Source organism: Thalassobacterium sedimentorum (assembly GCF_031127905.1).
Classification (GTDB): Bacteria; Verrucomicrobiota; Verrucomicrobiia; order Opitutales; family Coraliomargaritaceae; genus Thalassobacterium; species Thalassobacterium sedimentorum.
Genome location: NZ_JARXIC010000027.1, coordinates 1 through 57,671, shown reverse-complemented (window position 1 = coordinate 57,671; position 57,671 = coordinate 1). Strand labels below are relative to the sequence as shown.

The following is a 57,671-nucleotide window of genomic DNA, read 5'->3' as shown; positions in this document are numbered from 1 at the left end:
GAGCATAGGTTCTCATCCAACATTGGCCGTTCCCTGAATTTGATGTGCTATCCTCGGTTTTGAACCGGGGCGCGTGAGCCGGCTGAGACTGTGCGACCGACTTAGACTTTAGTTTTCGTCGTCGCTAATGCCGAGTTTCTGCCGAATTTCTGGAAATTCATTTAATTCGGCCAAAAATTCGTCGACGTCGAAGTCGGCCACCATGAAGTCTTCGTACTCGAAGGTGGGCGTCTTTGTCTGCCCGCTCAAGACAACCATCGCATCCATGTCCTTGGCGTTCGCATTGACATCACGTACGTCTAGCTCGACACCTTGAGAGTTGAAGAAAGACAGGGCTTCACGGCACCAAGGGCAACCGGATTTGATGTAGAGGATAGGGAGGGTATTTTTGCTCATAATTTAGATAGAATAGTAGGCTATGTGGTACTTCTGACAACGCAAATTCGTCTATTGGAAACTTTATACGTAGTGGGCTTGCAGCGAGCCTTGAACTACTCTATAAGCGGCACTTCCGATTAATTCATGAGTTCTCAAGATGTACCCGCCAAGCCGATTTCTGCGGCTGATTCGATATCCGTCAAGGGTGCCCGCGAGCACAACCTGAAAGAGGTCAACGTCGATATCCCGCGTAACCAATTCGTAGTCATCACAGGTGTGAGCGGCTCCGGGAAGTCCTCGCTTGCGTTTGATACGATTTATGCCGAAGGCTATCGTAAATATATCGATAGTCTCTCGACCAAAGCAAGAATGGTGCTGGAGCAGATTCCGCGGCCCGATGTGGATTATATTCAGGGGCTCTCTCCGGTAATAGCGCTGGAGCAACGCACTGGCGGCGGTGGCAATCCACGCAGCACGGTGGCCACTGTGACTGAGATTGCTGATTTCGCCCGAGTGCTATGGGCGGTTTGCGGCACTCCATATTGTCCCAAGGACGGTGGCATTATTGAGCGGCGCTCGATGGATGATTGCCTCACACGTATCTATGCCGAAGCGGAGGGGAGTCGCCTGATGATTCTGGCTCCGTGGATGACGGCTAAACCCGCGATTTTACGTGAGGAACTGCCGCGTTTACAGCAGCGTGGCTTTCAGCGTGTGCGGCTCAACGGTGTCATTCGCCGCTTGGATGAAAATGATTTGATTGAATCCAGAGCCTCTTCAATTACGGTTGAAATTGTGGTGGATCGGATTGTGCTCAAGGCCGATCAACGCAGCCGTATCGCAGATTCACTGGACTTGGCCTTTAGCGAGGGGGAAGATCGTGCAATCGTCATGGTGCAGGAAGACCCAGGTTGGCGCGAAATTCCTCTGAGCAATCGTTTAGCCTGTGTAAATTGTGGAGATGTTTATGAGGGTATTTCTCCACGACACTTTTCTTGGAACCACGCTGAAGGGGCTTGCCCCGAGTGTGGAGGGCTTGGTGAGACCTTGCAGTTTCAGCCAGAACTAATTGTGCCGGATTCTAAGATTAGCGTTAAAAAAGGTGCGATCAAACCTTGGCGTCTGGGCTCCAAGCAAATGATCATTCGGCACAATGCGTTGCTGAAGCAACTGGCCGAGCAATTGCCCTTTGATCCCAATCTGCCGTGGGAGGAACTGGAGCCTGATATACGTCGGCAAATTATTCATGGAGCTGGCCAGCGACTGTTTAGTTTTAAGCTGAAGGGGGGGCATTCCAAGCCAGAGTCGATGCCCTTTGAGGGCGTCCTTGCCGATCTGGAGAATATACGGCTCAATACTAGCAGTGAGGGGCTGCGCGCTCGTTTGATGGCTTATCAAACCAGTAGTCAGTGCGCCGCCTGTGGCGGTCGTCGCCTGCGTCAATCCAGTTTAAATGTGCTGATTGAAGGTCGCTCGATTACCGATCTGCTGGCGATGTCACTACAAGAGGCGCAGCGCTTTGTGGAGGCCATACACACTCAAGCGAATTATGCGGCGGTGAGTGATGCGGTGCGTGGCCTGAGTTCCCGGCTTTCATTTTTGAATGAGGTGGGACTCAGCTATCTAACGCTTAATCGTCCATACGCTACGCTCAGCGGGGGCGAGGCGCAGCGCGTGCGTTTAGCCACCCAATTGGGCATGTCATTGGTGGGTGTGGTGTATCTCTTAGATGAACCGAGTATTGGTCTGCATCCATTGGATAATCGACGTTTGATACAAACACTCACCGCTTTACGGGAGCGGGGGAATTCAGTGGTGGTGGTCGAGCACGATGGGGAAACCATGCTTGCGGCTGACCATTTAATCGAATTGGGCCCGGGAGCCGGCATCGAAGGAGGGGAGCTGATTTATCAGGGCAGCCCCACCGACTCCTTTCAAGATACGCGTAGTCGCTCCGGCATGTTTTTGAGCGGAGCGCTGCGCGTTGAAAAAAATGCGCCGACGTTACGGCCTCGGTCGGATTGGCTCAAAATTGAGGGGGCTTGTGAAAACAATCTAAAGCAGGTCGACGTTAAATTTCCGGTGGGGCTCCTATCAGTCGTCTGCGGAATGTCTGGATCGGGCAAGAGTACATTGGTGAATGACATTCTCGCCAAGGCAGCTGCCTTTCAGTTGAATCGTGCGAAGACCATTCCTGGTAAGCATACGCAGATCACGGGCTTGGACCACTTTTTGTCTGTGATCCAAGTGGATCAATCACCGATCGGCCGCAGCCCGCGCTCCAACCCCGCGACTTTTACCAAGCTTTTCGATCAGTTACGTGATTTATTTGCCAAGTGCTCGCTGGCAAAAATACGTGGTTATAAGCGCAATCGCTTTTCCTTCAACGTGAGTGGCGGGCGCTGCGAGCGTTGTAAGGGCGATGGCATGATCAAACTTGATATGCAGTTTATGGCGGACGTTTACAGCGAGTGTCCCAGTTGCAATGGCCGTCGCTATAATCGAGAAACGCTTGATGTCCGGTTTAAGGGCTACAGCATCGCTGATGTCTTAGAGATGAGCGTGAGTGAAGCGCTTCAAATATTTGGAAAGCAGCCACGTATTGCTGAAAAGTTGCAAACTTTAGCGGATGTTGGTTTAGGTTATGTTCAATTGGGGCAGCCGGCAACAACACTCTCTGGCGGAGAGGCGCAGCGTATTAAGTTGTCCTTGGAGTTAAGCAAACGTCAGCAGGGCCAAACGCTTTACATTTTAGATGAGCCGACGACTGGATTGCATTGGATCGATGTGCAGCGTTTGATGGATTTGCTTTTCAAGCTGCGCGATGCAGGTAATACCATTCTCATTATCGAGCACGACCTCGACGTTATTCGTATGGCTGATTGGATCGTCGAGTTGGGCCCGGAAGGCGGCGAAGCTGGCGGCGAAATACTCTTTCAAGCCGAAGGCGATGCATTTTTTAAAGGTGATCGCACGCCGACGCAAAGCGTCATGAACCTGTCATAAAAATTAAGTGGAGCTGTTTTTGGTCGCTTTGCTTCACAGAACCGGGGAGATGGCTATCGCCCCCGAAACTGAGTTCGAGGCACCTTTCGGACTGTCTACGAGATCCTGTATTCTTAGAATTGGTCCGTGGCTTGAGCACATTGCCGTTATTGACGCCCGAATAATACCGCCTGCATGTGTTGTGCGATTCTTGGATTCTCGTAGAGCGCTTGCACCATACTGGTGTAGGTTTTGGCGAAAGTTTTATCACGCGCAAGGTCGCCAAAGACTGCTTTGACCTTAAGAAATGAGAGTGGTGTGCCGGGTGTGCCGGTGGCCGCTTTGTGTAACTCTGTCTTCATTTCGTCAATGATCTCAAGTGGTTCACCCTTTTGGTTGGTTCCTTTGTCACTGTAGTAGCACCAGGCTGCGATGACCAAGGTGGCATATTCAATGCTGCCACCACTTGCCAGATTTTCTTTGATGGTGGCGATTAGAAATTTGGGTAATTTGGAAGAACTTTCCAAGCAGATGCGTGCGAGGTTGTCTTTGATATTCGGATTGCCGAAACGCTCGATCAGACAGTCTTTGTAATTATCGAGGTCGATGCCTGCGACCGGGTCCAATACGGGGGTGGCTTCGAAATCCATGAAGCGTCTTAAATAGGTGGCAAAGAGTGTATCGGCGATACATCCGTCAATCGTGTGATGGCCGTGCAGCGAGCCAAGAAGTCCTAGTACTGAGTGGCCCGCATTTAACAGGCGAAGTTTCATGGTTTCATAAGGGCTGACATCGGGCACAAATTGTGCTCCGACACTTTCCCAATTCGGACGGCCGTTGCTGAAGTTGTCTTCGATCACCCATTGAATGAAAGGCTCGCAGGTGACGGGCCATTCATCTTTCAGACCCAGTTCAGTGTCGAGGTATTGGATATCTGCCGGGGTGGTGACTGGGGTGATGCGATCGACCATGGCATTGGGGAAGCGCACCTCGCTGGCAATCCATTCTGCTAGCTCGGCATCCTGTTGTCGAGCAAAGGCCAGTAGTACCTTACGTGCCATGTCGCCATTGTGTTGAATGTTGTCACAGGATTGAATGGTGAATGCGGGCAGCCCTGCCGCACGCCGTTGTTTTAACGCAGCGGTTAGAAAACCGAATGCGGTTTGTGGGTGATTGGGGTTGGCTAGATCATGCTTGACGCCAGGATTCTTAAAGTCGAATTCCCCTGTGGCGGGATTAAAATTGTAGCCGCCTTCAGTAATGGTGAGGGAAACGATTTTTGTACTGGCCTGAGCCATTCGATCGATCACCGGGAGTGGGTCGTCGCAGCCGAGCATGAAATCAATTATGGAGCCGATGATGCGATTTTCTATGCTGCCATCCGGATGTTTGACGATTAGGGTGTACAGATAATCTTGCTTGGCGAGGATATCGCCAATCTTGCGGTCGGCATCCCGCAGGCCAACGCCACAGATGCCCCATTCATTGGCATCTGTTTCATTCATTAAGCAGTCCGTATAGTAGGCCTGGTGCGAGCGATGAAATCCGCCGACGCCAATGTGAATGATGCCGGCTTTGACCTGGCTACGGTCGTAGGTGGGACAGGCTAGTTTATCAGCTAGTTGTGGTAAGTTTTTTTGCTTGAGTGCAATGGAGTCTTTCATGGATGGATGGGGTTGAGGATTTATTTTAGCAGTGCTTTCTTGCGGCGAAGGGCCCAATAGGCGGCTCCGAAGTAAATGATGGTGCAGATGAATGCGTAGCGATAAAAGAGTGCTCGATTGACATCGTAGGTGTCGATGTCGGGGCTGCGAAACATGGTGATCGCTGCGAGTGCCAGAGTGATGACTAGGCTGATGCGGGATGCGAAGTGTAGAATTTTTGTGAACTTGGACTGGTCCTGAATCGGGCTGGGTTCATTCGCTGCCTGAGAGCTCTGATAGGTTTTGATCGCTTTGTTTTGGGCTTGGTCGGCAGCGATTTCCTGCGGATATTTTTCGGCGGCTCCATACTTTTTGGCGAGGCAGGTGTAGAGGATAATGGTGAAGAGCCAGGTGGGGATAAATAGGTAGTAGAAGGACATGATATCCAGTGCATTGAGACCGAAACCAAAGATGAGGCCCGCGATCCAGGAGCTGACCGCTGGTGTACTGTGTGTCAGTTGACGATAGGTTAACCAGTAGCGTGTGAAGCCGATGCGTGGAAAGATGACGTGTTCGGTAAATACGACTGCGCCAACAGGGACCACGAGTAGCCCTGCATAGGTGAGTAGTGGTAGCATCTTAGTGAAAACGAATGGGAAACATGCCACGATGACTGTGACGATTCCCACAGCCAGAGTGGTTTTTTTACGGGAGTGTTTATGAAAGATTGCCTGTGCGGCCAGACCCGCACGATATAAATTGGCATTGGCGGTGGTCCAGCCGGCGACAATGACGATTACGAAGCCGGACATGCCGAGTGCATGATAGGCGACATCACCAGGATCCAGGGCTGCAATCGAGGATTTGACCATCACTGCCGTCCCCGCTCCCATGATGCCTGCGGATATCCACGCGATATAGTGTCCAAAGAGCATGCCGGAACTGGTGCAGAGTCCGTAAACTCTTTTCTTGGCGTAGCGTAGCAGTGCCATATCAATTAGACCAAAGTGGGTGATGGTATTGGCGGCCCAGGCGAATCCGATCACTTCCCATAGGCCGATGCCCGGTTCTCCGAATACGTTGACACCAGTCCAGATGGACTGGTCACCAATGGTGATGAAGTCGTTCCAGCCCTTTAGGGTGGTATAGCCGAGCACGGATTCAGTGAGGCTCGGCATCATGACTAGCGCGCCACTGGCAAACATCACGAATAGCCAAGGGCCGCATAGACCGGAGAATTCGGAAACTGCATTGAATCCGTACATCGCCACAAAGACCACGATGATGCCGACCGCCAAGACTATGGCGACGAAGGCAGCGCTATTGGGATACCAGTTTAGTTGAGCGGGTATATTGAATAAAAAACGTACCGCAGTGGAGGACACTGTGATCATCGCTGCCGAAATCACGGTGAATATGATGACATTGGCCCAGTTATACAGCTTAGTCATCGAATCGCCCGCGATTTTATGTAGATAGGTGTAGAGACTCAGACGCGTTTCGACCGCAATCGGTGTGGTGATTAGTGTCCAGCTCAGTATGGCTAGGATATTACCAATCAACAGGCCGATTAGAATATCCATCGTTTTTGCGCCCAGGGCCACAAAAGTGGCTCCAATAACAAACTCAGTGGCGGCAACGTGTTCACCGGCGTACAGGCCTAGAAAGTGTTTCCAGCCGTGGAGTTTATGCTCGGGAATGGGGAGTTGTTCTGCACTGACACGACTCAGTGCATCGACTTGGGGTTGCTGGCTCATTGGGGCTTATTTACTTAGGGTGAATTGTTGGGGAAGTATGGGGGTTGCGCCAGTTTGAGAGCAGACGAAGGAGGCGACTTGATTTGCAAAAATATTGATGCGATTTAATGGCCATTGATGTAGTAGACCCATGCAGATGGCGGCCGTAAATGAGTCACCTGCGCCCACAGAATCGATCATGTCGACCGGGTGGCATGGGGTTTCATGCATCGTTTCGGCTGTGAGCAGTTGACTGCCCTTGGAGCCGCGGGTGTAAACCAATAGGCGCAAGTCAAAACGTGCTTGTAATTGTTGGAGTTGTTCGATCTCAGGGCCGTTTAAATTAAAATAGCCAGCCAATATGTCGAGCTCCTCGTCGCTTAACTTCAGGATGTTGGCTATCTGCAGTGAGCGTTCGATGAGCTGCTTGGAGTGAAAGGATTGACGTAGGTTGACGTCGAAGATTTTGAGTGATTGCTCAGGCATTCCCTCAATAAAGGCTTGAATGGTTTCACGGCTGGCGGTGGAGCGTTGCGCTAAAGAGCCAAAGCTTACAGCATCCAAATTTTGCGCCAGCTGTTTGAGCTCGGCGGTCAGTGTTAAGTGGTCCCATGCGGCATCCATTACTATTTCATAGTTGGGTTTGCCTTCGGTGTCGAAGGTTACTTTTGCCTGTCCGGTCGGATATTTTTCATTGGTGATGAGGTAGTCTGTGGCCACGCCACTCTGGGCGAGTTCTGTGCGCATGCGCTGGCCCATTGCATCGTGGCCGATACAGCTGATTGGATAGGCTTGTGCGCCGATCTGACCGCAGTGCCATGCGAAGTTTGCCGGAGCTCCGCCAATACGAGCCCGATGGGGGAACACATCCCAGAGTAACTCTCCGATGCCAGCGACGATAAATTTTTTATTCATAGGGGAAATTTTTGAGGTGAGACGATGCGGTGGCAGCACCGCGTAGATGACTAGCCTGTTGGATTGCTTGTTGTTGTAAATAAAGTAAATTACATTTGACGCTATTTGTTATTACATTTTAATTACATTTTTATTATGAATGTTTCCAAGCCAAAGTATTTACAAGTGTATGATGCGATTAAGTATCAGATTAGGAATCAGACGTATCAGGTTGGGGAGTTATTGCCGGCGGAGGCTGAGCTTTGTGCCGTGTACAAGACGTCCCGACCGACGATTGCGAAGGCCTTGAACTTATTGAGCAACGAGAAGATTGTGCATCGCAAGGCCGGTTTTGGGACTCAGGTCTTGCCCCCGCAGATTTCGGCTTTAAAGGTCGGGCTGTTGATACCGCAGTTGACGCAAACCGAGATTTTTGAACCTATTTGTTCAAGTATTACAGAGTGTGCACATGAGTCTGGAATGCACATCGTGCGTCCGCCTGAATTGGGGCGGGCTGTGGATTTTCAAAAAATGGCTGAATCTTTGATGAATCAGTTCATCAGTATGAAAGTCGACGGCGTCTTTTTTACGCCGGTTGAGTATATTCAGAATCACGAAGATTTTAATTTGCGGATTATCGATCGTCTGGGGCGGGCGGGAATATCAGTGGTTTTATTGGATCGCGATGTATATCCATGGCCACGGCAGACTCCTTATGATCTGGTTGGGATTGATAACATTGAGGCGGGATTTATGGTTGCGGGGCATTTGATTGGCAACGGCTGTCGTCGCATCGGATTTGTTTCAGAGGCCAATCCTGCCATGACTGTGCAGTTACGGCAGATTGGTGTACGGGAAGCCTTGATACAAAATGGTTTTCGCGCACGGGATTTGGTGAATGTCAGCTTTGATGCCGCAGACCCGAAGGAGACGGTGGACGCCTTGCAGCAGGGAGATGTGGATGGAGTTGTTTGTGCGAACGATGCCACGGCGGCGCGTCTGCTGCGGGTATTGGTGGACCATGGCATTCGCATTCCCAGTCAGATGCAGGTATGTGGTTTTGACGATGTGAAATACGCCTCACTCTTAACGGTGCCGCTGACCAGTTATCAGCAGCCCTGCGGCGATATCGGGAAAGTGGCGGTGAACACCATGATTACGCGCATCCAGCACCCCGACCGGCCTGCACATCGGATCACTCTTAAGGGGCGTTTGATTCCTCGCAACTCGTCGCTTCATCCTGATCGGGTGGGGGCTGCTGTAGTGCTTTAGTATGCTTGAAGTCTGGAGTTTGGCGCTTGTTTGGCGCTTGTATGTGGGTGCATGTGCTAATTTGCGGTTAATGTAGTTGCCTTGAGTCTTGTTTATCTTGGCTTTCGCTTTCATTTTAGCCCTAGTGACAGACATGACTACCAATCTAAAAGGCCGTACCATTCTCCTTGGGATTACTGGTTCGATCGCAGCATTTAAAGCTGCAGATATCACCAGTCGCCTCACTGAGGCAGGCGCGGACGTATTTCCGATCATGACGGCGGGCGCGTGCAATTTTATTCAGCCGATGACATTGCAAACCCTCTCCCGTAATCCAGTTGCGGTGGATCTATGGGACGAAGGAGCTGGCTGGCAGCCCGGGCATATTGAGCTGGCGGATCGAGCTGATTTATTATTGGTCGCCCCGGCCACTGCCCATTGTATTGCGCAGTTTGCCCAGGGGTTGGCGCCTGATTTGTTGACTTCGATACACCTCGCCACACCAGCGCCTCTGATGATCGCGCCTGCGATGAATGGTAAAATGTTGGCGCATCCGGCGACCCAGGCCAATATCAATACCCTGCGTGAACGTGGCTGTCACTTTATCGAGCCTCAAAGCGGAATGTTGGCCTGTGGCTATGAGGGGCAGGGCAAGCTTGCATCTGTTGAAGTGATTATTAGATCTGTTACCAGCTTCTTTCAGCAGGGCTAGTTGTTCTACCAGATGGCGCACGAAGAGACCCCACCGGAAAGTGTTATTGCTGCTCAGAAACGTGAGCAGTTAAGAAATCGCGTACTGAAGACGGGAGAAAGTTTCGGGAATTATCGTGTGGTGAAATGTATGTGTGCCGGCTTATTGGCGCATTACTATCACATGCAGCATATTCGTGATCTGCACGATGTGACGGTCGGTATTTTTCATCATCGCACCGAAGGGAATGAGAAATTTTTCAAGCGCTTAGAGGTCTTGCAGCAGCGGATCGCGACCTTTGATCATGAGGTGATCCCCAAGGTGCGGGATTGTACTAAGATCGATGACCGTTACTGTGTTTTTTTAGATCCGGTGCAGGGGCAGACGCTGAGTCAATATTTTGAGGCGAATGGAACGCCGGGGCGCCAAGGCATCGGAGCGAAGGCCGTGATTCGGATCATCGCTCAAATGCTTGGAGCCTTGGGCTATGCACACTCTCAGGGAGTGGATCACCGCGATCTGGATTCTGATTTAATTTATATTCAGGAAGATGGCAGTGTGCGGTTTTTAGGGCTGGGGGTCAAAGAGGCGCTCGGGGTGGAGCTGTTTGAATCGATTGTGTCTGCATCGGTGTCGCCCTTGGTATCCAGTAAAACACTTGGTCGCTTAAACTCCTTCGATGTCATGAGTCCAGAGTATCGTTCGGGAGTTTCGGAAGATGCGCGTGTCGATGTCTATGCTGTGGGCTATATTGGGTATTGGCTTTTGACGGGCCGTAAACCTCAGATGGCGAAGTACGAACCACCCACTAAGATAGTTGATGATATTTCGCCCAACTGGAATGAGTTCTTTGAGAAGTGCTTTGAGCGTAATCAAAATCAGCGCTATCAATCCTGTAAGGTCGCTTTATTAGGACTGAAGGGGACTGATGATGAGCCACAGTCGGAGGGTGGGGGCTTTATTCAGCGTCAAATTGACCGTATCCCGGTGCCTCGAAAAATAGTTGAGCGTGGTGAGATGGCGACACGCATTTACCGGCTGTTTCTTATCGGTTTGGTCGGTGTGACCATGACGGCGATCTGTGCCTCATTCTTAAGCGTAAGCTATACCGGAGAGATTGATTATCATCGTGAAGTGGCGCAATTGGCAGCTGCAGGCGATCGTGTCGATTTGGAGCTGCAAGTGCAGCCGTCCGTTGCGAAAGTCGAGTTGATTGGCTATTCTCAACGATTTGTGATCACACAGGGGGCGGTGAATCTGAAGGTGCAGCCCGGTGATTATAAGTTACGTGTTTCGGCACCGCATCATGTTGATGAAATTGTGCGGGTTCGCATTGCCAAAGGCGATGGGCCGGCACAGCAGCTTGAAATCGAGCTCAAGCCTGCGTGGACTGATATTGCGATTCACACCGAGCCCGGCGCATCGATCTCAGTTGTGGACGAGCGGGATATGCAGGTTGAGTTAGGAATCGCCAATGAGAGTGGTACCTTTTCACTCAATAAGGGTATTTTTGCCGGCACGTATCAGGTGCTGGTGGAGAAACCGGGCTACCAGCGGAAGGTTTTGGAGAATCAGTCGATCGAGTTTGGTACCGTTTCGGAGATTGATGCCCCGCTGATCCCCTTGCCGGGCACAGTGCTGGTTGAGACTGAGCCCGCAGGAGCCACGATTACGATCAACGATATTGAGCTGGGCCAAACACCCCTGTCGCTAAGAGACGTGATTCCAGGTGATCAATATCTAGTGGTGGCTCGATTGGCTGGCTACCGTCCGTTGGGACGTCGGATCGAGGTGAAGCCCGGTGCCGAGCTACGACTTGATCTGGGGAAATTGGTCCCCTTGTCGGGAGCGCTTCACGTTTCGGTCCAGCTTGTTGGTGCGGGGGCACCGCCGCTGTCTGACTTGTATGCTGATTTGGAGGTCTTGGTCGATGAGCGCAGCTATGCCTGGGGTGATCCTGCGCTGGAGTCGGTGCCCGCCGGTGAGCGACGGGTTCAATTGCAGCATCCGCTCTACATTTCGCAAGAGTATACCGTGGGTATTGAAGATCGCGGCAGTTCTCAGGTAGAGGTGATCATGCATCCCCGGCCCGCGCGGGTGGCATTAGATATTCCTGGGCAACTGGAAGCAGAGGTGCGCATCGATGGTAATGTAGTGCCGCTGATCGCTGGTGGAATTCAGATTCCGGCCAACCAGGAAGTGGAGTTTGAGTTACGAATTCGGAATTACCTGACCATGCTGCGGGTCTTTGACTTGGGGCCCAATGAAAGTTTGGTCTGGGCTGTTGAACCGATGCCGATTCCTGGTCCGACGCCCGAGCACAGCTGGACGGTCCCCTATTTGGGTATTTCATTTGCTTGGGTGCCCGCGGGGCAATTTCAGATGGGGAGCCCGCTATTTGAGCATGCGCGTTTACCCAACGAAGGCCCACAAACCCCTGTCCGATTTACCGAAGGTTACTGGGCGGGTGTCTATGAAGTGACACAGGCGCAGTTTGCAGAGATCATGGGGCGCAATCCGTCGAAATTCCTCGGCGGGAGTCGCCCTGTGGAAAACGTGTCTTGGCAGGAGGCGCGGGATTTTTGTGATTTACTCACAGATTTTGAGCGCGATGCCGGGCGCTTGCCGGAGGGCTATGTGTATCGGTTGCCCAGTGAAGCGGAATGGGAGTATGCCGCTCGGGCAGGGAGCATCACACCATTTAGTTTTGGCGATGAGGCGGATGCATCGCTGGGGCATTTTCGAGGCGTCTATCCACGTGATCGTCAAGATGGGCTACGTGCTCCTACCGGATATGGCACATCCACTGTGGGGCGCTACCAAGCTAATGCTTTCGGCCTTTATGATGTACATGGCAATGTTCGAGAGTGGACGCTGGACCGTTACAATGGGCGTCTGGATGGTGATTCGCTGGTGAATCCCGAGCCTCGTCGAGAGGGCAAGCGCATTACCGTTCGTGGTGGCGGTTGGGAGGATTCAGCTGCGCGCGTACGGTCGTCGGTCCGCGACGAAGTGAGTCCGAATGTGACAAGTAATGCGCTGGGATTTCGCGTGGTGTTAGCGCCTGTTGTATCATTTTAAAGCTAAATATATCACTGCGTCGCGTCCGAAGTCTCAAATTAAATGTAGGGAACGTTCAATGTTGAATACTACTAATACCACTTCTAAGAATATATGATCTATAAGCTTGGCCTTTGCGTAGCCTCGAAACTAAGTTTCGGGGACGATCGGCATCGCCCCGGTTCAGAGAATCTATCTCTAAAAAAATGCGTGAGAGTCAGTAATCATTCTGCTCCCCAATCATTCTGCGGAATTGCGTGTTTTGCCAATTGAGGATGAACCAAAAAAAGCCCCGGCGAACCGGGGCTTTAAAAAGTTTGTTATAGAAAGTTTATAGCTGATTGCGAAGGCTTTAGGCCTTGGTTACCAAGCCTGCCTTGATCGCCTTGACGGAGACCCACATGCGCTTCACTTCGCCGCTAGGCAATTTGACGCGAATGCGCTGAACATTTGGACGGAATTTCCGACGTGTGTTCTTGACGAGCGATGTACCGATACCACCGCTTTTCTTGGTGAGACCTTTACGGATGATACGGCCTCCTTTTACGGGGCGTTTTCCTGTGATTGCGCAAATACGTGACATGAGAGTTCCTTCGTTGAAAAATTGAAAGGCTGGAAGGTAGGGGGGATTGGCAAGCTAGCAAGTGTTTTTTCGAGAAATTTTTGAGAGTGGATTTTAGGACTCAATTCCTTCTCAGCCCCCATAATACCTGGAAGCGCTGTCCCATGTTGGCGGGGTGAATCAATTCCATTAAGGTTTGGCGGTCGTGACTGAAGTGCCCGGCACTGTTTGAGACGATGCTCTCGGCGGCTCTTTGGGCTCGCTTGACCAGGAAGGATTCTTGACTTTCCAGCACCACGGATTGTAGCCCTGCGGACTGCATTTGTGCCTGTAGTGGGGTCCAATTTATGTCGCAGGTGATATCGCAGTGGCCCGGCGCTTCGAGTAGATTGTTGCCTTGGCTGTGCTGTCGATAGGTGCGTGCCGTCCCGGAAGGGTGGTCCTGGAGCAGTGAGGTCCAGGTGCGTCCGTAGTCGAATAAAAGCAATAGCCCCTGCCAGTCTTGGGCCAGTAGCTCGGCGAGTGCGGCCTCCGCATCCAGTGGCAAGTCGAGTTCGTAGCCATCTTCAATCTGGGCGGGAAGGGACTCGGCCACTGCTGCCACGGCTGGCGTCCATTGATCGAGTAAAACTTCGACTAATTGGCCGTCGCAGTTGAGCCCGACTCCACGTTCGCGCCAGCTGCCATCGCGGAAGATGAGGCGGTGGAAGGGGAGCGCGTCGAGCCATTCGTTGGCAAAAATGACGACCTGGCCGCTGGGCTGAATTGCTTCGCCTTGGCGGATGACTTGTTCTGTGGCAAAGGGGTGATTTTCTAGATGGCTGAGAAGTGAGGTGCCTGGTTCCGCTGCAATTTCGACGAAGTTGGTTGCTGCGGCCTGCTGGGGCGACAGCAGGTCGGCTGCCGCTGTGGTGACCAGTGTGGCGAACACGCGCCCCAGGCTTTCCGCGGTGTAAAAGTCACGCTTGGCACTGCGACCGACCCGTTCTTTCGCCTGTTGGTAGTAGCCACCGTGCGTACTATAGAGTGCGATCTCTATAAAGTCGCGATAACTGATGGGGGCAGTTTGGCAGCGCGTGCGTAGTTGTGCTTCAACGGTAGTGTGAGTCTCTTTCATGGGCAGCTGGCCTATGTAGGCTATTCTGGCCGATGAGGAAACCTCTAAACGCTGAATTTCTCACGCTGTGCTTAAATGCTTGAGGCGGCGCAGCAGGAGCATACTTAAAGTGCATGATTCTGGCGATAGAAAGTTCTTGTGATGAGTCGGCACTGGCTCGCTTTGATCCCACGCGTGGTATGGCGGGGGAGTGGGTGCATAGTCAGATTGACTTGCATAAGGAATACGGCGGCGTCGTTCCGGACCTCGCCAGCCGGGAGCACTTAAAGAATTTTTTTCCATTGCTGGAGGCAGCTGGCTTGAGTGCGGAGCCCGGTGAGCTGCGTCAGATCGCGGTCACGCATGGTCCGGGGCTGGCGGGGTGCCTGGCTCTGGGCATTGCGTTTGCACGTAGTCTCGGGCTGGCCTGGAACCTGCCCGTGGTGGGAGTCAATCATTTGCGCGGGCACGCTTATTCGCCCTTTATCGACTTACACCAACGTGCTCCAGAGGCTTATCCGCAGGCTTTTGCCGAGTTGTTGCCCCATCTTGGGCTGATTGTCTCTGGAGGCAATACCATCCTCTTTCAGATCGATACGTCTCAGGAACTGACTGTGTTGGCGGAAACGGTCGACGATGCGGCTGGCGAGGCCTTGGATAAGGGGGCTAAGTTGCTTGGTTTACCGTATCCCGGGGGACCGCAGGTCGAACGCATTGCCCAGAACGGCAATGCTAAGGTCTACGCCTTTCCCAAGGCAATTGCGCCGCGCAATGAACGGCGGTTTAGCTTTTCCGGACTCAAAACCAGTTTGCGCTATCGCTTGGAAAAAATGAGCGATGCCGAGCTCGAGGGAGCCTTGCCGGATATCTGCGCAGGCTATCAGGGGGCCGTTATCGATCAGTTGGTGGGGAAGACCAAACACCTGATTCAGGCTGGGGGATATCGCAGCCTCGGACTTTCTGGAGGAGTTTCCAATAATCAGGCACTGCGAGCGGCGATGCAAGGTCTAGCGCAGCGTCACCGCATGCCCTGTCTGATTGCGCAGCCTCAACATACCGGGGATAATGCCGCCATGATCGCTTTCGCCGCTTTTGCAGATCCTTCCGGTCTCGCTTCCGAGCCCTTTAGTATTCAGCCTGCCTTGCGTTTGGCAGTTTCATAGTTTTTCTGTTAATAACTATTTTGCTAATTTTAGCAACGTGCTGTTGCTAATTCCTGATTTCGCTACACAACTCTGTTGAATGTCCAAACCCTATGCTATATTTGGAGCCGGTCTGAGTGGTCAGGCGGCCCGTCGACTTGCGCACTCGCAAGGTATTGAGACTGTATTGATCGATGAGGCAGGTCAAGGAGATCGCAGTCATTTTGAGGCTGCCGATTTGGCAGACTTCGGGGCATTGATTTTTAGCCCTGGTTTTGCGCAGGATCATCCCTGGCGTGTGCTGGCTGCGGAGTCTGATGTCGCTTGTTGGAGTGAAATGGCCTTTGCGGCACGTTATTGGCAGGGGGCGATGATCGCCGTTACTGGCACCAATGGTAAGAGCACCCTGACAGCCTTGTTGGATACCGCTCTGCGGCTTGGGGGCTATGACAGTGTGGCTGCGGGAAATATTGGTTATCCGTTATCGGATGCGGCACTTTCGGCATCCAATCGTCCGGGGAGTTATGCGGTGTTGGAAATTAGCTCCTTTCAAGCCGAGTTAGTCGAGGGCATGCAGTTGGATGCCTTGGTTTGGACTAATTTTGCGGAAGATCATTTGGATCGTTACGCCAACATATCAGACTATTTTGATGCTAAGGCTAATCTCTTTGATTGTTTGAAGCCTGGCGCGGCCTGTGTCGTCGGTGCTCAGGTGGCGGATTGGATGGAGCGAATGCAGCGCCCATTCGAGGCTTCCACTATTGCGATTGAGGATGCCACGCTGGTCTTGCAGCTCGCTTCGGATTCAGTCTTTCACTGCTTTCCCAGTTCCGAGAATTTTTCTTTGGCAGCCGAACTTTGGTGGTGGTTGGAGATGCCCACCAGTCAGCTGATTGCTGCGGCCAACACCTTTAAGTTGGCCCCGCATCGTCTGAGCGTGGTGTGCGAGCGGGAGGGCGTGCGCTTTTGGGACGACTCCAAGGCGACTAACTTTCATGCCACACTCGCAGCCTTGGAGGCGGTGCCGAGTCCCATCGTCTGGATTGGGGGCGGACGTGCGAAGGGGGGCGATGTCGACGCTTTTTGCCAGGATGTGGCCCTCTCGGTGGAGGCGGCGGTGGTGTATGGAGAGGTGGCCGAGCGCCTGGCCGCGGGCCTGCAAGCTTCACTGGGCTCAGTGCATGTGCATTCCCGCTTTGAAGATGCGGTGGTCGCCGCGGCGGAGTTGGCTAGTCGCATTCCCCGTGCAAATGTAGTGTTGAGCCCCGGCTTCTCTAGTTTTGATCAATATACCTCCTACGCTGAGCGTGGAAAAAGCTTCATCGATACGGTTTTAAGTTTGAAGAGAGCCCGTAAGCCTAGCTAGTGTGCTCGATTACAGGCATTATCTCCAATTTATCATGAAAGTAACAAAAGTTTTCGGTTGTGTTCTAGGTCTTCATTTCGGTGTGATCGCAGTCTTGTTGGTTCAGCCCGGTTGCCGCACCAAGCAACCGCCCACGCAAACTTACACTCAGGGGGCGACACAGGTCGGCCGCTCTGAGACTCTGGTGGGCGCTCCCGAGCGGACGCTGGCCTATAGCCAGGGCCCCACTATTAAGACCTCTGTCGCTGGTGCTTCGCGCCTGTCTGAAGGTCTGATTGAGGCCAAGCGCATTGAATCCGGTGAGAGCGCCAGCTTGGATGCTGCGTTTAACGCTGGTTTCGATGGCGACGGTTATGCACCTGCAAATTCCGGAAATGAGTTTGGCGAGTTTGATGATATTGCGCCCATCGCGCCGCTCTCCACCGGTGGTCAAACAGTGCAGGTCGCTGGCGATTCCTTCGAGAGCTATACAGTCAAGAAGGGCGACAATCTTTGGACCATCGCTAAACGCTACAATGTTTCCTTGAATGAACTCTATGCTGCCAACGGTCTGAATAAGAATTCTGTTCTAAAAATTGGTCAGCAATTACAAATTCCTGTGGAAGGCGGCACTGCAACCGTCAATACCGTGAGTGCCGACAGCTACCAGCCTAGTTCGTTTAATCAGGGCAGCACAAATTACACTGTCAAACGTGGCGATTCGCTCTCTAAGATCGCCAGTCAGCACGGCACAACGGTGCGTGCAATTAAAGCGGCTAATGGCATGACATCGGATCTTATCCGTGTGGGGGACACCCTGGTGCTCCCGGTCGCTGGCAGTGGCTCTTCCAGCAGCGGTTCTTCCAGCAGCGGCTCTGCTGCGCGCACACCTGCGCCGACCAGCCCAGTCACTTCTGCCAACACTGTCAGCAGCTCCGGTACGCGCACGCACACGGTGAAGTCTGGCGAGTTCCCTGCCACCATCGCTCGTAAATATGGCATGACTGCCGGGGAGCTACTCGCACTGAATGGCATCACCGATCCTCGCAAATTACAAGTCGGCCAAGTGTTGCAGGTCAGTGGTTCTGGTTCTGCCGCCAATGTGGATTCGCGCACGGAGACGGTTGTCAGTCCTACAGCTGCGCCTGTCACACGCCAGCCAGCTACGCCAACGATCACTCCCAGCGCTTCCGCCAGTCCCGGCAACACCACGACTGGTCCAGTTGAAATCACTGTGATCGAAGCAGATCCGCTGGTTGAGGGCGAGGTTTCTGAAATCGAAGCGGATGAGATGTTCGACGGTGCGGTGGAGATTCCTGTCATTCGCCTCGAGGAGTAGTTCGCTTCTCGATATACTTTAAAGCTCAGAGACACGACTTTATTCATAATGAGCGCCCGTACGGCTTCGCCTAATTCTTCGTGGCGTATTCCGCCGACAGGGCTTTTCATCATTTTCATTGTCATTGGCCTGACTTTCTTGGGGCTCGTCATTCTCTTTAGTGCGTCGCAATCGATGCACGACGACCCGACGGTGCTTTTGCGAAAGCAGTTAATTTGGCTCGGCGTGGCGACGGTGGCCGGGACTCTTGCGATGTTGGTGAATCTTGAAGCCCTGCGAGCTTACGCCTATGTGTTGGCAGGAATCGCGATACTCTTTCTGGGGCTGGTGCTGATTCCCGGCATCGGGGTGGAGGTGAATGGGGCTCGACGCTGGATGGATTTTGGTTTCATGCGTTTACAAGTTTCCGAAATCGGCAAGCTGGGCCTGCTTTTTGCGATGGCGCACTACCTCACCAGTCACCGGCGGGATTTAGGGCATTTGTTAAAGGGCTACCTCTATCCCTGTGCATTACTGGGGGTGTTTTGCGGCCTCATCATATTGGAACCAGACTTTGGTACCGCTTTTTTGTGTGGGGCAGTTGGTGGTTGTATGCTCTTTTTGGCAGGTGTGCGCCTGCGCTATTTGATCCCCACTGCATTGGTGGCACTGACCGGGTTTTCGGTGGCGGTGTATCTCGATCCAGTGCGCTTGCAGCGCATCACTTCTTTTCTGGATGTGGAGGGGAATCGCAGCGACAGTGCCTATCAACTTTGGCAAGGGATTCTCGCTTTTGGGGCGGGGGGGGTGCACGGCGTGGGCTTGGGCGCCGGGCGACAGCAGATGTCCTTCCTGCCGGAAGCACACACTGATTTTATTTTTGCAATTGTAGGTGAAGAGCTGGGATTGGTCTTCACCGCGGGAGTGGTGGTGCTCTTTATGACGCTCTTTTTTATCGGTATACTGCAGCTAAAGCGGGCACCTAATCTTTATCAGTACTTACTCGTGATGGGGGCCTTGCTTTTCGTCACTTTTCAAGCACTGATTAATATCGGAGTTGTCACCGGCTGTCTGCCCACCAAGGGTATGTCGCTGCCATTTATTTCTTACGGCGGTTCCAATCTTGTTTTCATGTTTGTACTCACTGGTATTATTCTTAACGGCTTCCGTTCCTGGGAGCTACCCGCGTTGCGGAGGCAGCGTGAGCTATGAGTAAAATTATTATCGCATGTGGCGGCACGGGCGGGCATCTGGCACCTGGTATCGCCGTGGCGGAAGTGCTGCAAGAGCGCGGGCATCAGTGTACCTTGCTGATCAGTCATAAACAGGTGGATTCTGCCCTGGTCGAGAAATATAGTCATCTTGATTTTGTGAAGAGTCCCGGTCGCGCCTTTGCGGGAGGGCTCTTACAGCGTATCGCTTTTCTCGTTAGTCTGGGGCAAAGTTTCTTTGCATCACGGCGTATGCTGCGTGATCAACAGCCGGATCTAGTCTTACTCTTTGGTGGTTTTCTATCCTTGGGGCTGGGCTTAGCGGCGCAGATCAAGGGCATCCCGGTCGCTTTACACGAGGCGAATTGTGAGCCGGGCAAGGCGGTACGTGTGATTAAGCACCTTGCCACGCGCGTCTATTTACCGGATGGGGTGCGTCTGCGCGGTGTGCCGCCGGAGTGCATCCGCTATTTTGGTTATCCAGTGCGCAAGGAGATTAAGCACGCCCTCAAGGCCGATGCCTGGAAGCGCCTGGGGATTCAAGTGCCGAATAAATTATTGGTCATCGTAGGCGGTAGCCAAGGGGCTAATTCTTTGAATAATTGGGTGACCCAGAATTTCGCAGTCTTAGCCAAGGCAGGTATTTCGGTGTACTGTGTCACTGGACTGGGGAACAGCTCCGCGGGCACATTGCATGAAATCGGTAAGGGGGGCGTCGATATCACGGCTACATTGGTACCGTTTTCCGGCCAGATGGGCGATGTGATTTCAGCCGCGGACCTGGTGGTCTCGCGCGCTGGTGCTGGCTCGATCGCAGAGATCATTCGTTGTCGCGCTCCATCGATCCTGGTGCCATATCCCTTTGCTGCAGATGATCATCAGCAGGCGAATGCCCTGGCGCATGAGCAACATGGAGCAGGGGTTTTATTGCCGCAGAGTCGCTTGGATGAGCTCACCGCGGAGGTGATCGAACTGATGTTTAACGATTGGTTACTGGCAAAATTTAAGTCCAACCTGGAGCGACTGGATCGTTTTGAATCCAGTGAACGCATCGTCGACGACTTACTTGCGCTCTGCGATGCACAGCGTATTGCCAATGCCGAAAAGCTGGAGCCGGTGACGTGATCGACGCGACGCAGAACTATTTATTCATTGGTGCGGGCGGTATGGGCATGGCCCCGCTGGCTTGCTGGATGTCGCAGGCGGGGCACCGGGTATGCGGCTATGATGCACACTTGCAGGAACGAGTGCGGCATTGGCTGGTGTCCGCAGGAGTTCATTTGGAAGACTTTATCTTTCCCGAGCAGATTCAGCATTACAGCACTGTCGTCTATTCCAGTGCAGTCAGTCAGGCGCATCCCTTACTGGTCGCCGCTCGCGAGGCGGGGCTGCGCTGTGTGCGCCGCGGTGAGTTGCTGGCCGAGATCGCTGCTCACAAACGCTTTATCGCAGTGGTGGGAAGCCATGGGAAAACCACCACTTCGGGCATGATTGCACATGGTCTGCGCCGTTGTGGTATCGCGGCCGATTATATTTTGGGTGGTCTCTCTGCGGACCCCACGATGGCGCCCGCCCGTGCCTCCGACTGTGAATGGCTGGTGGCCGAAGTGGATGAGAGTGACGGCACTATCGATGGCTTTGCCCCTGCCGTGACGCTGGTGCTGAATGTGGACTGGGATCATGCTGACCGCTATGGAGATGCCGCCAAGCTGGATGCAGCTTTTGTCGGACTGCTCAACCGCACTCGAGATACGGTATGGCTGCCGCAGTCCCTGCACCTGCAATCGAGTGGAGGGGCCGCAGTACATTATTTTGACGGTGCGGCCGAGTGGATGCAATTGGACTCGCCCCCACGTGGCCGCTTTAATCAGAAAAATGGAGATGCCGCTGCAGCGGTGCTTTCGCTGTTTGGGCAAGCGCTGCAAGCCGATACACTGGCATCCTTTCCGGGCATGGCACGCCGTCAATCGCTGCTTTATCGTGATCAGCAGCTCAGTATTGTGGAAGACTACGCCCACCATCCCACAGAAGTGGACGCCTTGATCGAATGTCTCCGTGGCAACGAGCCGGAGCGGCGTCTGGTGGTGGTTTTTCAGCCACATCGATACTCGCGTACCCGGCAGTTTAAGCATGCCTTTGCCCAGTCACTGCAGGCGGCGGATGAGGTGTATCTACTGCCGGTCTACGCAGCCCATGAGTCCGTCTTGCCAGGCGGCGCCACCTCGGATCTGGCCGCAGCCTTTAGCCACGTTGCTCCAGTGCAGTTGGAGATGTCGCTGGCCGGTGTGCAAGATTTGGCTGCTGCTATCGGGACGGCCCCCACACAATTAGCCTTTGTCGGGGCTGGCGATATTGAGGAGTTTGCCGGGGCCTTTAGCAGTTGGATTGGCGCGCAGCGGACGCCGGCTTTGACGGCGAGCCCGACCGGGCAGTCTGTGAGCGGGGATGTGCCGTCCAGTCCGCCGTCCGCGGCTGGGTCGATCGCAGAGCGGGCGGTTGCTCGCGCACAGCCAAGGCGCTTGCTCGATCGAGCGGCAATGGATTATTTGCGGGCGCGCCTTTCACCTGATTGCCGACTCAAGTGCAATGAACCACTCGCCAACAAGACCACCATTCGTATTGGTGGAGCGGCCCGCTTGTATGCTGAGCCCGCCAACTTCAGCGATGTGCGCGTACTCTTACGCGCGGCAGAACTATTTCAGCTCGCAACCTTCTGCATCGGGCGTGGCTCCAATTTACTGGTCTCAGACCAGGGCTTCGACGGGCTAGTGATTCGTTTTTCGGCACCCGCTTGGCGACGTGTGGAGCCCTTGGGGCCAGATCGCATTTGGGCCGCGGCTGGCGGACGCTTAAAAGAGATTTGTGGCTTTGCCGCTAGACATGGCTTGGGTGGCTTTGAGTTCCTGGAAGGAATTCCCGGCGCAGTGGGGGGAGCCTTGCGTATGAATGCGGGCGCCATGGGGAGTTGGATGTTTGATGTGGTCGAGCGTGTGCAATTTATCGATGCGCAGGGACATTATCAGGATTGGCCACAGCAGGACTTTCACTTTGGCTATCGCAAGGTGGAGGAAATCAGTCGTGGGATCGCGCTCGGTGCGGTGCTGCGCAGTGTCGACTCCGATACTGAAACTGCCATCCGTGAGCGCATCGATAACTATTCTAGCTCGCGTAAGGAAAGTCAGCCGCGCGGTGCCAGTGCCGGCTGTATCTTTAAAAATCCAGAGGGGAATTACGCTGGTAAATTGATCGATGAGCTTGGTATCAAGGGGATGCGTGTGGGCGCCGCGGAGGTCTCCGATGTGCATGGCAATTTTATCGTCAACCACGGTGGGGCCACGGCCGCCGATGTCATTGAGCTGGTGCGTCGGGTGCGTCTTCAGGTGCAGACGGCGTCCGGTTATATTTTAGAACCCGAGGTCTTGCTAGTTGGGCAGTCTTGGGATGAAGTTCTGAGCGAATGATCCAATCTCCCAAAGTCATTGTCCTCTATGGAGGCGTCGGTTCTGAGCGCGAAGTTTCGTTGAAAAGTGGCGAAGCGGTTGCGCGTGCGCTGAGTGCTGGCTTTGCAGTGGAGGCCTGGGTGCTGGATGAGGCCTCCCTGCCGACTGCGCTGCGGGCCGAGCAACATATTGTATTTCCGGCCCTGCACGGCAGCTTTGGCGAAGACGGGCAGTTGCAAGCTTTACTCGAAGCCGCTGGCATTCATTATTGCGGCAGCGATGCCCGCAGCAGTCGGCTTTGCATGGATAAGGCGGCTACGAAGGCCATTGCCCGCGACTTACAAATCGCGGTGCCCGCTGCGATGACATTTGACGGCAGCGCGGCACCTTTGGCGGATACGGTGATTGAACGGCTGGGCGCTTCACTGGTGATTAAGCCCTCTGATCAAGGCAGCAGTGTCGGCCTGCATTTCACCGAGCACCGTTCTGCTTTAGGCGTGACGCTCGCAGGCATTCGCTCGGGCAACTGGTTAATCGAGCAGCGCATTCAAGGCCGCGAGCTCACGGTCGGCGTGTTGCAGGGGGCGGCCATGGGGATTGTCGAAATCGTCAGTCAGTCCGGCGTATACGATTATCAGGCCAAATACACGCCCGGGACGACGAGCTATCATTACCCCGCAGAGCTCCCACCCGCTGTGGAGGCACAGATTAAGGCGCAGGCGGAGCAACTCTTTGAGGCCTGCGATTGTCGTGACTTCGCGCGCATTGATTTTCTGCTGGCAGACACGTGCCCCTATTTTTTAGAAATCAACACCTTGCCCGGCTTGACCGCTACCAGTTTGTTGCCAAAGAGCGCCTCCTGTATCGGTTACGACTTTGAGCAATTGGCCGCAGCTTTGGTCGCCCCCGCATTTGAACGTTTTCGAGCAGGAGGTGAGCGATGATTGGAGGTAGCAAGCACAAGGGCAGTACCTCCGCGGGCGACGAGCAGAGCTGGCGCAGTCTGCCCGGTGGACAACGGCGCACCCGAATCAAGTCGCCGCAGGCGCGTAAGCGGCGTCAAACACAGTTGCTGAAATTATTTGTCGTCTTCTTCGTGTTTTTTTTCAGTATTGGACTCCTCATTTGGGGGATCGTCGCCCTGAAAAATCGCGAAGAGCCGATCCAGATCGCCACGCCCTCCAAGCCAGTGGAAAAGGTCTTGTTCGATACCAATGGTGTCTTGCCACCTTCTTGGTTGGGCACAGTGATCGAGTTGCGGCGTGATACCACCATGATGGAGATTGATATCCATCACATGAAGCAGCAACTCGAAGCGCACGGTCAGGTTAAATCCGCCTCCGTGCAGCGTTTGTTTCCCAATGCTTTAAAGATCGAGGTGCAGGAGCACGAGCCCGTCTTGCGTATGCGTGTGATGGGCCCCAAGGAGCGGCCCGAGCTTCGCATCGTCTCACGCGCCGGCACCATTTATAAAGGCGTGGGCTATCCCCGTGCCACGCTGAGTCAGCTGCCCTATGTTGTACCTTATCGTCATCCCGAAGGTGGCTTTAAACCCCTGCGGGGCATCGATCAGGTTGCGGACTTACTCGAAGTCACACGTCGCACCCAACCCAATTTTTACCGAACCTGGCAGCTTGTATCGCTCGAGCATTATTCCGGCGATCCGGATTTGCCGGGGCAAGTCATCGAGGTGCGCACCTCAATGGTGCCACGAATCATTTTTGGCTTCAACACCAGCTTCGAGCAGCAACTCGATCGCTTAGCTGTGATCTTAAATTACGTGCAAACCCGCGGCAACCCTGCTGTCAAACGCATCGATCTTTCCTTGCACGGCTCCGCCGCCGTCCAATTCGAGAGCGGCCGCATCAGCACTTTCTAGCAGTGCCGAAACACCATTGAACCGAACTTGATTGCATGCAGGGGCAGCGTGAGCGCTTCAGTGCTTCCAAGCTCCCCGGTTTTGAGAACCGGCCACTCAAAGTGAGAAATTATCGGAAGGTCCAATTTTGAATGAGAACCGAGGACTGCTAGTCGAGCAAAAGATCCATACTTAATTCTCCTATGGGGCTGCCCTTTCTGTAGTGCTGAGTGCTTATTTTGCGTTGCTCTCGGCTTTTGGGGCCGGGGGCTGTTTCGCTGTTACGTAGGCGCTGATTGAGTCTGAGCGGAATCGTGACCGGACCGCTCACCAGTTGCTCGCTGTCGAGGTCGATGCCGCCGCTTGCAATGAATTGCGGCTCATCCTCGGCGATCCGATCCGCGAGCTGATCCGTTCCGCTTTCCATCAGATCTTCGAGCACGGCATGCGATAACCATGCCGATCGCAACAGCTCGGAAGTGGATTCGATGCCAGTTGACAATAATTGACGCGCAAATTGGGTCCATTCGGAATGCTTTAATGGTCGCGTGACACTCACCTTCAGGCCTACTAAGCCGTCGACTTTTTCTTTGAAGATTCCTTTCTCATAAAAGGGGGCACGTGCCAAACTGCGGTGCCCCCGGTTGATTCGAAGCTCTTTCAGTGCCACCTTGCGGGCGATCCCATTACGCGGTAAAATGAGTTCAGTGAGTAGAATGCACTCTCCAGTTTGTTGTAAGGGGCTGTCGAAATGTAGAGTATTTAGACTAATTATCATAAGGTTTGATACCTATTGATAAATAATTATGCAAACGTGTTTTTATTCTGGGTTGTTCGACTGCTTTACCGGTTTAATCATTCAATACTATACAGATCGCATTGGGCACATTAATAATGCGTTTGCCTGAGTAGCTGAGCATTCCAGTTGCCGTATCGATTTCTAGGACAGTGACGGTATTTGAGTGGGCTCCGGCAGCGAGTAACCAACGTCCACTGGAGTCTAAATTGATACTGCGCGGCCAGGCTCCACGAATGGGTTCGATATCAATTACCGACAGCTGTCCGTCGTCTGGGGATACGCGAAAGCTGGTCACACTATCGTGCCCGCGATTCGCGGCATAGACATAGAGTCCATTGGGATGCACCAGGATCTCAGAGCCCGCATTGATCGCCTCTTGCGCCTGCAACTCAGGACTGAGGCTGGGGGTTGTCGACAGGCGTTCGCTTTGGCCAGTCCTGGCTTGATAATCGAAGGTTGAGACTGAAAGACTGAGCTCGTTTAATAAAAAAATAAATTGGCCGTCGACGGAGAATTTCATATGCCGTGGGCCAGCTCCAGCAGGTGCTTGCGCGTATCCGATCTTGTGGATTGAAACTGGTTGGAGTTGTACTTGATAAATGATGATTTGATCCAGCCCCAAGTCCGGCACGAAGGCGAAGCGTCCATCTGGGGCAAAGCCTGTCCAGTGGGGATGTGCTGATTGCTGTCGTTTGCCGGCAACTCCTGAACCGCCTTGGTGCTGAATTACTTGCTTGCAGGGCTCGAGAGTGCCGTCGGCATTGATCGGGAAGAGCGCCACCGTTCCGGCCCCGTACTGTGCGGTCAGTAACAGTCGACCGGACGGATGCACACTGATGTGCGCAGCAGCTCCGTCCGGAATCGCTTGTGATTGAAGTTCGGTTAAGGCGCCGTCAGGCGCGAGCGCGTAAGCGATTACCGACGCTTTTCCTTGTAATTGAGCCACTGCATAGAGGTGGCGACGATTCGGGTGGAAGGCTAGAAACTCGGGCGACTGCACCTGTGCAACTAAGCTTGCTGCGGTGAGGGTGCCGGTTTCCGTATTTAATTTCGAGTGGTAGATTCCCGCGGCTTCGCCGCCTCCAGTGCCAAAATACACATCCACGGTGTTCGCCGATAGAAACGTAGCGGTAAAGGTCAGTAGAAGCGTGAGACTGTATTTCATAGTTAGAGATAGGCTTGAGCTGAGAGCTTTATAAAGACACCAAATTAGAATAGGTAAAATCATTTAAATTTGAAGGTTCAATTTTGCAGAATGATGAGGGCGCAGAATGATTACTGACTCGGATGTATTTTTAGGGTAGCCTCGGTTCTTCGAACCGGGGAGCATATTACCACTTCTAAGAATATATGCTCTATAAGCTTGGCCTTAGCGTAGCCTCGAAACTTTGTTTCGGGGAGGGATTAACGTCGCCCCGGTTCCGAGAACCGAGGTTACATCGCCCCGGTTCCGAGAACCGAGGTTACATCGCCCCGGTTCCGAGAACCGAGGTTACATCGCCCCGGTTCCGAGAACCGAGGTTACAAAAGATATATCTATTAGGACCAAACTTTTTTCGAATTGGTATTACTGTTAATATTGAGGAGAGGTGACGGCTTGTCTTCGCGTTTTGACAATGTCGCGTGGTTGTAACTGTGTCCCCGTAAATTTACACGTGAACGTTTGTTTTTTGTGCGCAAGCGACTTTGGATCAATGTGGTAGGGACCTCCTGCCCTCAGTCAGGCAGCTCATAAATCATACTATAACCATACTACTGAACGGCTACGCATGCGCTACAAATCATTCATCTCTAATTCGAGCTTCGCTGCTTTTCCTACTGGGAAAGTGCGAATGGCTCGTATCTCGGGCGATAGGAAATTATCGCTCTCCAGCATTGGTCTGGCTACGCTTTCTCTGTCTCTTGGTACGCTCACTGCCTCGGCTGCTTCCTGGAGCTATGGCGTGTTAACTGATACTCAGGGGGCTGCCGCTTATCCGGATGTCTCCACGCGCTTGATGGCGCCGGTGGTGGATCAATTCGTGAATGTCCACGGTGTCGATATGATTATCAGTGTCGGCGATTTGACGGACACGGGCACAGTTGAAGAAAATGCGCTGTGGCTGAGTGTGGCACAGCCGATCTACGACGCGGGCATCCCGATGTATATCCAGCGTGGTAATCACGACATTAAAGCGGAATCCACCAGCGCGGTGACCGACCCATTGTTCGGGCCAGTGGATGTTAACGATAGCACCATCTGGGATGCGCAATTTCCTTTGCCGACGAATCCTTTGTTAGTCGAAGGCCCGGGCACCTGTTATTATTTCATGTTCAACAACATGTTTGTGGTGTCGATGGATCTATACGGTGTGGCTCCCAGCGAGTTGATCGGTTGGTTGCAGTCGGTCGCTTTGCCGGCAGCGGCCGCATCCGGGGCAGACCACCGTGTGCTGGTGCAGCACGCGCCTTATTTTGGAAAGGGGCGCGATGGCATCTTTCAAGGCGCCAGTGGCGATCCTGAATTCGAATTGCAGTTGCTCAAAGGAATGGCGCAAGCGGGCATCGATACGATCTTAGTGGGCCACGATCATCAATACAGTCGTAGTGTTGCACTGGATACAGATGGCGAAGTGCTGCTAAACCATATTTTGGTCGGCTCCAATAGTGAGAAATATTACAACTTCGAAATGCCGGAGGGCGATAATGAGGGGCAGGTCGTACAAATGAACGGTCGTGTCAGTTATTGCGTGGTTGAAGTCGATGGTCCACAAATTGTGTTTAACCATTACAGCAGCGAGGCCCCGGATCCTTACACCACCGATGCATGGGTTCCCAACTGGGTGCTGTCGGATCGGTTGGTGTATTCCACGGAAGGGGATCGTTTCTTTGTTGCACCAAATGCGGACTATGCCGGCCTGACCAGCACTTCGCCCAATGGAACTCAGGTCGAAATCGTATCCGGCACTAATGACGTTTTTGAAAGTCAAATGACTGTGCCAGACGCGGGCGTCACACCTGAGCTGGTGGAGTTCGGTGCGCTGGTTGATTTCAGTTGGTTGGATGGTGCATCGGATCCACAGGTGATTGGAGACATCCTCGTTTTAGATGGTCTGGCGAATACACCTGATGGTGAAGAAAGTGAACTCTACCGCTTGGAAATGACGTACTCGGAAACGCCAGGTATCGATGAGTCGACTTTGACATTGGCTGTTTACGATCCCGTATCCGGCACATGGATGGATGCGCGCCTGGCTAATATATATGATAGTCCCACCGCAGCGGCCGCACTTGCAAGTGCAGGCGTGGATACCACTCAAAACAAAGTCTGGGCCGAGTTGAATCACAATGCCGATGGCGCGCGCTTCGCGGTCGTCAGCAATGCCGCTTCGCTCAATAGCCCCGTTCGCATGACTCGTTTGGGCGCTTACGAATCGGGCATCTTCGATGGCTCGGCCACTGAGATCCCCGCCTATGATGCGGCGACTCAGCGTGTGTTCGTCACGAATGCCCACGATCATTCAGTCGATATCATCGATCTGTCCAATCCAGCCACTCCGGTTAAGCTCGGAAGCTTGAGTTTCGCCGATATCGATGGCCAGGCTTACAGTCCTAACAGCGTTGCAGTTAAGAACGGTATTGTGGCTGTGGCCCTGCAAGCGGACACCGTCTACGAAACTGGGATCGTTGCATTCTACGATGCAGCCGCGAGTTTGAGTGAAGGTGCGGTGGCTCCGGTCGCAACGGCTGCAGCCGGCTACCTGCCTGATATGCTGACTTTTACTCCTGATGGACTCAAGGTGCTGGTCGCTAACGAGGGGGAGGCATCCAGCGCGCTCGCTGGTGGCACTCCGGACTTCAACCCGGAAGGTTCCGTGACTATCATTCCACTTAGTGGTGCGGGTGCTTCGGTGACACCGGGCACGCCCGTTCAACTTGACTTCAGCGTATTCGAGCCAGGTGCTTCGCTGGCGCTGGGCGCAAGTCTGGCGGAGATCAAGGCTCCTGTGGATTTGAGCACGACTGCTAAGGTGCGCATTCACCCGAATGCCGCATCGGTCGCGCAAGACCTTGAGCCTGAATATATCGCAGTCGCACCTGATGGTGGCACCGCATACGTTGGCCTGCAGGAAAACAATGCGATCCTGTCCATCGACCTCGCGACAGATACCATTACGGGAATTTTCCCGCTGGGTGCGAAGAATCACTCACTGCTAGCCAATGCGCTGGATGCTGAGAAAAACGACGAGGAAGTGAACATCGTTCCTCAACCTTTCTTTGGTCTCTATATGCCCGACGCGATGTCGGCTTACACGGTGAATGGACAGACTTACATCGTGACCGCCAATGAAGGCGATGGTCGCGATCCAGAGTTGTTCGGTGATTACCCGGGCAGTGGCCTGGGCGATGAGGCGGATCTGCAAGATGCGATTCTCGATGAAACCGTCTTCCCGAATCGCGACATCCTCACGGATGGTTCGGGCCTGGGTGATGTCGGCACCTTCTCCTTTGGTGGCGACTTGGACAATGACGGCGACGTGGATCAGATCCAGCTTGCGGGTGCGCGTTCCTTCTCGATCTGGAATGCATCGACCGGGGAACTGGTCTTTGATTCCGGCGGTGACTTTGAGCGCATCACGGCTCAGTTCCTGCCTGATCATTTCAATGCCAGCAATGACGGCAACGATATCGATGATCGTTCGGACAATAAGGGCCCCGAGCCAGAAGCCGTTCAATTAGCTGAAATCGGCGGACGTCAGATCGCCTTTGTCGGACTTGAGCGTGTGGGGGGTGTGATGATCTACGACATCACAGACCCAACTTCGCCGCTCTTTATCGATTACGTCAACGACCGCGATTTCACAGTCGATGCGGAGCAGTCCAGCGACATCGGTCCCGAAGGCTTCGCCTTTGTGCCTGCAGCAGAAAGTCCAAATGGTAAAGCACTGCTACTGGTCGCAAGCGAAGTCAGCGGATCGCTCACCGCCTATCAAATTGAGTTGGAAACCGACAGCACTTGGAATCTCACACTCTTACACCACAACGATGGTGAGTCCAAGTTACCGGAATACTCCAGTTCCTTTCCGGATTACGGCAACGTGGCTCGAATGAAGACCGCAATCGATGCCCACCGTAGCTTCTACCAATCCGTCGATCACGGCGTGGTGGTGGTTTATGCCGGTGATAGCTTCCTCGCGGGTAAACAGTTTCAAGCCAGCGTTGATAGCGAGCCACAGGTTTATTACGACGCACTGGCTCTGAGTCATATCGGTTACGATGCGATTGCAATTGGTAATCACGAGTTCGACTTCGGTCCCGAAGTGCTGGCTGCCTTCATCGAAGATGCGCAAACCACCAACGCGGTGCCTTACTTGAGCGCTAATCTCGATTTCACGGGCGAGCCTGCCCTGCAAGCCTTGGTCAACGCTGGGGATATTGTGAAAAGTAAAACCATCACCGTCAGCACCGCTCAGGGTGATAAGGTCATCGGGCTCATCGGTGCCACCACCGTAAACCTTCCCTTCGTTAGTTCGCCCGGGGCAGTCGTCGCCTCCGAAGTGGCTGCCGCGGTCAATGCCGAGGCAGCCTCGCTCGCGAGTTCGACCGACGCCATCATCCTGATCTCGCACCTGCAGGGTGTGGCCGAAGACGAGGCACTCGCCTCGCTGCTCTCTGCCGATGTCAATGCGATCATCGCCGGCGGCGGTGACGAGATTCTGGGCTCGACCGCGCTCTTGTCACCACGAGCAGTTTACGGAGCCTCCGCTCCGGGCAATGCGGCCGACAGTGGTCTGGTGCCCAGTGACAGTTATAACGAAGTGGGCCTGAGCTATCCGACTTACGCCAATGGTATCCCGATTGCAACGACTGGTGGTAACTACGGCTACCTAGGGCGCCTCACGCTACGCTTCGATGCAGACAATAACTTCCTCGGCGTCGATCTAAGCTCTGGCCCCGCAGTGATTGTGGCCGACAGCGTCGATGCGGAAAATGGTTATGCACTCGATCCCACTATCGAAAGCGAAGTCATCGATAAAGTCGTCGCCTTCACCTATGCGATCGATAGTGAAATCATTGGCTCCACCGACAGTCTGATTGTTGGTGGCACAGATACAGACCTCATTCGCTCACAAGAGCAAAATGGGGGCAACCTGGTCGCCGACGCACTGCTGGCTGCAGCCCAAGAACGTGCTGCCAGTTTCGATGTCAACCTGCCACAGATTGCGATCGCCAATGGCGGTGGCATTCGCTCCGACATCGCCGTGGGCGCTATCAGCGTGGGCGATACCTTCGATGTTTCCCCCTTCGGAAATTTCGTCTCGGTGGTGGAAAATGTCACGACGGCGGACCTCAAGCTAGTGCTTGAAAATGCCCTCTCACGCACCATCGACAACGATCCCGGCACCGGGGTGGATCCGCTACGTGTCGGTGATGGCACCGGCCGTTTCCCACAACTTGCAGGTATGACGGTGACCTACGACATTACCCGTCAGCCATTGGTATTGGACGGCGAGAATGAAGTCATCACTCAGCAAGGGCAACGCGTCATCGAAGCTCGCCTCAACGATGGCACAGCACTCATCATCGCAGGCATTCCCGTTCCCGGCACCACAGTGGATCTAGTCCTACCGTCTTTTAATGCAGACGGAGGCGATCAGTATTTCCGCTACGGCTTCGGCGCAGCTTCCTACACCAGTCAGGATTACATCAAAACCACGCTCGGCATCACCGACCAGCAGGCCTTGCAAAACTATATTGCAAGCTTCGCAATGGCCAAAGTCGATAGTGACGCCCGCTATGATTCGATTCCCGACGGTCGTGTGCTGGCGGTTTCCGACCGTGACAACGACGGCCTATCGGACGCCGAAGAAGCGCTCATCGGAACCAATCCCGACATCGCGGATCAAAGCGGCCCCGTCGCGGAGACCTACACCCAAGCGGGCAAGGATGCAGTGACCAGCAATCCCAGCCAGTATGATCTGTTCACACAGAGCGAGTTCAACGCGAATTATACCTCCGGCGAACAAAGCGTGCTCAGCGATCCCAGTGCATATGGTTTATCCGATGTGCCCGTCGCAGGTTTACGGATTGACGGTCAAGTCATGCAGCTCAACTCCGGGAGCCAGAGTGCGACCTTCGAAGTGCAGGTGCAAAGCACCACCGATCTGAATCAGCCCTTCACCAACGCAGGTGATACGGCAACCGTCACGCTCGACTTCTCCGAAGGCAGTCAGTTCATCCGCGTACAAGCGGTCGAACAAGCGCCTTAGTTCAGTTCCAATTAGGCAGATTCAGCGCCATTCAAGCCCCCGCCACCGCGGGGGCTTTTTTTGGGTACCTCTGAATCAGTTCAGTGCTCCCTGATCATTCTGCAAAAGTGCGTCAGCGTCCGCTATCACGTATCCGGGCGGTTTATTCACATTAATTAACGGTTCACAAATGTGGCATTATAGACTGTGCTGTCGGGCATGCGTTACCCCAATATTCAAACAGGTGATTTATTGCTGTGTTCGGGCAGTGGTTGGTTCTCGAAAATGATCCAGGCGGCCACCCGGAGTCGCTGGAGTCATGTGGCGCTGGTGCTGCGCTTGGATGCCTTTGACCGGATCATGTTACTAGAAAGCGTGGAGCCGATCGGTGTGCGCACCGTTCCACTTAATCAATATCTGACTAACTACGATCAGCAGGGGCATGCCTATCCGGGACATATGCAGATTATGCGGCACCGCGATTTTGCGCGTCAGGTCGCGCCAGATGCTCTCGCGACCTTGGGCCGTTTTGCAGTCGATCGCTTCGGTTATCCCTACGATAGCCAGCAAATTGCTGAAATCGCGGCCCGAATCACCCTAAATCGCATGGCTCCTGAGATGCTCGACAGCCTGCCCAGCTGGCCCAGTGAGCATCAGGAGGCTTATATCTGTTCAGAATATGTGGCTGCCTGCTATCGCCAGGTGGGCCTGAGCGTCGAGGGCGAGCACTTCGGATTCGTCACCCCTGCCGACTTTGCCGAGCACCCAGCCATTGAATGGGTCCAAAACCTGCCCACTCGCTGAAGAAGTAGTCATAGCTGACTTCTTCGTTTTGTTCAAAAAAACTTGAACAAAACGAACTTTGCCCGCAGCCTAGCGCGGTCCATGTATGGACTCCCCTCTATTTTAGTATATTTCGTGGCTCGCTCCCCGGCGTGACCAATGGCGGTAGCGTGCTGCGGGGCAGGGGTGTTCGTTCGGTCCGTTTTATTTTTTTAGCGATCTTAAGCATGTTGTTTTTTTATTATTCATTTGGACAGTTAACTAAGGAGGGGGTATGAGTCCTATCATTATTGCATGCATAGGTGGTTTGAGGTCTGGTTCGACAATGCAGTTTGGGTATGTTCGAAAGGTTCTTGAAGCCTCGGGAAATTCCTACCGTAACATGAGTTATGTGGCCTGTGAGGATTGGAATCAAATTGTCGAGGCTGCTACAGAGCAGCACGACTATGTCATCTTTAAGTCACACGATGTTGAGATCTTGGAAAAATTAGTGGATCTGGATCGAGTTAAGCCGATTTACATTCAGCGAGATATACGTGATGTCTATTGTTCCATGAAAGAAAAATGGAACGTTAATGTGGATCATATTGAGTCGATTGTTGAACAAGATCGACAGAATTATCAAAGGCTTCGTGGGCGTTCAGAGATTCTTTTCCAAGTCTATGAGGAGTTTTGGGAATCTAAAGAACGAGGTATTGATGAGATTCAAAATTACTTAAACCTTCGGTTGGATGCCCAGGCCCTCAAGCAGGTAATACATGAGGAACATGCTCCTGATAATTTAGGTGCGCGGGTTTTTAGAGTTGCGAAGCAAATCTCTAGGAAAACGCAAAACCTACCCATTTTTAATTCTGATCGAATACAACCCTTGAAGCGGAAAGTATATGAATTTCTGATACGAAAGTCTGTTGATCCTGAAACTCAAATACACCCTGATCATTTTTCAAAGAGAAAAGGAGCTCCAGGTGCTTGGACTGAAATGCTTGATGATTCTGAGCGTGAGGCTTTTGAAGAAAATGGTGTCAGCTGTCATATCGAACTGTAAGTATACTGATTTATATGATAATGATTATTGTAGTTAGGGAATGCTACAGACTATTATTGTTCATCGGATAAATTGCTTTTTATGAGAAATCAGTTTGTAGATGGCTTGAAGGGGGTAGGCATTTTACTTGTTGTAGTTGGGCATGTTTTACAGGCAATATATGGATCTGCTGCGGATGCGTTAAATAACACAGTTTATGTGGCTATATATTCGTTTCATATGCCATTGTTCGCGCTGCTTAGTGGGTATTTTGCGAAGAAGAGTTTTGAGACTCATGAATATATGGAATTGATCTTTTCTCGCTCTTTTCGGCTTTTAATTCCATTTTTAGTTTGGGCAGTAATACTATATTTTCTGCATAAAATGCTCATAGGCGAATATTATAAGGTTGTACTTGCTCCGTTGGCTGCTATTAAAGCAATTATCTATCCAGTGCATGCATTGTGGTATTTATGGGTATTGTTATGTCTTCATGTATGTGCAGTTCTTTGGTCTTATTCGCGATGGATTTTTTTTGCTGTAGCTGTATTTATTTGTCTCATTAGTGCCGCTGGAGATATTGATCATTATTTTGGCCTGCGATATGTTCAATGGCTTTTCCCCTTTTTTATAATTGGGTATTGGTTTTCAATTATAAATTATAGATTCAGCCTTAGAACCATTGTGATCTCTTTTTTATCTTTAGGAGGACTTTGGGCGTTCCTTTTGCCGTTTTACACAGCTGATCATTTTATATATTCAACAGGATTGTTTTATCCTGATATCAGTATTCTCAATGAATTGTTATACAGATTTGGAATTGCGATACTCGGCTGCGCTTTTTTTTGTGCATTTTATCGAATAGTTTATTTGTACTGTCCAAGGGTAGGTTTTGTTTTTGGATTCTTGGGACGTATATCTTTGCGAATATATGCATTACATTTTTTTGCACTTGTGTTTATTCCTTTCATTTATACAGGCTCGGTGACATTAGTTAGTGTAACTATAATTACGGTAATTGTATTACTATTTTCGTTGTACCTAAGTGCCTGTATTCCGCAAGCGATGAGGCGAGTCTTGTTTGGTGAATAAGATTAGGTAAATCGATTTTAGCTGCTAATTTTTTTATGCTCTCTAGGACTCGACTTCGAAAAGGTGTTTCCAGGAAGAAGGCAACTTCGATTGGAATGATTACGACTTGGATCGATCAGTTTGTATTGATTGTTACAGGCATCGTTTTAGTTCCGATGTACCTGAAAGCATTTGGTGATCATATCTATGGAATATGGTTGGCTACTGGGGGTGTGATTGCATGGGTTGCAATGTTTAATGTCGCTACGGTTTCAGGACAACGCTCCGCTGCGGCCTGTGGAGCAAAAAAATTCATTCGTGCAATTACGTATTTTTGGAGTGGTCTAGCTGTTAATTTCATTCTTTCGTTGATCCTTTTGCTGACCGGTAAGTTAGTAATCTTAGCATTACTTGACATGTGGAAATTGAGCCATGTCGAGCTTGAATCATTGAGTCGCGCTTTGAACTATTGTCTATTTGCTATGATGGTGCAGATGTGGGTTAGTGCCTGTGCTCCTTTTTTGCAAGCTATGCAACGTCCAGAATACTTGCTTTACGCTCGGCCACTCATGGCAATCGTGCAATTAGGAATCTTATACTGGGGAATTCGTATGGGGTGTGGTGTCTGGATTATTCCATTAGCTTTACTATCGCGTAATATGATTTTGGCGATTTTTTCTGTTATACCTTCGATTTTAATATCATTCTCACTTTATCCGAAGGTGATTATTTCAAAAGTAGTTTTATTAGAAGTATTTAAGGTTACGCCACAAGTGATAACTGGTAATGCAATCAGCTCATCTGCCACAAAACTGTCACTATTTATTATAGCATTTTATATGTCGCCAGCATGGGTCGCGGCTTATGATATCACGTTACGACCAATACAGTTTATAAACACTGTTATTCATCGTATATCAGTAGTTTTAATTCCCAGTATGTCGCATTTAATTGGATCTGGGGATGTGGTAAAGGCACAACGTATAATGAGATTTGCTTTAATGGTCACAGTCGCGATTACCTTAGTCGCTTCTATTGGTTATGTTTCTTTTGCTGAATCTTTTATTCGTTTATGGGTTGGTAGTGCACGATATGCTGGGGATATTGTCGTATTTACTGGTGGAATTGGATTATTGTTTCTATGTATTTCTCAACAATTAGCAACATATGTTCATTCATCTAATGGAGTTGGTTATGCTGCAATTATCGGTGCCTGTGGTGCAGTCGTATCGTTGATGTGGACTTTTATTGTAGTGTTTTTAGGACTTCCCGATTTTGTTCCTTTAAGTATGGTTTTCGCATCAGCTCTTGTGGCTTGTCTGTCCATTACGTGGTTATTACGAGTGAAGGGGTTTCGAATTGTGAAGCTTGGACAATGGGGGATTCTTTGCGGTGTTGGTGCGATAGCTTTTATTATTTCCTTGTTGTTAGATTTGAATGGGCTTGCGACTGATTGGATGAAATTTAGCTTTGAAGTTCTCATCTTTTTATTTGTATCAGCCTTAATCATATTGCCATTGATCTGGAAGTTTAGGTTAAGCGTTAAATAGATAAAAAATTGTGGCTTATTCTCGTAAAAATAAATTATTATTCATTCACATCCCTAAGAATGCGGGGAAGTCGGTTGAAGTTGCTTTAGATCTCGTGCCTAAGGAATTGGTTTTGAGTCCTCGCTTTAGAAGTATTTTGAATCGATTTTCCAAATTACTATTGAAATTGACGAGTAATGAAATGCCCCGGGAGATTTTATTTGGCCCAATTGATTATACACTTTGTGCTCAGCATTTAACTTATGCGGAGATTGAGATGTTGAATCTGATTAGTAATGATCAGCTTGATGACCTCATTGTATTTTCAATTGTTCGAAATCCATATAGTCGAGCAATTTCTACATACCGTCATTTCTGTGGAAATCTTGATTTGTCTGAGTTTAAAGATTTCTGGAGCCGAAGATTTGAACTTATCAACGACCACAATAAACTAGCTCATCTTCGGACGCAAAAGAGTTTCTTGGTCAATCCTGACGGTAGGATCGCGGTTCCAAATCTATTACATTTTGAGACTCTTGAGAGTGATTTACGTGATTTTTGTCAGAGTTATTCGTTGAGTTTTGATTCGTTGCCTAAATTGGGGCAGGCACATCGTATTGATTATCGAGAATTCTATGATGATGAAGCTAAGAATCTGATATCTGTAATTTTCGAAGATGATTTCGAAGCATTTGACTACGATTTTGATTATGAATAGAAGTAAGATACTAAAATTTTATGTTTTCCTCGTAGGTTTTGGCTGGGCATTGGAAGTGGGGCTGATTGGACGATTTTCGTTGTCTGAGGTTTTGATGTATTTAGCCCTGCCAATACTTTTTTTTACAAATTCGAATTTTGTATGGAATAGCACTGCAGTAAAAAGTGCCTTATTACTTGGTGTTTTTTGTAGTGCCGTTATTGTTTCTGATTTAGTCAATACCAATTATTTAGCATTCTTCATGCGAGGGTTTGCTCGACCTATAGCTTTGGGATTAAACTCATTGTTTTTTGCTTTAATACTCGCGCGAAGTCAGCGGCTATTAATTCCATTTTTCGTTGGTATGTTACCCGGAGCTTGTGTTGGATATTTTCAAAGTAGCGATTTTGTTGAGTATGGTCTTCGGGGAGGGTATGTGTATTTTAGTGCTAAAGTGCAGCCTATCTTATTTGCGTTAAGTATATTGCTTGGGATTTTTGCCTATAGAATTAATCGGTTGCTTTCCGTTTTTATATTTTTAGCGGCAGCGATTGTAGTCGCTGTCTATGGATCTCGAAGCGGTTCATTTGCTTACTTTATGACTTCATTTACCTTGTTATATACATGGATTGTTAAGGGACAGAAACGATCTAAGCTAGAGTTGAGTTTCTCTTTTATGCTTAAAACTGCTTCGGTTATTATTATTGCTTTTTCATGTGTGTATTGGGCATATTTATATGCTGCACCGCGTGGATATATGGGTGTGTTGCAGCAATCTAAGTTTTATGATCAATCAGAGACTCGGTTTGGGGTGACGCCATTAGGTTTGGTGGCTGCTGGTCGTACTGAAGTTGTCGCAGGCGTTTTGGCTGGTTTGGATAATCCAATCTGGGGGCTTGGATCTTGGCCTACGATCGGTGACTATGTTATAGAAGCGATGGATATCGCGGGTGAGCCTGTTTCGGATGAGATGTACATGTCTGTTTTTCAGCGTGCTGGTGGACACTCCATTATTGTTGGCACTTGGTTTAACAATGGGTTGTTCGCAGTATTATATTGGTTATTTCTAGTCTTTTTAATGTTGAGAGTGCTTTTGTTATTTATTCGTCGAGACAACATCCTGACACCAGCGGTTATTCTTATTTTCTATGAGTTAAGTTGGGCATTATTGTTCTCTCCATTAAACCTTAAAGGCCGCCTATGGGTTGGGATATTTACCGGTTTAGCAATATGCCTGACTGACAAACGAGGTCCCTTGGTTCCAGAGTCTGATTTCGCGATGCTATCACCGTTTTCCAAATTATATAAACGTCGTACGTTTTGGAGATGACGTTGTTCTGCATCGTTTTTTAGTTCGATTGACTTACATCACCTGAATAGATCGAATCTATATCGACGCCAATATTCGGGCGATCTTATGGCCGATTAGAATCGGCGTCATAAACTGTTCAGATTTAGTCTAAAAATAGTAAACTAGTGAGCGCTGCCTTTTATTGCCATTAAGGCTAACTATTATATATGAAACCAAAAGTTGTGATTTCTACCGGGGTCGGCCGCCTTCACTTTGTGGAGACAGTGGAAAGTTTGCCGGCGGGGCAAGTTGATTGCTCAGTTATTTCTGGTTGGGTGCCATCTAAGAGTATGATGGTCATTTTAGGTTGGCTACCGATTTATGGGTCGAATCGGAGCTTAGCCGATCGCTTAAAGCCACGTCTTCGTTTTTTGAAAACCGGAGCGCGAGTACATAGTTTATTCTTACCAGAGTTTGAGAGATTATATAGAAAACTACTTTCTAAAATTATTGCTACGGATGATCTTGATACCGCGACGAAGGTTTGGGAATTATTTGGGAAGCAAAGCATTCCATTTCTAACAGGTGATATTTTTCATACTCGTAGTGGAGCCGGGCAGGGGGGAGCCATTGCAGCGGCTAAAGCTAAGGGAATGAAGGTTATTGTGGATCAAAGTTTGGCGCATCCAGTTGAAATGGAGCGTAATCTAAAGGACCTGTATCATGCGCACGGCATACATTTTGAGTTGGGACCAGATAAAACTTTTTGGCAACTTGTTTTAAAAGACTGTGAAGAGGCTGACATTCTGTTGGTTAATTCAGATTATGTTAAGCAAAACTTCGTCGATTTAGGATATGATCCAGAGAAGATCAGAGTGTCGTATCTTGGAGTGCGTCAGGATTTTAAGGGGTTGAAGCAGGATTATGCTTTAGCCGAAGATGGCGTGCTGAGGCTTCTCTTTACGGGGGGATTTGGTTTGCGCAAGGGAGCCAACGTTATCATTGATGCTGTGCAAGAATTGGAGCAACGCGGCATTCAGTGTCGTGTTGAAGTTGCAGGCAACGGTATTCAAGGGCAGGCTTTGCTTGAGGCCTATCCAGATAGTATTAAGCAACGTTTCACTTTTCATGGTTTTATACCACAAGATGACTTAAAAGCGCTGCTTCAGCGCGCTGATATGTATGTTTTTCCGAGTTATGCGGAGGGATGTGCTAAGAGTGCCGCTGAAGCGATGGCTGCGGGATTACCTGTGATTTGTACTAAAGAGACTGGAATTCCTAGTTCTGAGGTTGAAACACATTGTGTAGTAGAACGCGGTAGTGTGAGTGCACTGGTGGATTCAATTGTGGATCTAGCTAAGAATGAGTCGCGACGTCGGGAAATTGGATTAGCCGGGGCTGTCTTGGTTGCAGAGCGCATGACTTGGTCTAATTATGGACAAGAGTTGGTTGAATTATATCAGGAACTCACAGATTAACTCAGTGGTAGCCTAAACAGGGCAGGGACTTTTTAGTGAAGATTTGTTTTATTACATTCGGAAATATAACTGATTGCGCGACATTGAAGCGTGCCACAGGGATGGCCGAACCTTTGATTGCGCGTGGGCATCGTGTATATATTGTGATTGAAGACACCGCTGATAATCGTGCACGACTGTTGCTTGAGTGTCCGAATGCAATCCCTTTATTTTGCGAGCGACTTGATCGTCGGGCGGATCGCATACAGCGTCGTGATTTAGCATCCTCGGTAGATCCTGATGTTGTCTGGATTTGCGGTTTGGGCATTCGGAATTGGGTTAAGTTCCGCCATGGAAGGCATCGGCCCATCTGCATGATGGATCATGTGGAGCTTTTTTCAGGAATTAAACGGCAAGGGGGCTTACGAGCTCTGTGGGATGCTGCAGTGGAGTGGGGGGCCTTATTATCTTTTGATGCGCACATTTGTGCCAGTCGCTATCTGGATAAACTGTTTGCTCGGCGACTTGATCTTTTACTGCAAAAGAAGCCGACTTTCTATTTCCCCTATGCTTATGGTGAACAGATGGGAACGGTTGATTCTGGCTTATTGAGTCAGCTTTCACAACGTTATTCAGGTAAGAAGGTTTTGCTCTATATGGGGAGCTTCTATGAGAATTATGGATGTTTTGATATGTTGGATGCGGTGCGTCAGCTTGCCTTGATTCGAGATGACTTCATTTTTCTGATGATGGGGGGAGGGCCTCTGAAAACGGAGTGCCAAGGACTCGTCGAACAAATCGATTTGAAGGGGCGCGCTGAAGTATTAGGTTATATTCCCGAAGAAGAACTATCGACTTGGTTCTCCTTGGCTAATGGCTTTATTTGTCCTTTGCGTGATACGGTACAGGATTGGGCTCGATGCCCGAGCAAACTCTATATGTATTTACCCTTTGGTAAGCCAATCGTGACATCTCCGATCGGTGAAGCTAAAGATTTATTAAAGGAAGACGGTTTCTTCTATCCGCCTGGAGATATTGATCAGTTGTCTCAAGCGATGGGAAAGGTTTTGGATTTGGAGAATTGGGAGCCTCGTTCGGATGCGAGTTTACATAATTGGAATCAACGGGCAGACGAGTGGTTGACTTGGGTGGAAACGACTTATCCACATTTGAAGCGTTCAGTATGCGTACAGACATAGCAGTTGCATGGAACGGCTTGCCCGCTTACGCCGCTCGTTTAATTCGAGCTGCACAGGATGATGTTGGTTCTTTCCCTGTCCTTGGAACGCGACCTACAGTCCCAATAGAAGGTATGGAGGCGATTTTGGGGCAATCCATTCATTGGCTGGATGCAGATAGTTCTCCTACATGGAAAAGCCTCGGATTGCCTGTGCCTAAAATTTATTTCCAGACCGGTTGGGGGCACTCTCCACTGAATGCATTGGGTGCTGAAGTTCGGAATGCGGGCGGTCAAGTTATTGGAATGGTCGACAGTTTTTGGAATGGTAGTCTCAGGCAAATCGGCGCCTTGCTACTCTTTCGTTTGAAATATAGAAAATGGTATAGTGCATTGATGGTTCCTGGTCGACGTTCGCGTCGATTTTGTCGTGCGCTCGGCATGCCTGTTTCACGTATTTATACTGGAATGTATGGAGCCGACTCAGAGCTCTTTAACTGTCAACAACCTTTATCTCAACGTACTAAGCGTTTTCTTTTTGTAGGGCAATTGATCGACCGGAAAGGAGTTTTGGAATTGGCGGAAGCTTATTCTGCTCTCGGGGGGCTTTCCTCTGGATGGACACTGACTATAGTAGGTGAGGGGCCGCTGAGGGCTAAGTTAGAACAATTTGGTGATATCGACCTTCGCTCTTTTACACAGCCAGATTCAGTTGCTGAGTTACTGTCGGATACACGATGCCTAGTGCTACCAAGTAAATTTGAAAGGTGGGGGCTGGTCGTGCACGAAGCGGCACTTGCTGGGTGTCAGTTGATATTAACGGAAGCCGTTGGATCTTGGCCTGACTTATTACGATCCGGAGAGAATGGTTATCTTTGTCACAGCGGTAGTTTGAGTGAGTTAAAAGGAGCCTTAACGTATATGATGAATCGTAAAGACTGTGCTGGTCAGCAAGCTACTGCTGTGTCGAAGCAATTGGCCTCTCAGTTTGGGCCTAGAGTTTGGTCTACTACTATGCAGGATATCCTGACTGCTGAATCATGAAGGAAATTGTATATGGAAATTTGTGAACATAAGATCGCTGTGGCTTGGAATGGTTTGCCCGCATATGGGGCGCATTTGGTAAAAGCTGCACGTATCCGTTTAGGATATGACTTTCCTGTGGTTGGAACTCGTCCGGATGTGCCAATAGAAGGTATGGAGCACATCTTGGGAGGCGGGCTTTACTGGGTGGAAGAGAATTGTCGTCATTCTTGGGCGGAACTTGGATTAGAGGTTCCGCGATTATTTGTGCATACCGGTTGGCGCTACCCACATTTTGTTTCGCTTGCTGATGAAGTGCGAGCGGCTGGAGGTAAGGTTGTTGGCATGTTTGACAACAGCTGGAAGGGGAATGTTAGGCAATGGGTGGGAGCGGTATATTTTCGTCTCTTTTTACGGCATAAGTTTTCGGCTGCCTGGGTTCCGGGCCTATCTGGTAGAAAATTGGCACGTAGGATAGGTGTTCATTCGCAGCGAATACATGAAGGTTTATATGGTGCGAATCCGAATGTTTTCCAGTGTAAGGTTCCGATTTGTGAACGACCTAAAAAGATACTGTTCGTTGGTCGATTGATTGATCGTAAAGGGATTGTGGAGCTGCTGTCTGCTTTTGAAGTACTTCGTACAGAACATCCAGATTGGCAGCTTGAAGTAATCGGGAATGGTCCTCATGCGGAGCTGTTGCAAGGACGCGAAGGAGTTAACGTTAAGCCGTTTTGTCAGCCCGATAGAATTGCCATTGCGATGAATGAGGCTCGGGTACTCGCCCTTCCCAGTCACGAAGAACATTGGGGATTGGTGGTGCATGAGGCGGCTCTTTGCGGCTGTGCTTTGCTGCTTACCCAGGCAGTTGGCGCTGGAGCTGATTTAGTGAGATCTCAAAATGGAATCTGTGTGGCGAAAACCTCAGTTGAACAACTTAAGCAGGGGTTAGAGCATGTGTACGCATGGGCGCCTGAGCAGTGGACGCAAGCTTCAGAGCTTAGTGTTGATTTAGCGCAGGATTTTGGACCGGTTCGATGGGCTGATGAGATGTCTGAGTTCGTCAGAAAGTTTTTAAAAGTGGAATAAAAAGGGATTTTTATAGTTATGAAGATTGCAGTTACATCTGTGATGGGGGACCCTAGGAATCCCGCTACATGGTCGAACGCTCCAGCTCATTTAATCTATGAGCTGGAAGCATTAGGTGTTACAGTTGTAGCGCTGGACAGCTCACCTTTAACGAAAGCGCAGAAAGTTTACTTTGCCTTAAGAACATATCTGCGAGGATACCCAGTTCGAGAAGCCGCTCGTTTTAGTGACCTTCGTTCCTTTCGTGGTCAAAGAGTCGCCAAGTGCGCACGGGAATCTGGGGTAGATCATATTTTATGCACGAGCACAATGGATGCTCCCAGCGAATCGAATTTACCCTATTCTCTATGGATTGATAATACTTGGGATCTTTATTGCTCCAGTGCGTCTGCACCGCGTTGGAGTGGTTCAGCTATTAAGCAAGTCGAACGCTTGGAAAGAACTGCTCTGACTAGAGCTGAGCAAGTGCTGACATTTTCTGAGCATGTTAAGCGTAATGTGATCGAGCATTATGGAGTCAGCCCAGCAAATGTACATGTTGTGGGGTGTGGTTCTGGACCTTTGCCAGCCTTTACTGGAGAAAAAGAATTTACGACAGGTCATATGCTCTTTGTTGCTAAGCATTTATTTGTTAAGAAAGGTGGTGAATTAGCACTTGAGGCTTTTAAGCTGGTGCAGGAGAAGCGTCCTGAAACACGTTTTGTAATTGTGGGGGATGATGCATTGGTGCAGCGAGTTACTGGCATCGATGGAGTTACAGCCTATGGATATTTGAGTCGGGAAAAACTAAACCAGCTTTTTTATGATGCAGCAATTTTAGTGCAACCGATGGCCTCGGATCCGTGGGGGCAAGTCTATTTGGAAGCGATGAAAGCTCGTGCTGTGGTGGTGAGCCTGAATGTGGCTGCTGTCCCAGAGATTACCGATGAGGCACGCCTTGGGGTATTGGCTGAGGAAGTGTCACCTGAAGCAATTGCTGAGGCAATACTGTCTATTTATGCTCGTCGACAGGAAGATCTGGATGCGATGACTCGATCTGCACAAGCACGTGTTCTTGATTTATATGAATGGCCGATTGTGGCACGACGCATTTATGATGCTCTTAGTTCGTCTGTTGAAGATAGATGATATACTCCTGTCGTAGTTTTTATGAATGATTGCATACAAGTAGGAAGTGACCTATTAACTAATAAGGGAGGTATATATCAGGCGTGTAAGGATTATTATTCTGCCCTCGATGGTCGTATTCTTTCAATTACAGATCCTCAGCAAAGTTTGGATGGAAAAGATGCCTCGGTTGCTTATTTTATGACTGGTAAGAATCCTATGAGTCGTTTGAGCGGTTATATGCCGCATCAGGAACGAACACGTTTTTATCAGTGCTTGGCTGAAGGGCATTCTGCTTTATTTTTGCACGGTTGTTATCGTTTATCTGCTCATTATGTAATGACTGCATCGAAGCAAAAAGGAACTCCTTATGTGTTTGTTCCTCATGGTGGTTTGGACCCATGGGTTTTTACTTATCGTCGTGCAGTCAAGCTCATGTGGATGCGTATGTATGGGCTTCGGATCTTACGTAATGCGGATACTGTCTTGGCGATGACGCGCAATGAAATGGCGAAAATTCAGCGTTTTGTCGGTGTCTTGCCTAACCAGCGAGTGATCTATCTCCCTCTGGATATTAATGGCTGTAAGTATACCAAGGACCGTGCTGTAGTTCGAGCTGAGCGGGGTATTCCACTCGATGCCTGTGTATTGTGTTATCTTGGACGTCTACATCATATGAAGCGACCTCAGGAAACTATCGAGGCTGTGTTGGCTGCATCAAATAATATACATTTGGTCGTTGCCGGTCCTGATGATTCGGTGACTGCTGAATCGTTAAAGCAGTATGTGGATAAACACGATGCTCGTGATCGAATTCATGTGACTGGGCCTATTTATGGTGATGAAAAATATAATCTTCTGTCTGCCTGTGATGCATATATTAGTTTATCGCACCGTGAGAATTTTAATTATACAGCCGCTGAGGCCATGGCGATGAGCCTTCCAGTTATTCTTTCGCCGGGGAATGATTTACAAGGGGAGATTCTCGACGCTAATTGTGGCTGGATGTTGGATTCCTTAGATGCATCGACTGTGAAAGAATCTCTGCTGGCATTTGAACAGACGAGTCCTGATGACTTACTCCGCAAAGGTAGCAACGGTAAGCAATGGGTGCTAGACCATCTTACCTTTGAGCATTTTCAATCTCAACTACAGGAACTCGTTGGCTCACTTTGATTAAGAGGACGGCACTTGCCACATGAAAGTCTGGTTGGTAAATATTTTTGACGCTATGGCGGGCCATGGCGGGCAGTGCGGGCGTATGGTGAGTATTGCCCATGCATTTGCTGACGCGGACTGTGCGGTCACTTGGTGGACATCTGATTGGGATCACGGGCGAAAGTGTCGGCGTGAGGCGTCCGAATTTTCGGGGCATCCCTGGCAGACTCAGGTGCTGCCGTCCTTGTCTTATCAAAAAAATATCAGCCTACGTCGCTTCTACAGTCATGCCCGGTTTGCTCGGGATTGGAAGCGTAAGGTGCGGGCGGAGCTGGCATCAGGATCGCTTGCAGTGCCGGACTTGGTGGTGGTGAATCTGCCACCGCCCTCGTTGGCGGCTGCTGTGGCTGAGATGAAGGCTGAGCTGGGCTTCACTTTGATTTGCGACGTGCGGGATGCCTGGCCGGAGAATTTTTCGCAAATTTTGCCCTTTTCGCCGGAGTGGAACCGGCGTGTGGGCGGCTGCTTATTTCGGCCACTGGCTGCAGCGGCGCGGCGTGCCTATGCTGCAGCGGATGGATTGAGTGCTGTATCGCAGGATTATTTGGATGTGGTGTCCAGCTACCGCGCGCATGAGGGAAGGGTGTTTTATATCGGTTGCCCGCCTGAGCGTTTGCTTGAGTTGCCGATTGCGATGGATACCAGATGCGCGGAGGGCACCTTGAAATTGGTCTATATCGGTAGTCTTTCCGCGAGTTATGATTTAGCCACATTGATTGAGGCTCTGCGAGAAGAAGTTCTGCGCTCCTTGCCGATTGAACTTCATTTCGCCGGCTATGGTGCACTGGCAGGGCAATTGCAGGCATGGGCACAGGATGCTGGGCTTACGGAGCAAGTGCATTTTCATGGGATGTTGGACTGGGGCGCTCTGCGCGCTTTGTTGAACCAGTGTCATTTGGCGATCAATGCCGTGCAGCCAGAATCACGGATTGCGATGCCCAATAAGGTCGGGGATTATTTCGCTGCGGCGCTGCCAGTATTGCACACCTCGGCGCAGGGTGAGCTCGCACAGCTTCTGTCTACACATGACATGGGGGCCAGTTATCAGGCCGGACAGAGTGCTTCGCTGGCGCATGTGATTTTAGGATATGCCAAGGATCGTCCTCGCTTGTTGCGTCAATCAGTGAACGCGCGGGCTTTCGCTGAAGCGCAGCTGGATCGACGCGAGATTTATCCTAAATTCGTGAAGTGGGCGCTGGAGCGAGGGGAAGCTAGAAGTTTGAAGGGCGCAGTCTGAAACTTCTGCAGTGCTGCCTCTCAGGTTTCAGCTTTCAAGTTTCAGCCCTCCCTTTCGCTCCGTAACTTTGCGCTTGGTGCCGGGGGGACTTTCGCTTTGTCTGCGAGGATGCTTTTTTCGGTGATCACGGTTTCCTATAATAGTGTGGCGACGATCCGCTCGGCCGTGGACTCGGTGCTGGCGCAGACGGGCGTGGAGCTCGACTATATTGTGATCGACGGCGCGTCCCAGGATGGGACTGTCGACTTGCTGCGCGGCTATGGGCCGCGTATTCAGCAATTGGTCAGCGAACCCGACGGGGGGATTTATGATGCCATGAACAAAGGAGTGGCCCGCGCGCGTGGCGAAGTGGTGGGCATTCTGAACAGCGACGATTTTTATGCCGACTCCGAGGTGTTGTCGGCAGTGGCGGCGGCTTTTGAGGATCCGAGCGTGGATTGTGTGTATGGCGATCTAGACTACGTGGATGCGGTGCAGACGGATCAGGTGGTGCGGGCTTGGCGCTCGCAAGCGTATCAGGCGGGTGCCTTTGGCCGTGGTTGGCACCCTGCGCATCCGAGCTTTTTTGTGCGGCGTGCGGTTTATGAGCGCTTGGGTGACTTCGACACCCAGTTGCCGATCGCAGCCGATTATGAATTTATGCTGCGTGTGCTGGAGCGAGCGCAATTGAAGTCCGTGCATATACCGCAGGTATTGGTCAAGATGCGCACAGGTGGGGCCAGCAATGCCTCACTCAAGAATATTGCGCAGGCGAACCTCCAGTGCTGGAAAGCCTGGCGACAGAACGGACTCGGACTTTCACCCTTACCCGTCATTCGCAAGCCGTTCTCTAAGCTGAAGCAGTTGAGGACGGAGGGATGAGGGGGGGGGGATGAATGATGAATGATGGATGATGGCGGAGGGATGAGGGCGGAGCGCTGATGGCGAATGGATGATGGCGGAGGGTTGACTCTGTCGCCCTGTCCGACGCCGTTGGCGTGGACGTCGCACGAATGAATGACTGGTTCGGGAAAACCTGGAAAAGGAAATCCTATCAGACGTATTTTTTAACCGCTTATCACCGCTTATGGACCGCTTATCCAAACATACGCAGAAAAAAACAAATGAACACGAATCATCAGCGTATAATAAGCGGTCTCCAGCTTCGCTGGAAATGTAGAGTATTAGTGCGGTTGAGCGCTCTAAGCCCATGTGTTGTTTACCAGTTTGCTTGTCTCTGCGGTAAGGGATCGACAGTCCATGCCATACGTCGACAGAGGCGATTTAGCATATCCGCTTTTATGGATCCATGCTTTGGGGAGCTCCAGAGGTTGATTAACTCGTCTGGATCTTCTTTTAAATCATATAATTCGCCGTTATCTAGGGAATGCCAGGCTACTATTTTATAGCGTTCGCTGCGAAGCATTGTGGCGTGGGCTGGGGGGGCCTTATGCCCATTCATGGCATTATAGTATTCACAATATATATCGTCACGCCAAGTTGAAGTTGCTTCTGCTTTTTGCTGGAGCAAGGGCAGCAGTGAAGAGCCTTGCATGCCTGGCTCTGGATGGAGTCCCGCGGCTTCAATTAAGGTAGGTGCTAAGTCGACGAGTTCGACCAGCGAGATACAGTTTTGTCCGTTGATAGCGCCGGCAGGCCAACTCATGATGAGTGGCACGTGTACGGATGGTTCATAGAAAAAGGGGCCCTTCAAGTAAGCGCCATGATCGCCGAGGAGTTCGCCATGGTCTGACATGTAAATAACGATGGTATTTTCCCATTGTTCAGTGCGCTTGAGTGCCTCTAGCATGCGACCAACTTGTGCATCGATAAGGTCGCACATTGCCCAATATGCGGCACGTACAAGACGGTGGTCACGTTCGGTCATTGTGCTATAGTTAAAGCCACTTTTCCCTGCGTAGGCACCTTGGTGATCAATGCTTAACCAAGGTGATTTTGAAGTTAATTCACTTTCTTGGTAGTTGGGCAAAGGGATTTCATCGAGGCGGTCTAGGTAGCGTTGTAAATATGCTTCCGGTGGATCGAATGGATGGTGGGGGTCGAATATGTTTACGGAAAACAGCCATGGTTGGCTGCTATGCTGTTGGGCTTCTATGAACTCAATGGTTTTGTCTGCACACCAAGTTGTTTGATGTAATGCGGCGGGCATGCCTTGGTTGACATGGGGGCAGTCCTTGCGTTGGGGGGTGTGATATGAGTGCCCTTTTTCGGCTAGCCATTGGCTGTACTCGTTGGCCTTCCAGTCTGGTGCCGGATGATGGGACCAGTGGAAGTTATGATAACCATCATCGATGCGTGGCTCGTGTTGGAAATGCTTCCAGTGGCAGGCTGAAATGTGAAGTTTACCTGCTAGTCCGCAATGATATCCCGCATCTGCGAGAACTTTGGTGACTAAACGTTCTTCAGCGGGAATCGATTGACCGTTCTGGCGACAACGTGTCGTACGAGGATAACGCCCTGTTAGAAAGCTTGCACGACTGGGGGTGCAAACCGGGTTTTGGCAATAGGCGTGTTCAAAGAGAACACCATCGCTGGCTAAAGCATCCAATACAGGGGTTTGTACGAAACGATTGGAGTAGCAACCCAGGGTATCGAAACGTTGTTGGTCACTGCAAATCCAGAGTATGTTAGGTTGAGGCATTGGCTGTATACTGGGCTTATAGAATGTTTCTGGAAGTTATCAGCGTTCTGATGCTTTTGAGCTTGCTTGGCTGACTGAGGGGGGCGCTGAACGATTTAATTTTATATCGCAAAATTAGATGGTGGTGGAGCGCTTGATTCACGCACGGTTATATGGCAAGGCATACGTACACCAAAACTTGGTGAAGTATCACCGGCGAAGCGTTCTTTAATGACTTTAATTGTCGAACGCCCCCAATCATCGACTGAGAGGCCTACGTCGGTGATTGAAGGCACGCTCCACTGGTTTTCAATTTTGCAACCAAATGTGCCAAGGCTACATTGAGTGGGAATGCTGATGCCATATTCGTGAAAAGCTCGTAGAGCCGTGAGGCCCCCATTTTCACTGGCTGTAAGTAAGGCGGTAAAGGGGAGCTTGGTGTGGTGTGTGGCTAGGAATTTTTTGAGGCCGATATAGGCTTTTTCTGCGCTTAGCTCTCCTTGTTTGGCGTGACAGTCAATTGTAATCGGTGGTGGTAATTTGAGCGTTTGGAGCACCTCATTCAAAATTTCTTTTCGTTGTAGGATTTCAAATAATGGGGGTTCATTGACTAGGAACCCAAACTGAGAATGTCCAAGTTGCTTGAAGTGCTTTACCAGGCTTAGAAATATCTGCCGATCATTTCCTGTTACAAAATCGGTGTCGTACTCTCCAGGTTCGCGTCCGAGAAAGACAACAGGTACGCCCTGTTGTAGGATTTGATCCAGGAAGCCCATTTCATTGACGACGACATCTTGGTTGACTACATGAGCGCAAGCGCGTGGTTCATTGATGATCGTTTCTATTCCGAAGTCATGTCTGCGCGTCGATAAATACCAACCTTCCGCTTGCACTGCTTTATGCAGAGATACTTCTTTGGCATCATTGTTTCTAGATGGACTTCGACTACGATGGTAAACGATGTAGCGCATCGAGCGTTGGTCACTGACGTATATGCCACTACCTTGACGTCGCACGACTAGGTTTTCGTCCTCGAGTTGCTTAATCGCCAGAATGACGGTTTGCATACTTAAGGAATAGCGCTTCATGAGTGCTCGCACCGAGGGGAGGCGAGTCCCGCTTGCAGCCGTATTAATTTTTGTTTTTAAGCATTCAGCGAGTTCCGTATATTTATAGCTGCCATTCTTTTTCGCTTTCATTGGAGGGCATAAAAAATGGCTCGTGGGTAGAGGATTGGGCATGTATAACACTGTTGGTTAGACATGGTGTGGTGCAATATTTTGTTACGACTCATGCGTTGATTGAAAGCAGGTATATCGGCTGTCAGGTTTGCATTTGCTTAGACTCTGAAGGATTCAAGGTGCATCGTTTTGTGTGAGGCTTTTGACTTCTTCAAGGTATTGATTCGGATCAATCTGAGGCTCGGCGACGATTTAAGCCCAGTATTAAAAGCGCGGATAAGCCGAGCAAGATTGTTGCTTGTGCTGGCTCGGGTATTAATGCGACTTGAATGTTATCGACGGAGAATCCGAGACTTGAACCGTCTGGGGTGGCGAGGGCGCCAAAGTGTAAGAACGCACCATCATTTGTACTGTTGGCGCGATAGCCTAAGGCGTCGCTGGTATAGTTATTTGTGCCATCACTGATATTGACATTCCAGGCTTTGTTTTCGGGGTCGGAATGCACCATAAAGGTATACGCAGTTCCTTGATCGGCCGATACTTCAGTATTGATGGCCTCGGTGACACCGCCTGATCCGTTACCATTGATGATCCACCATGTCGTGCTAGATGCATCATTGTACCTCGCCTGAATAGCCCAAGTATTATTTAAGTCGGTGCCCGATGCGGCGCCCCCAACTCGATTGAATATAAAATAGCGTTGAGTTGTATCGGTCAGCGCAATATCCATACGAAAATCGAATTGATACTGAATTGGCGCGGCGGTGTTGATGGAGCTGGTGCTGAATTCCCGTGATATAGTACCTTGGCCTGTGCCACCGACTCCTGTATAGTTAAGATTTACATTCAGGTAGTTGCCGCCGGAGTTGAGCGGATCCGTATCCTCTACGGTATTGGTGAAACTAGTGAGACCATTGCCAGTTAGGTCTTGCCACGGGGCCGCCCAGCCGTCACCGGCCATGCCAGTGTATGCATCGACGGCTGAAGTTGTGTTCCCGTCGTCGAAGTCTGCTTGGATGGGCGCGGCTGAGAGTCGCTGGATCTGAAAGATACACGCTGAAATGAGTATGCAGTGAATTAGGGTGCGGGGTATTGTTGTGTTCATGCCGATGAATTTACATGGGTATATATTGCTCGCCAGCATATTGCTGCATAACCAGAACAAAGTGTTGTGAAACAGTTTGTTCTGTTTTGAAGGCATTTTGCCTGACTCACCATGGGATTTTGCTATTGAAGTAGATATGTCTTGTTTCCCTTCCCCCCGGCGAGCGTTCGCTTGCGTTCTCATTTTATTAATAAGCCTACCAACGTTTGTGCAATCTGAGGAAGAAGGTGCAATGTTAGTAGGCGTATGTGCTACTTTACGACGTTGGGACGATCCCGCGATTCCCGCAATGATTGCAAAGTCCGGTATTTCTTGGATTCGTAGTGATTACTATTGGAAGGCCTTCGAGCGAGAGAAGGGGATCTATCAGTTGCCAGATATATACTCCAAGTGGATTGATCGCGCGCACGCTGTAGGGCTGAATCAGGTGGCAATATTCAATGGTTCAAACGCTTTGTATGCGCCTGACATTTACGACCCGGATGCGTATGCTCAAGCGGCGGCGGCATTTGCAAAAGCTACCGCTGGCAAAGTGCAGGTGATTGAAATCATGAATGAGCCTGCAAACTTTGGTTTCACTAAGCATTACGGTGGTAGCTGGAATGGCTATGATGAGCGATTAGAGCAGCAACAAGATTGGGTCGAACAGTATCTGATTCTGCTTAATAAGGCTGCAAAAGCAATCAAGGAAGTGAATCCAAATGTGAAGGTCATCGGACTCGGCAGTGTCTCTCCGGTGAATATTAGGCAGATTAGGATGGGGGTGGCACCTGAAGTTGATGGTATCGTTGATCATCCTTATAGCTTTCGTTTCCCTGCGGAGGTCATTCCTTTTAATGACAGCCCTGAGATCCAACGACGCGACGGTATTGTGGTCGCTGATAAGGCTGGGTCTTTCGCTTCTCTAATTGATAACTACCGTCAGGTTAGTGATGAGTTTGATGGTCCGCCTGAGCTTTGGCTGACTGAATGGGGGTGGCCAACTTATCATGAAGCGGAACCTGGAAAGTTTATGTATCCACCTGTGACAGCCAGAACGCAGGCAAAATACACCGTGCGTCGCTTATATGAGTGCCTCGGGCTTGGCGTGGACGCGACGTTTATATACGCTTTCCGTGACAATCGTGAAAACCCATATCATGCTGAAAGCAATTTCGGATTGGTGCGACCTAATCTAGAACCTAAGCCAGTGCTTAAAGTTGTCGAACGTTTTATCGTAGACACAGAGGGATATCGTCCACTGTTAGAAGACGCAGCTGTTGCGGTCACTGTGTTTCCGAAAGCAAACCGACCAGATGAATATCCCATCGTATGGGATGGGGCCAAGCTTCAGGCCTTGGGGAAAGTGCTTGTTTATAAATTCAGCGTCTCAGATGGTAGCACGGCTATCGCACTTTGGTCGGCCACTCGCGCATCGGAAGAGCTTGCTCATATGATGGCTGATGTAGAAATCGAAATGCCTACTTCCGTTGAAACGATCACTGTTCAAGACTCCATGACCGGTGAGGAGCGCGCGCTTCGATTCGAGAAACACGGGGGTCGTATAATGCTATCTAATTTGAGTCTCCCTGATTACCCCATCATTCTTAACCTTCAAAGCCAATGAGTATGTTTTTTACCCCACGTCTCTTAAGCATGGCAGTGCTGTGGTTGTCCGTTTTTTGTATTTACTTGGATGCTGAAGAAGCGCCTGAGAGTTTTAATATATTTGCGTCTGATGCTCACTGGATATTTATATCAGGCGCAGAATTTCCGCCTGGAGGTCGCGGTCATTTTACGCTGAATCTCAATGCGGAGACCGCAGCTACGGGCGTTTTAAGCTTTGATTTTCGTCAAGGTGGGAAATATGTGGGTGCTGAAACGAAGGTCGCAATTCCTGCTGGTTATCAAGAATTGCGAATGCAGGTGAAAGCGGATCAACAGCTCACTTTAGGATTACGTCTGAAAGACAGTACGGATCAGGTTCATCAATGGCGTATGGTCTATTCGAATCATGGGGAGTGGCAACCGGTGCGCGTGCGCTTTCATCAAGCTGCGCCAATTCATTTCGGTGGAGCCAAGGACGGTGTGATCCATTATCCAATTCGACGAATGCAGTTACTAGTGAATCGTCGTGGAGTTACTGAGCCAGGGGAAGTTGCATTTACTGCCTTTGAAATCTTACCTTAAATATCAATGATGAATCGATCCACTAGCAGGGCATTTACCCTGATCGAATTATTAGCGACAGTGGCGATAACCGCGATATTGCTGTCTATTTTATTGTCTGCATTTGGGACGGTTCGGTCTAAGGTTGAGATTGTAAAAAGCGTCTCTAATTTACGTCAAGTTGGGATGTCTATTCTGACTTATGCCGGTGAGCACAACAATACACTTCCGAATCTGACGGAGGCAGGTAAATCTAATGTCGTGTCCAAGGACTTGATGGATCCTTACCTTGATTACGATAATGAAGCCTGGTTCTGTCCGATTATGGAACAAGTGGAGGTGAATGCTACAGATGCGGTTCGAGGCCGTTATAAATACTCATGGCGGCTCACTAATTTTAATGATGGGTGGAGAGATCATGTTGACGCGATTAGCCTGTTAAATGTGGTTAATCCTTCTGAAGCCATGGTTGCTGCAAACCTCAGTGCTGGTATGAGGGGTGGCTATTGGGATGGGCATGCACATGTGCTGTTTGCCGATGGTAGCGTTAGGCGTGTTGAGGATTCAAGCTACCTCGGTGGAGCTTTAAGTGCGAGTGAGGGCGTCAGTCGTCAATACCTACAACTTCAGCAGGGAAAGCTGCGAGGCTACGATTTTTAATACTATGATGGAGCACCTCTCTACAACACCTACATTAATTAGCGATTGGCAGCAGAACCGCTACTTAACTTACCCTCATTGTAATGGCTTTAGCAGGGATGGAGAATCAATTCTACTAGGACAATTACGAGCGAATTGTGCTGGCATCTATCGGAGGCATTTGGTCTCTGGAGACATACAGCTTTTGGCCGAATTTGATTGCCCCGCGATTGGTTGGATTGCCTTTGATGTAGCTTTGGCTGCGGATGTTGTCGCAGTGATTGTTGACCAAAAATTATGGATTCTCGATGTATATGGCAGTCATCAACCTCGTTGTATTTATGAATTTGATATCGCGCCACTCGCTACATGGGATTTTCTGGAGAAAGGCCTTCAGCCGATTCCAAGTATCAGTAAGGATGGACAGAAAGTTATCGTAGGAGTGACACTGGAGTGGGGCACACGTGTGCTTTGTATCGATGTGACTACGGGAAGTGTCGAGCAGTATATTGAAAAACCTTTTTGGTTAACTCATGCACATTTTTGCCCTCACCAAGAAAGTTGGATTGGATTTTGCCATGAGGGCGCTGCTGAAAGTATTCATGATCGTGTTTGGGGCTGGCACGAATCACTTGCTCCAGAGGGGAGAGTCTTATTTAATCAGAAGGCAAAACAGAACGGGGAAAGTCTCTGTGTGGGGCACGAGCGTTGGTGTTTTCATGAAGCGACTGCATTAGTCGTCGCTTATGGCCGGGGAATTAGCCCATTTGGACCTTGTGGCCTATATCGTGTGGGGCCTGATGCTAAAGGCCAGGGAGAACTCATTCGTGAATCTGATCGCTACTGGCACTGTAATATATCTCGAGATGGACGTTGGGCTGTGGTGGATACTACAGGCCCATATGATGCTGATGGCACTGGTTGGGACAATTCAGAGAAAGTCTCTGATGTTTTGGCGATTGATATAGATACTGGAGCGGAGCGTTGGTTGGCCCGCAGTCGGCGCAGTCGTCAACAAACATCACACCCACATCCAACATTTAGCCCAGATGGCTCGACGGTTTTTTATAATCAGGCTTCGGACTGTGGGCGTTATTGTAGAGTGTTATCGGTTCCACTTAAGCTTTAATTATTGAAGTTCTTTTGGCGCGGACTGCGCAGGAATTTCTTTGATTTTAGAATAAGAGAGGGAATCGATGTCCGAAAACACGGAATCAAAAAAATAGCTTCCTATGTCAAGCCCTTGAGAATCGTAAAACCAGCGACCTTTGGCAAGGTCTTCAAGTGCTGACGAACGAATTTGAATTTTCATTCAAACTCAGCTCTCAATTTTACCTTTGCTTGTGAGTTGTTTAATTTGTTCGGCTGCGATCATACTTGTAATCAACGGAAGTTCATTGTCCGGACAATATTTCTTTTTGTCGAATGAGATGAAAGGGGGGATTGAAAAAGGAAATTTAGAACCGCAGATGCACGCGGATATACGCAGATAACAAAAATGAATCGGCGTTGATCTGCGGTTAGGAAATTGCACCGGTGTCTGTTATTATAGTTCGGTTTCTGCCTCTGCTGAGGCGCGGTAGATGCAGATTTCTTTGTCGCCATAGTAGGCGATTAAAATGGCGTCCTCGCTGGCGACGGACTCGAAGAGTTTGAGCATCATTTCTTGCTCTCCCGGCCAGGGATAGACGAAAAAGACGTCGATTTCGTCGAGCCCGATGTCCATTTCCTCATAACGGGCGGGCTCGGACTGATGGCCGAAGCTGTCGTCGGGCACGATATCGGTGCCGCCGATGTGTTCGTAACTGATATAACCTTCGGGGATGTAGCTGGTGTTGATGAATTCGGCACCGGTTTGGTGGGTGGCTGCTAAAGACTCGGCGATCTGGACCAGGCCTTCTTCCAGTTCGATGCCTGTGGCTTCGTAGCCGAGCTGGGCGGCGAGGCTGGTGGCCACGCCGAAGCCGCTGCCCCATTCGATAAAGCGGTCGCCGAGCGCGAGACCTTGGTCACGAACGTGTTTGAGCGCTGCGTAGACTTGAGCGGGCTCGCTGGCCACGTAGCGGGGGTAGCGCTTGTTCAGTTTTTGGGCCCAAAATACATGCCAGCGCTGATCGGCATCGTTGATCAATGTGGCAAAGGGCTCGGGCACTTCCGGGCTTTCGGGTTGGTAGTCGAGGAGTTGAGCTTGGTTTTTGATAATGTTTTTAGCGTGAGTGGGAGAAAGTGTTAGTGAGTGCTTAGAGAAGTTAATACCGACCTATTTTTAAATCACTATTTTTGACGTTTTTTAACCGCTTATTACCGCTAATAGACCGCTTATCTTGCAACGCTGCTGGATGAATCTGCGTGTGAGAGGTTTCTTTTTATAAGCGTGTCATAAGGGGTGATAAGCGGTTCCCGACGTAGTCGGCTCTGCGTTTGAGTGGGCTGGGCTGACTCTGATGTTTTTTTAACCGCTTATTACCGCTAATGGACCGCTTATCTTGCAACGCTGCTGGAGGGATCTGCGTGTGAGAGATTTTATTATAAGCGTGTGATAAGGGGTGATAAGCGGTTTCCGACGTAGTCGGCTCTACGTTTGAGTGGGCTGAGTCTGATGTTTTTTTAACCGCTTATTACCGCGAATGGACCGCT

At 50.4% G+C, this 57,671-nt stretch carries 44 protein-coding genes; 31 read left to right on the top strand and 13 right to left on the bottom strand.

All coding sequences use genetic code 11. The features are described 5' to 3' along the window. Nucleotides 1–108: 108 nt before the first annotated feature. Entirely contained in the window at nucleotides 109–396 is a 288-nt protein-coding gene (locus QEH59_RS14340) for a glutaredoxin family protein (protein WP_308986067.1), read from the bottom strand. 126 nt (nucleotides 397–522) lie between these two features. On the opposite strand from QEH59_RS14340, the gene uvrA reads away from it, so the two are divergent. Continuing rightward, complete coding sequence (uvrA, locus tag QEH59_RS14335; RefSeq protein WP_308986066.1) at nucleotides 523–3,384, top strand: excinuclease ABC subunit UvrA; 2,862 nt, start codon at nucleotides 523–525, stop codon at nucleotides 3,382–3,384. Between the two features lie 146 nt (nucleotides 3,385–3,530). Here the strand turns inward: uvrA and QEH59_RS14330 are convergent, their stop codons facing one another. Genes QEH59_RS14330 through QEH59_RS14320 form a run of 3 tightly spaced genes read right to left on the bottom strand, consistent with a single transcriptional unit; the run spans nucleotide 3,531 to nucleotide 7,657 of the window. Further along, nucleotides 3,531–5,027 (bottom strand): mannitol dehydrogenase family protein, encoded by a 1,497-nt coding sequence (locus QEH59_RS14330; protein ID WP_308986065.1) that lies wholly within the window; start codon nucleotides 5,025–5,027, stop codon nucleotides 3,531–3,533. Between the two features lie 20 nt (nucleotides 5,028–5,047). Then, a complete protein-coding gene (locus tag QEH59_RS14325; protein ID WP_308986064.1) occupies nucleotides 5,048–6,763 on the bottom strand; it encodes a purine-cytosine permease family protein in 1,716 nt (571 codons plus the stop codon). Between the two features lie 6 nt (nucleotides 6,764–6,769). Continuing rightward, nucleotides 6,770–7,657 carry a carbohydrate kinase family protein gene (locus QEH59_RS14320; protein ID WP_308986063.1) on the bottom strand — a complete coding sequence of 296 codons (888 nt, stop codon included), beginning with the start codon at nucleotides 7,655–7,657 and terminating at the stop codon, nucleotides 6,770–6,772. Between the two features lie 135 nt (nucleotides 7,658–7,792). Here QEH59_RS14320 and QEH59_RS14315 point away from each other — a divergent pair, with 135 nt between their 5' ends. The 3 genes from QEH59_RS14315 (at nucleotide 7,793) to QEH59_RS14305 (ending at nucleotide 12,659) form a co-directional block, all read left to right on the top strand. Next, nucleotides 7,793–8,908 (top strand): substrate-binding domain-containing protein, encoded by a 1,116-nt coding sequence (locus QEH59_RS14315; RefSeq protein ID WP_308986062.1) that lies wholly within the window; start codon nucleotides 7,793–7,795, stop codon nucleotides 8,906–8,908. A 133-nt stretch (nucleotides 8,909–9,041) separates the two neighbouring features. Continuing rightward, on the top strand, nucleotides 9,042–9,599 hold the full coding sequence (locus tag QEH59_RS14310) for a flavoprotein (protein WP_308986061.1): 558 nt from the start codon (nucleotides 9,042–9,044) through the stop codon (nucleotides 9,597–9,599). A gap of 162 nt (nucleotides 9,600–9,761) precedes the next feature. Beyond that, a complete protein-coding gene (locus QEH59_RS14305; protein WP_308986060.1) occupies nucleotides 9,762–12,659 on the top strand; it encodes an SUMF1/EgtB/PvdO family nonheme iron enzyme in 2,898 nt (965 codons plus the stop codon). Nucleotides 12,660–12,990: 331 nt separating this feature from the next. Here the strand turns inward: QEH59_RS14305 and rpmB are convergent, their stop codons facing one another. Next, a complete protein-coding gene (gene rpmB / locus QEH59_RS14300) occupies nucleotides 12,991–13,221 on the bottom strand; it encodes a 50S ribosomal protein L28 (protein WP_308986059.1) in 231 nt (76 codons plus the stop codon). A gap of 100 nt (nucleotides 13,222–13,321) precedes the next feature. Beyond that, on the bottom strand, nucleotides 13,322–14,317 hold the full coding sequence (locus tag QEH59_RS14295; protein ID WP_308986058.1) for an SAM-dependent methyltransferase: 996 nt from the start codon (nucleotides 14,315–14,317) through the stop codon (nucleotides 13,322–13,324). Between the two features lie 113 nt (nucleotides 14,318–14,430). On the opposite strand from QEH59_RS14295, the gene tsaD reads away from it, so the two are divergent. The 8 genes from tsaD (at nucleotide 14,431) to QEH59_RS14255 (ending at nucleotide 24,631) form a co-directional block, all read left to right on the top strand. Continuing rightward, the gene (gene tsaD, locus QEH59_RS14290; RefSeq protein ID WP_308986057.1) at nucleotides 14,431–15,459 is read left to right on the top strand and encodes a tRNA (adenosine(37)-N6)-threonylcarbamoyltransferase complex transferase subunit TsaD; all 1,029 of its coding nucleotides are present in this window, start codon (nucleotides 14,431–14,433) and stop codon (nucleotides 15,457–15,459) included. Nucleotides 15,460–15,538: 79 nt separating this feature from the next. Next, nucleotides 15,539–16,804, top strand: a complete 1,266-nt coding sequence (gene murD / locus QEH59_RS14285) for a UDP-N-acetylmuramoyl-L-alanine--D-glutamate ligase (RefSeq protein ID WP_308986056.1) — start codon at nucleotides 15,539–15,541, stop codon at nucleotides 16,802–16,804. Between the two features lie 34 nt (nucleotides 16,805–16,838). Beyond that, nucleotides 16,839–18,122 carry a LysM peptidoglycan-binding domain-containing protein gene (locus tag QEH59_RS14280; RefSeq protein ID WP_308986055.1) on the top strand — a complete coding sequence of 428 codons (1,284 nt, stop codon included), beginning with the start codon at nucleotides 16,839–16,841 and terminating at the stop codon, nucleotides 18,120–18,122. A gap of 48 nt (nucleotides 18,123–18,170) precedes the next feature. Beyond that, nucleotides 18,171–19,313 carry an FtsW/RodA/SpoVE family cell cycle protein gene (locus QEH59_RS14275; protein ID WP_308986054.1) on the top strand — a complete coding sequence of 381 codons (1,143 nt, stop codon included), beginning with the start codon at nucleotides 18,171–18,173 and terminating at the stop codon, nucleotides 19,311–19,313. After that, the gene (locus QEH59_RS14270; protein ID WP_308986053.1) at nucleotides 19,310–20,437 is read left to right on the top strand and encodes a UDP-N-acetylglucosamine--N-acetylmuramyl-(pentapeptide) pyrophosphoryl-undecaprenol N-acetylglucosamine transferase; all 1,128 of its coding nucleotides are present in this window, start codon (nucleotides 19,310–19,312) and stop codon (nucleotides 20,435–20,437) included. Before QEH59_RS14275 ends, QEH59_RS14270 begins: the two co-directional genes overlap by 4 nt. Continuing rightward, nucleotides 20,434–22,773, top strand: a complete 2,340-nt coding sequence (gene murB / locus QEH59_RS14265; RefSeq protein WP_308986052.1) for a UDP-N-acetylmuramate dehydrogenase — start codon at nucleotides 20,434–20,436, stop codon at nucleotides 22,771–22,773. Before QEH59_RS14270 ends, murB begins: the two co-directional genes overlap by 4 nt. Beyond that, the gene (locus QEH59_RS14260; protein ID WP_308986051.1) at nucleotides 22,770–23,696 is read left to right on the top strand and encodes a D-alanine--D-alanine ligase family protein; all 927 of its coding nucleotides are present in this window, start codon (nucleotides 22,770–22,772) and stop codon (nucleotides 23,694–23,696) included. Before murB ends, QEH59_RS14260 begins: the two co-directional genes overlap by 4 nt. After that, nucleotides 23,693–24,631, top strand: coding sequence for a cell division protein FtsQ/DivIB (locus QEH59_RS14255; RefSeq protein ID WP_308986050.1), 939 nt, complete (start codon nucleotides 23,693–23,695; stop codon nucleotides 24,629–24,631). The genes QEH59_RS14260 and QEH59_RS14255 overlap by 4 nt, the downstream gene beginning before the upstream one ends. Nucleotides 24,632–24,779: 148 nt before the next feature. Here QEH59_RS14255 and QEH59_RS14250 read toward each other — a convergent pair whose 3' ends face one another. Beyond that, nucleotides 24,780–25,388, bottom strand: a complete 609-nt coding sequence (locus tag QEH59_RS14250) for a hypothetical protein (protein WP_308986049.1) — start codon at nucleotides 25,386–25,388, stop codon at nucleotides 24,780–24,782. A gap of 73 nt (nucleotides 25,389–25,461) precedes the next feature. Next, nucleotides 25,462–26,574: a lactonase family protein gene (locus tag QEH59_RS14245; RefSeq protein WP_308986048.1), complete on the bottom strand. Its 1,113-nt coding sequence runs from the start codon at nucleotides 26,572–26,574 to the stop codon at nucleotides 25,462–25,464. Nucleotides 26,575–27,241: 667 nt separating this feature from the next. Here QEH59_RS14245 and QEH59_RS14240 point away from each other — a divergent pair. The 15 genes from QEH59_RS14240 (at nucleotide 27,242) to QEH59_RS14170 (ending at nucleotide 48,202) form a co-directional block, all read left to right on the top strand. Continuing rightward, a complete protein-coding gene (locus QEH59_RS14240) occupies nucleotides 27,242–32,659 on the top strand; it encodes a choice-of-anchor I family protein (RefSeq protein ID WP_308986047.1) in 5,418 nt (1,805 codons plus the stop codon). Between the two features lie 198 nt (nucleotides 32,660–32,857). Beyond that, nucleotides 32,858–33,442: a C40 family peptidase gene (locus QEH59_RS14235; protein ID WP_308986046.1), complete on the top strand. Its 585-nt coding sequence runs from the start codon at nucleotides 32,858–32,860 to the stop codon at nucleotides 33,440–33,442. A gap of 253 nt (nucleotides 33,443–33,695) precedes the next feature. Continuing rightward, on the top strand, nucleotides 33,696–34,466 hold the full coding sequence (locus QEH59_RS14230; protein ID WP_308986045.1) for a hypothetical protein: 771 nt from the start codon (nucleotides 33,696–33,698) through the stop codon (nucleotides 34,464–34,466). 81 nt (nucleotides 34,467–34,547) lie between these two features. Then, nucleotides 34,548–35,537, top strand: coding sequence for an acyltransferase family protein (locus QEH59_RS14225; protein ID WP_308986044.1), 990 nt, complete (start codon nucleotides 34,548–34,550; stop codon nucleotides 35,535–35,537). A gap of 95 nt (nucleotides 35,538–35,632) precedes the next feature. Further along, on the top strand, nucleotides 35,633–37,066 hold the full coding sequence (locus QEH59_RS14220; RefSeq protein ID WP_308986043.1) for an MATE family efflux transporter: 1,434 nt from the start codon (nucleotides 35,633–35,635) through the stop codon (nucleotides 37,064–37,066). A 10-nt stretch (nucleotides 37,067–37,076) separates the two neighbouring features. After that, a complete protein-coding gene (locus QEH59_RS14215; protein ID WP_308986042.1) occupies nucleotides 37,077–37,763 on the top strand; it encodes a sulfotransferase family 2 domain-containing protein in 687 nt (228 codons plus the stop codon). After that, on the top strand, nucleotides 37,756–39,072 hold the full coding sequence (locus QEH59_RS14210) for a hypothetical protein (RefSeq protein WP_308986041.1): 1,317 nt from the start codon (nucleotides 37,756–37,758) through the stop codon (nucleotides 39,070–39,072). Before QEH59_RS14215 ends, QEH59_RS14210 begins: the two co-directional genes overlap by 8 nt. A gap of 188 nt (nucleotides 39,073–39,260) precedes the next feature. Further along, nucleotides 39,261–40,511 (top strand): glycosyltransferase family 4 protein, encoded by a 1,251-nt coding sequence (locus tag QEH59_RS14205; RefSeq protein ID WP_308986040.1) that lies wholly within the window; start codon nucleotides 39,261–39,263, stop codon nucleotides 40,509–40,511. Nucleotides 40,512–40,612: 101 nt separating this feature from the next. Beyond that, on the top strand, nucleotides 40,613–41,689 hold the full coding sequence (locus tag QEH59_RS14200; protein ID WP_308986039.1) for a glycosyltransferase family 4 protein: 1,077 nt from the start codon (nucleotides 40,613–40,615) through the stop codon (nucleotides 41,687–41,689). Beyond that, nucleotides 41,674–42,711, top strand: a complete 1,038-nt coding sequence (locus QEH59_RS14195; RefSeq protein ID WP_308986038.1) for a glycosyltransferase family 4 protein — start codon at nucleotides 41,674–41,676, stop codon at nucleotides 42,709–42,711. Before QEH59_RS14200 ends, QEH59_RS14195 begins: the two co-directional genes overlap by 16 nt. Nucleotides 42,712–42,723: 12 nt before the next feature. Continuing rightward, nucleotides 42,724–43,779 carry a glycosyltransferase gene (locus QEH59_RS14190; protein WP_308986037.1) on the top strand — a complete coding sequence of 352 codons (1,056 nt, stop codon included), beginning with the start codon at nucleotides 42,724–42,726 and terminating at the stop codon, nucleotides 43,777–43,779. An 18-nt stretch (nucleotides 43,780–43,797) separates the two neighbouring features. After that, a complete protein-coding gene (locus QEH59_RS14185; RefSeq protein WP_308986036.1) occupies nucleotides 43,798–44,907 on the top strand; it encodes a glycosyltransferase family 4 protein in 1,110 nt (369 codons plus the stop codon). 21 nt (nucleotides 44,908–44,928) lie between these two features. After that, complete coding sequence (locus tag QEH59_RS14180) at nucleotides 44,929–46,062, top strand: glycosyltransferase (protein WP_308986035.1); 1,134 nt, start codon at nucleotides 44,929–44,931, stop codon at nucleotides 46,060–46,062. Nucleotides 46,063–46,084: 22 nt separating this feature from the next. Further along, on the top strand, nucleotides 46,085–47,341 hold the full coding sequence (locus QEH59_RS14175) for a glycosyltransferase (protein WP_308986034.1): 1,257 nt from the start codon (nucleotides 46,085–46,087) through the stop codon (nucleotides 47,339–47,341). 120 nt (nucleotides 47,342–47,461) lie between these two features. After that, the gene (locus QEH59_RS14170; RefSeq protein WP_308986033.1) at nucleotides 47,462–48,202 is read left to right on the top strand and encodes a glycosyltransferase family 2 protein; all 741 of its coding nucleotides are present in this window, start codon (nucleotides 47,462–47,464) and stop codon (nucleotides 48,200–48,202) included. A 337-nt stretch (nucleotides 48,203–48,539) separates the two neighbouring features. Here QEH59_RS14170 and QEH59_RS14165 read toward each other — a convergent pair whose 3' ends face one another. From QEH59_RS14165 to QEH59_RS14155, 3 genes are all read right to left on the bottom strand, one after another. Then, on the bottom strand, nucleotides 48,540–49,982 hold the full coding sequence (locus tag QEH59_RS14165; protein WP_308986032.1) for a sulfatase family protein: 1,443 nt from the start codon (nucleotides 49,980–49,982) through the stop codon (nucleotides 48,540–48,542). A gap of 101 nt (nucleotides 49,983–50,083) precedes the next feature. Next, the gene (locus QEH59_RS14160; RefSeq protein WP_308986031.1) at nucleotides 50,084–51,160 is read right to left on the bottom strand and encodes a GntR family transcriptional regulator; all 1,077 of its coding nucleotides are present in this window, start codon (nucleotides 51,158–51,160) and stop codon (nucleotides 50,084–50,086) included. Between the two features lie 211 nt (nucleotides 51,161–51,371). After that, complete coding sequence (locus tag QEH59_RS14155) at nucleotides 51,372–52,247, bottom strand: hypothetical protein (protein ID WP_308986030.1); 876 nt, start codon at nucleotides 52,245–52,247, stop codon at nucleotides 51,372–51,374. Nucleotides 52,248–52,455: 208 nt separating this feature from the next. On the opposite strand from QEH59_RS14155, the gene QEH59_RS14150 reads away from it, so the two are divergent. The 4 genes from QEH59_RS14150 to QEH59_RS14135 are packed head-to-tail and all read left to right on the top strand — an operon-like array spanning nucleotide 52,456 to nucleotide 56,163. Next, entirely contained in the window at nucleotides 52,456–53,853 is a 1,398-nt protein-coding gene (locus QEH59_RS14150) for a glycoside hydrolase family protein (RefSeq protein ID WP_308986029.1), read from the top strand. Then, a complete protein-coding gene (locus QEH59_RS14145; protein ID WP_308986028.1) occupies nucleotides 53,850–54,416 on the top strand; it encodes a hypothetical protein in 567 nt (188 codons plus the stop codon). Before QEH59_RS14150 ends, QEH59_RS14145 begins: the two co-directional genes overlap by 4 nt. A 6-nt stretch (nucleotides 54,417–54,422) precedes the next feature. Further along, complete coding sequence (locus QEH59_RS14140) at nucleotides 54,423–55,055, top strand: type II secretion system protein (RefSeq protein ID WP_308986027.1); 633 nt, start codon at nucleotides 54,423–54,425, stop codon at nucleotides 55,053–55,055. Between the two features lie 4 nt (nucleotides 55,056–55,059). Continuing rightward, nucleotides 55,060–56,163, top strand: coding sequence for an oligogalacturonate lyase family protein (locus QEH59_RS14135; RefSeq protein WP_308986026.1), 1,104 nt, complete (start codon nucleotides 55,060–55,062; stop codon nucleotides 56,161–56,163). Here QEH59_RS14135 and QEH59_RS14130 read toward each other — a convergent pair whose 3' ends face one another. Then, complete coding sequence (locus QEH59_RS14130) at nucleotides 56,164–56,346, bottom strand: hypothetical protein (protein WP_308986025.1); 183 nt, start codon at nucleotides 56,344–56,346, stop codon at nucleotides 56,164–56,166. A gap of 234 nt (nucleotides 56,347–56,580) precedes the next feature. After that, the gene (locus QEH59_RS14125) at nucleotides 56,581–57,186 is read right to left on the bottom strand and encodes a class I SAM-dependent methyltransferase (protein ID WP_308986024.1); all 606 of its coding nucleotides are present in this window, start codon (nucleotides 57,184–57,186) and stop codon (nucleotides 56,581–56,583) included. Nucleotides 57,187–57,671: the final 485 nt, after the last annotated feature.

Excerpts from the sequence above, each read along its gene's own strand:
- QEH59_RS14340 (WP_308986067.1), bottom strand. The coding sequence starts at position 396 with ATGAGCAAAAATACCCTCCCTATCCTCTACATCAAATCCGGTTGCCCT.
- uvrA (WP_308986066.1), top strand. The coding sequence starts at position 523 with ATGAGTTCTCAAGATGTACCCGCCAAGCCGATTTCTGCGGCTGATTCG.
- QEH59_RS14330 (WP_308986065.1), bottom strand. The coding sequence starts at position 5,027 with ATGAAAGACTCCATTGCACTCAAGCAAAAAAACTTACCACAACTAGCT.
- QEH59_RS14325 (WP_308986064.1), bottom strand. The coding sequence starts at position 6,763 with ATGAGCCAGCAACCCCAAGTCGATGCACTGAGTCGTGTCAGTGCAGAA.
- QEH59_RS14320 (WP_308986063.1), bottom strand. The coding sequence starts at position 7,657 with ATGAATAAAAAATTTATCGTCGCTGGCATCGGAGAGTTACTCTGGGAT.
- QEH59_RS14315 (WP_308986062.1), top strand. The coding sequence starts at position 7,793 with ATGAATGTTTCCAAGCCAAAGTATTTACAAGTGTATGATGCGATTAAG.
- QEH59_RS14310 (WP_308986061.1), top strand. The coding sequence starts at position 9,042 with ATGACTACCAATCTAAAAGGCCGTACCATTCTCCTTGGGATTACTGGT.
- QEH59_RS14305 (WP_308986060.1), top strand. The coding sequence starts at position 9,762 with ATGCAGCATATTCGTGATCTGCACGATGTGACGGTCGGTATTTTTCAT.
- rpmB (WP_308986059.1), bottom strand. The coding sequence starts at position 13,221 with ATGTCACGTATTTGCGCAATCACAGGAAAACGCCCCGTAAAAGGAGGC.
- QEH59_RS14295 (WP_308986058.1), bottom strand. The coding sequence starts at position 14,317 with ATGAAAGAGACTCACACTACCGTTGAAGCACAACTACGCACGCGCTGC.
- tsaD (WP_308986057.1), top strand. The coding sequence starts at position 14,431 with ATGATTCTGGCGATAGAAAGTTCTTGTGATGAGTCGGCACTGGCTCGC.
- murD (WP_308986056.1), top strand. The coding sequence starts at position 15,539 with ATGTCCAAACCCTATGCTATATTTGGAGCCGGTCTGAGTGGTCAGGCG.
- QEH59_RS14280 (WP_308986055.1), top strand. The coding sequence starts at position 16,839 with ATGAAAGTAACAAAAGTTTTCGGTTGTGTTCTAGGTCTTCATTTCGGT.
- QEH59_RS14275 (WP_308986054.1), top strand. The coding sequence starts at position 18,171 with ATGAGCGCCCGTACGGCTTCGCCTAATTCTTCGTGGCGTATTCCGCCG.
- QEH59_RS14270 (WP_308986053.1), top strand. The coding sequence starts at position 19,310 with ATGAGTAAAATTATTATCGCATGTGGCGGCACGGGCGGGCATCTGGCA.
- QEH59_RS14260 (WP_308986051.1), top strand. The coding sequence starts at position 22,770 with ATGATCCAATCTCCCAAAGTCATTGTCCTCTATGGAGGCGTCGGTTCT.
- QEH59_RS14255 (WP_308986050.1), top strand. The coding sequence starts at position 23,693 with ATGATTGGAGGTAGCAAGCACAAGGGCAGTACCTCCGCGGGCGACGAG.
- QEH59_RS14250 (WP_308986049.1), bottom strand. The coding sequence starts at position 25,388 with ATGATAATTAGTCTAAATACTCTACATTTCGACAGCCCCTTACAACAA.
- QEH59_RS14245 (WP_308986048.1), bottom strand. The coding sequence starts at position 26,574 with ATGAAATACAGTCTCACGCTTCTACTGACCTTTACCGCTACGTTTCTA.
- QEH59_RS14240 (WP_308986047.1), top strand. The coding sequence starts at position 27,242 with ATGGCTCGTATCTCGGGCGATAGGAAATTATCGCTCTCCAGCATTGGT.
- QEH59_RS14235 (WP_308986046.1), top strand. The coding sequence starts at position 32,858 with ATGCGTTACCCCAATATTCAAACAGGTGATTTATTGCTGTGTTCGGGC.
- QEH59_RS14230 (WP_308986045.1), top strand. The coding sequence starts at position 33,696 with ATGAGTCCTATCATTATTGCATGCATAGGTGGTTTGAGGTCTGGTTCG.
- QEH59_RS14225 (WP_308986044.1), top strand. The coding sequence starts at position 34,548 with ATGAGAAATCAGTTTGTAGATGGCTTGAAGGGGGTAGGCATTTTACTT.
- QEH59_RS14220 (WP_308986043.1), top strand. The coding sequence starts at position 35,633 with ATGATTACGACTTGGATCGATCAGTTTGTATTGATTGTTACAGGCATC.
- QEH59_RS14210 (WP_308986041.1), top strand. The coding sequence starts at position 37,756 with ATGAATAGAAGTAAGATACTAAAATTTTATGTTTTCCTCGTAGGTTTT.
- QEH59_RS14205 (WP_308986040.1), top strand. The coding sequence starts at position 39,261 with ATGAAACCAAAAGTTGTGATTTCTACCGGGGTCGGCCGCCTTCACTTT.
- QEH59_RS14200 (WP_308986039.1), top strand. The coding sequence starts at position 40,613 with ATGGCCGAACCTTTGATTGCGCGTGGGCATCGTGTATATATTGTGATT.
- QEH59_RS14195 (WP_308986038.1), top strand. The coding sequence starts at position 41,674 with ATGCGTACAGACATAGCAGTTGCATGGAACGGCTTGCCCGCTTACGCC.
- QEH59_RS14190 (WP_308986037.1), top strand. The coding sequence starts at position 42,724 with ATGGAAATTTGTGAACATAAGATCGCTGTGGCTTGGAATGGTTTGCCC.
- QEH59_RS14185 (WP_308986036.1), top strand. The coding sequence starts at position 43,798 with ATGAAGATTGCAGTTACATCTGTGATGGGGGACCCTAGGAATCCCGCT.
- QEH59_RS14180 (WP_308986035.1), top strand. The coding sequence starts at position 44,929 with ATGAATGATTGCATACAAGTAGGAAGTGACCTATTAACTAATAAGGGA.
- QEH59_RS14175 (WP_308986034.1), top strand. The coding sequence starts at position 46,085 with ATGAAAGTCTGGTTGGTAAATATTTTTGACGCTATGGCGGGCCATGGC.
- QEH59_RS14165 (WP_308986032.1), bottom strand. The coding sequence starts at position 49,982 with ATGCCTCAACCTAACATACTCTGGATTTGCAGTGACCAACAACGTTTC.
- QEH59_RS14160 (WP_308986031.1), bottom strand. The coding sequence starts at position 51,160 with ATGAAAGCGAAAAAGAATGGCAGCTATAAATATACGGAACTCGCTGAA.
- QEH59_RS14155 (WP_308986030.1), bottom strand. The coding sequence starts at position 52,247 with ATGAACACAACAATACCCCGCACCCTAATTCACTGCATACTCATTTCA.
- QEH59_RS14145 (WP_308986028.1), top strand. The coding sequence starts at position 53,850 with ATGAGTATGTTTTTTACCCCACGTCTCTTAAGCATGGCAGTGCTGTGG.
- QEH59_RS14140 (WP_308986027.1), top strand. The coding sequence starts at position 54,423 with ATGATGAATCGATCCACTAGCAGGGCATTTACCCTGATCGAATTATTA.
- QEH59_RS14135 (WP_308986026.1), top strand. The coding sequence starts at position 55,060 with ATGATGGAGCACCTCTCTACAACACCTACATTAATTAGCGATTGGCAG.
- QEH59_RS14130 (WP_308986025.1), bottom strand. The coding sequence starts at position 56,346 with ATGAAAATTCAAATTCGTTCGTCAGCACTTGAAGACCTTGCCAAAGGT.